Source organism: Phaeobacter sp. (genome assembly GCF_022825805.1).
In the GTDB taxonomy this organism is placed as follows: domain Bacteria; phylum Pseudomonadota; class Alphaproteobacteria; order Rhodobacterales; family Rhodobacteraceae; genus Phaeobacter.
The window spans coordinates 1-51,768 of the sequence record NZ_JAJDWC010000139.1 but is presented as its reverse complement, the minus strand read 5'-3'; the positions used below and the strand labels follow the sequence as shown (position 1 = coordinate 51,768).

Here is a 51,768-nt window from a genome sequence, read left to right as displayed (position 1 = left end):
GGGCAAGACTGCCTTGATGAACTCCCACTCCAGATCGCTCATGTCCGAACGCGCCATTTTCACACCCCAGCATGTTGTTTTGCTGGAAATGAAGCACAAGCCAATACGAATGATAAGGAATTTATAGGTGTGCTGCCTAGCAAATCGGAGACAGGGTTGCTTTGTCGCAGGTGCTCAATTTTTCGACAGCGGCCTGTGAACGGTAGAAATCGCATTTGACTATTGACGGTCTGGCGCGCGAAGGTAGCCGAAAACAGGGAAGTGAAACGACAATGAATGCGCCCAAACGGCTCGGTGGTGGAAGGTAAATGTCCCCTCTGCTGACTGTTGAAAACCTTAGTATCGGGTTTGGCCGGGGTGAACCGGTTGTGCGGGACGTCAACTTTTCTGTGTCCCCAGGAGAAACGCTTGCGCTTGTCGGCGAGAGCGGCTCCGGCAAGACCATCACCTGCCGATCTGTGCTAAAAATTCTGCCCAAAGCGGCGGACATTCGCAGCGGCGCGTTGATATGGCGGGGCGCGCAGCAGACCGAGGAGCGGGATCTGCGGGGCCTCAACGAAAGCCAAATGCGCAAGATCCGCGGCAATGAGATCGCGATGATCTTTCAGGAGCCGATGCGGTCCCTGTCCCCGTTGCACCGTATCGGCAACCAGGTGGCAGAGGTGCTGTGGCTGCACCAGGGCCAAAGCGAGGCGAGCGCCAAGAAAACGGTGCTGGAGTGTTTTGAAAGGGTTGGTTTTCCCGACCCTGAGCGCACCTATAAGTCCTATCCGTTCGAGCTGTCCGGCGGCATGCGGCAACGCGCGATGATTGCCATGGCCATGGTGGCCAAACCGGATTTGTTGATTGCGGATGAACCGACAACTGCGCTGGATGTGACCACTCAGGCGCAGGTTCTGGGTCTGATGAAGGATCTGCAGCGCGAAACCGGCATGGCGATGATCCTGGTCACCCATGATCTTGGCGTCGTTGCCAATATGGCCGAACAGGTCGTCGTGATGCACAAAGGTCGGGTGATGGAAGCTGGCAGCGCCAAAGCCATTCTGGGCCAGCCAGCGCATCCTTACACCAAAGCCTTGTTCGACGCGGCGCCGCAAATTCCGGCAAAACCGAAGCTGGCGCCCACCCTGCCCCGTGACGATCTCATCCTTGATATGAAAGAGGTGTCCAAGACCTATACGTTGCGCGCAGGCAAGCGATGGTCGGCCCCCACTCAAATTCAGGCCTGCATCGGACTGAACCTGTCTGTCACGCGCGGCAAGACGCTGGCGATTGTTGGCGAGAGTGGCTCTGGCAAGACAACAGCTGCACGCATCGCACTTGGCGCTGAATTGCCCGATCCCGGTGGCGAGGTGCTGTTTCGGGCCAAGGCAGAACGCCGACAGATCAAAGTCCACGAAATGGACCGGGTCACGCGCACGGCGTTTCAGCGGTCTGCCCAAATGGTGTTTCAGGATCCCTATTCCTCTTTGTCACCCCGAATGCGGGTGCAAGATGCAATGGTCGAGCCCATGGAAATCCATCGCATCGGCGACCGCACCAGCCGCAAAGCGCGCGCAGCAGACATGCTGCGCCTTGTTGGCCTGTCACCCGACATGCTGCTGCGCTATCCGCATGCATTTTCCGGTGGGCAGCGTCAGCGCCTGTCGATTGCCCGCGCACTGATGCTGGATCCGTCGTTGATTGTTTGTGATGAGCCGACCTCAGCGCTGGACGTATCGGTGCAGGAACAGATCCTGCAACTCCTCGAAGAGATCCAGGAGCAGCGGAACCTGTCCTATCTGTTTATCAGCCATGATCTGGCCGTTGTGGCGCGGATCGCGGATGAGGTCGCTGTGATGCGCCGTGGGATGGTGGTGGAACAAGCGCCGCCAGATACATTGTTTTACAACCCACAACACCCCTACACCAAAGCTCTGATCGCGGCCCAACCCGAGCCCGATATTGCACGCCCCATCAATCTCAAACTGGTCGCTCAGGGAGCAGGATCTCCCGACAGTTGGCCGGATCGCTTCAAATTCTCCGACGTCACGGCGCCGCCGCTGGTGCAAGTGGAGCCTGGACATAAGGTACGCTGCCATGTTTAACCTGCGCATTTCACTCTCTGCATTGGTGAAAACAGCCACACTGGCCCCGCTGTTTGCATCTGCGGCAGCTGTGGTCGCATTGGCAGGCCCGACCGTTCAGGAGAGCGCTTTTTGGAGTGCTGAGGTCAGCTCTGGCGATTTACCCGCCGCCGCAGACCGGATCCCGGACACGCCCCTGGTGGTTGATCTGCAGGCCAAAGGCCGCACACTCGGCGAACAGGGCGGCACTCTGAACACCATGGTGACACGGTCGAAAGACATTCGTCAGATGGTTGTTTACGGCTATGCCCGCCTCGCAGGCTATGACGAGCAATATCAGCTGCAGCCGGACATCCTGCTTGGCTACGAGATCGAAGACAACCGCCGCTTCACTCTGAAACTGCGTCCCGGCCACCGCTGGTCAAATGGCGATCCGTTCACCTCGGCTGATTTCAAATACTGGTGGGAGGATGTGGCCAACAACCCCCTCCTGAACCCTACGGGCGCCCCCGATTACCTGCGGGTCAACGGTGAGCTGCCGACCGTCAGCTTTCCGGATGCGACAACGGTCGTTTATGAATGGTCAACCCCAAACCCGAGCTTCATGCATTCGCTGGCGCAGGCCGCGCCACCGTTTATCTACCGCCCGTCGGCCTATCTGAAACAGTTCCACGCCGACTATGCGGATGCTGAAAAACTGGCCGAAGAAGTCGATTACGCGCGGGTCAAAAGCTGGGCAGCGCTGCACAACAAACTCGACAATATGTATAAGTTCGACAATCACGAATTGCCGACCTTGCAGCCCTGGATCAACGCCACCTCCGGAAAGAAAATTCGCCACCAGTTCGTGCGAAACCCCTTCTACCACCGGATCGACAGCAACGGCGTGCAGCTGCCCTATATCGACACCGTCGAGATGGAGATCGTCGCAGGCGGGCTGGTCGCCGCCAAGACCAACGCCGGCGAAGCGGATCTGCAAGCCAGAGGCCTTGGGTTCCGCGACATTCCGATCCTGCGCAAAGGTGAAAGCGATGGGGCCGACTACAAAACCTATCTGTGGGGCAACGGAACTGCATCCCAGATTGCGATTTACCCCAACCTGAACGTGACGGACCCCACTTGGCGGCAGGTGTTGCGCGACAAAAAAGTGCGACAGGCTTTGTCGGTGGCGATCAATCGGGCAGGTATCAACAAAGCGCTGTATTTCAAACTGGCCAAACCCGGCGCCATGACGGTTCTGGAGGCAAGCCCGTTCTTTGATCCTGAGCTGCGCAAGAAACACGCACAATACGACCCTGAACTGGCCAACCGCCTTTTGGATGAAGCAGGGCTGACCGAGAAAAATGGCTACGGTATTCGCCTGCTCCCCGATGGTCGCCCGATGGAGCTGGTTGTCGAAACCGCCGGAGAGCGGCAAGAGGTTGAGAACGCGCTGCAGATCATTTCGGATGATTGGCAGGATGTCGGGGTCAAGCTGGTGATGCGGCCGCTGGACAGAGATATCTTGCGCAACCGCGTGTTCTCCGGCACCACCGCAGCCTCCGTTTGGTTCGGCTGGGACAATGGGTTGCCGCAGGTCTATACTTCACCGGCCTATCTCGCCCCCACCGATCAGGTTTTCCTGTCCTGGCCCAAATGGGGTCAGCACCACCAAACCGGTGGGGAGGTCGGCGAAGCCCCTGATCTGGCCCCTGCCAAACGCCTGATGGAGCTGTGGCGCAATTGGGAAACCGCAACTTCAGAGGCAGAGCGCACCGCCGCCTGGAACGAAATGCTGCAAATCCACGCCGAGGAGGTCTATGCCATTGGTGTGGTCGCTGGCGCGCCGCAGCCCGTTGTGGTCAGCAACCGCCTGCGCAATGTTCCGCAAAAGGGCATCTGGGCCTGGGATCCCGGCGCGCATTTCGGAATTTACCGCCCCGATGAATTCTATTTTGTCGACGGTCAGGGCTGAGAGGACAAATCCGGATGGAGATCCTGCGTTACGCCATTTACCGGCTGGGGACCATGCTGCTGACGCTGCTTGTGGTGTCCGTGCTGATCTTTGTCATCATCAACCTGCCGCCAGGGGATTATCTGTCCAACCAGATCGCCGAACTGCGGGCTTCGGGCCAGTCATCTGGCGTCGAAAAGGCAGAGTTCCTGCGCAAAGAATACGCTTTGGACAAACCGCTTTGGCAGCAATACATGATCTGGATGGGCTTCATGCCTGGCCCCCACGGGTTTTCCGGCATGATCCAGGGCAACTTTGGCTGGTCGTTCGAATTTGACCGCCCGGTGGCCGAAATCGTGGGTGAAAGCCTTTGGCTCACCGTTTTGGTCAATGTGGCAGCCGTTCTGTTTGTCTATCTCGTGGCTTTGCCGCTGGGCGTCTTGGCGGCGGCTCGGGCGCGAACCTGGGTGGATTATACCTCGGCCTTCGTGGGCTACCTTGGTCTTGCCACACCGAACTTTCTGCTTGCACTGATCCTGTTCTACTATGGCCACAAATACTTTGATCTGCCGATTGGCGGGTTGATGGATCCGGCCATGGAAGGGGAACCCATGAGCTGGGAAAAGGTCAAATCGATCCTGATCCACCTGATTGTCCCCACCTTCGTGATTGGCACATCTGGTGCCTCTGCCATGATGCAGAGATTGCGCGCCAATATGCTGGACGAACTGGGCAAACCCTATGTGGAAACGGCGGTTGCCAAAGGTCTGTCGCCCTCTCGGATGTTGACGAAATACCCGCTGCGCGTTGCGTTCAACCCATTTGTTGCCGATATCGGCAACCTCCTGCCCGCGATGATTTCCGGATCGGTTCTGGTTTCCGTGGTGCTGGGCCTGCAGACCATCGGGCCCACCTTGCTGACCGCGTTGAAGACCCAGGACATGTTCCTCAGCGGCTTTGTCTTGATGTTTGTGGCCCTGCTGACGCTGATCGGAACAATGATTTCGGATGTCCTGCTGGTCATGCTTGACCCGCGGATCCGCTATGAGGAGCGGCAACGATGAGCGACAGACCCGATGACCGCTACGTCGACAGCGCGCCGTTTGATATGGCCGCGTCGGTCAAGGAACTGGAGCGTAAGGATTTGGATGCGCCCAATTGGGTTCTGGTCTGGCGCAAGTTCAAAACCCACAAGCTGGGCCTGACGTCTGGCATTTTTCTGCTGGTCTGCTACCTGCTGCTGCCCTTTGTCGGCTTTTTGGCCCCCTATGGGCCGAATGATCGCGACAGCGAACACATCTATTCGCCGCCCCAGTCGGTGCATATCTTCCACGAAGGCAGTCTGCGGGCGCCGTTCATCTACCCGATGACCTCGGAAGCGGATCTGGAAACCTTTCAATGGGTGTTCAAACCGGATCTGAACAACCCGCAAGCACTGCAATTTTTCTGCGAAGGGACCGAATACAGGATCGCTGGACTGATCCCGTCATCGACGCATTTGTTCTGCGCACCAGAGGGTGCAACATTGTTCCTGTGGGGGTCTGACCGACTGGGGCGCGATGTGTTCAGCCGCATCCTGTATGGGGCTCAGTTGTCGCTGACTGTTGGCCTGATCGGCATCACCGTGTCTTTTGTCCTCGGCATTTTCTTCGGATCCTTGGCGGGCTATTTCGGCGGCAAACTGGATTGGACCATCAATCGGATGATCGAGGTTCTGCGCTCTTTGCCCGAGCTGCCACTTTGGCTGGCGCTGTCCGCGGCTGTGCCGTCAAACTGGTCACCTGTGGCGGTGTTCTTCATCATCTCGGTCATTTTGGGCATTCTGGACTGGCCCGGCTTGGCCAGGTCAGTACGGGCGAAATTCCTGTCACTGCGCGAAGAAGAATATGTGCGCGCCGCAGAAATGATGGGGGCGTCCTCCGGTCGCGTGATCCGCAAGCATCTGTTGCCGAACTTCACGTCACATCTGATCGCGTCTGCGGCCTTGTCGATCCCGGCGATGATCCTCGGGGAAACCGCGCTGTCGTTCCTTGGCCTTGGGCTCAGAGCGCCTGCGGTCAGTTGGGGCGTGATGCTCAATGACGCGCAGAACCTTGCGTCCATCGAAATCTATCCATGGACCGCCATTCCGATGCTGCCCATCGTTGTGGTTGTTCTGGCGTTCAATTTCCTTGGAGATGGGTTGCGCGACAGTCTTGATCCCTATCAGCAATAAGCCAGCCAAGAGCAAAGCCAACCAGATCGGCTTACATCACGCGCTGACACAAAACAAAGGCCCGACCAATATGGCGGGCCTTTGTGGTTCAGATTGGTCATTCAGGCTGACCGTTCAGAATGCGCTTATGTGAACGATAGACGAGAGAGGCTATCTGTCGTCGCCACCGATATCATTGGCGTCCATCAGATCCTCATCAATGGCGGCCTGCACGGCGCCAACGGCCAGATCCTTCTTATCCTTGCTCGCGCCATCAGCCTGATCCTCTGCAAGGCGGACCGTCACCTCACGGTGCGCGAATTTGATACCTTCGCGGGCAAAGAGATCGCGGATTTCCTGGAACACTTTCTTGCGCACCAACCACTGATCCCCTGGCTTCGTCATGAATTTCACGCGGATGATCATCGCAGAATCCTGCATTTCAATCACACCTTGGGATTTCAGCGGTTGAATGAAGGTATCGCCAATAACCGGATCATCCAGAAGCTGCTGGCCCAGTTTCTTGATCAGCTTGCGGACCTTTTCCACGTCGGTGTCATAGGTCACCCGCAGCGGCAGCTTCATCATCACCCAATCACGGGAGTAGTTGGTCAGAACCCTGATTTCCCCAAACGGAATGGTGTGCAGCGCGCCCAGATGGTGGCGGAGCTGGAAGGAACGAACCGAAATACGCTCCACCGTGCCTTTTACGTCTCCAATGTCGATGTATTCCCCTTTGCGGAACGCATCATCCACCAGGAAGAACGCACCAGAGAAGATGTCTCGCACCAGTGTCTGGGAGCCGAAGCCAACGGCCAGACCGACCACACCAGCACCGGCAAACAGGGGGCTGACGTTGATCCCCAGTTCCAGCAGCACGATGAGGATGATGGAGACGACAACAACCGCAAGAATGGCCCCACGAAACAAGGGCAGCAGGGTTGCAAGTCGGCTGGCACCACCGGCACCGCCCTCGTCGCCCAATTCGCCGACGGGCATGTCGCCGACCTCTTCGTCGATTTTGCTGTCAATCCAGATCCGCGCCAGGTGATAGACGATATACCCGACAAACAGCACAACCACGATATCAATCAGCCGTTCAACCCGGGTGTCCTGCATCCAGACAGCGTCCGGGTTCCAGATCACGACCAGAGCATAAAAACCCACGGAGAACGCCAGGATCCCAGCGATACGTCGTGCGAGATCTTCGAAGGTGGCGATGGGGTGGCGGGCCGGAACCGCAAGCAGTTCTTCCTCCAACTCCTCTGCCAGTTCCTCGCCGTCTTCACCGTCGAGGGGCGCAGCCTCCATCGCAGCCAAGGCGCGGGAGCGGCTGAAGTAGCGTTCAATCACGTAGTTGATCAGCCCGTAGACCACCAGGATAGACGTCAGAACCAGATAGCTTCCGGCCATGAGAGGCAGCGACATGTCGCGTTCCAGCACCAGGTCAAATGCCAGTTCGAGCCATCCGAATGTAATATAGAGCATCACAGCAGGGGCCCAGACCACCGACAGCAAGCGCACCAGCCAGGAACAGTCTTCTCTGAGCCGTCCGGCGCGAATGGCGTTGGAAATGGCCCGCCCGTTGACCAAAACCATCAACAGGTTGCCAGCGGTGCCGACCAGAGCCAGCACGCCATAGACCAGGGCATAGACGTTGTAGTTCAGGCCAAAATCACCAACCCAGGTAGCAAAGAGGACTGAGCAAATATCGTAGGTGGCCAGAGCAGACGCCCAGAAATAGAGCCGCTTTGCGTCTTGGTCCGAGAAAATCGGTATGCGGTATTGGGTCAGATACGGGGACAGCACCATACGCCACAAATCTGACACCGTGCGCGACAGGAAGAACGCGGTGTAGATGGCCGTGACAGTGAACTGCACGGATGAATTGTCGGACCGACCGAAGATGAGGAATGACGTCAGCAGCGCAAACATCATCGCAAAGATGGTGCCGCCAACACCCATCACGAAACGGAACACCAGGAACGGCATCTTGTCCTGATAGCCCTCCGGCTTTTCCTTGATCCGGGAGACGACAAGCCTGCGGGCAATCCGCTTGCCGTAGATTTCGACCGACAGCCAACGGCCCACAATCAGGAACAACAGGCTCCAGCCCAGCACCTTGACGTAGGTCATGATCTGCCCGTCAGGACTTGTCTGGCGCAGGATGTATTTCACCTCAAAGATGGAATAGGGCATCGCCTCCAATCGGCTTTGCAGGGCATCTTCGAATTCGTCGAATTCGGATTGCGCCTTCATCAGCGCTGATGCACCCTCCATTTGGTCTGTCGCAGGGACCATGCCCTCGGCCGATGCACCATCGCCGGGGGACACCAATTGACCGGATCCATCAACAATAATGACCCCGACACCGCTTTCTGCTGCCTTTTCGATTGCGGTGGCCAAAGCGGCGCCATCGGCACTGCTTTGGGCGACCGCGCGATCCGCACTGCTCCAAGTGAGCACCACCGCCAAGGCCGCGGCAATCCAAAAGCGAAAAACTAGATGCATAGTACCCATGTCCCCATCCATGTCGGTCCTTTAGCAAGGCCGCAAAACACAGAAAATTTCAAGTCTCTGAGGCGATTGGGCTACGCTTGACCACAAAAATGAGAGCAACAAAGCGCTTGATTGCAACTTAATTTACCCCACGCTATAGAAATTTGGTGTTTGAGATCCAAGAACACGGGTTTGCGCTTTGGTATCTGGCCTGCGCAGTTCCGACGGAATTCGACACTGACTATGATCTGTGCCTTGGCCCTTCTTGCGTGTCAGGCAGCGCAACTTGAGGCGAAACCATGCGAAGGCGGACGATGGCCGAGCAGACACGCACCCATGTCACAGCGGTGACAAAGGCACAGCCTGCTGAGTGCCATAGCGGCGCCGCTGCTTGCGCAGTGAATTGCGACCGGGCACTGCGGCGGCAAAGCACCCGTGCCATCTGTTTTCCCTTCACGACACAGGCTCCGACATGACCGCCAGTGCTTCTGCCCATTCCACCCGCGGAGCCCGCGTCATGCTTTACAGCCACGACACGTTCGGGCTGGGACATCTGCGCAGGTCGCGGGCCTTGGCGGGTGCGATCACAGCCGCTGATCCAACCGCCTCTGCACTGATCTTGACGGGATCGCCGGTCGCCGGGCGATTTGCCTTTCCAAGCCGTGTGGATCACGTGCGACTGCCCGGCGTGATCAAGAAATCAGACGGCTCCTACGCATCGCGCACGATGGGCATGTCGATCGAAGAAACCACAACGCTGCGGGCTGAATTGATCCGCTCGACCGCGCGGCAATATGCTCCCGATGTGTTGATCGTCGACAAGGAACCCACAGGTTTCCGGGGCGAGCTGCTGCCCTCCCTGACCGACCTGCAAGAGCTTGGCTCCACCAAACTGGTGCTCGGATTGCGGGACGTTCTGGACGAGCCCGAAGTGCTGGCCGCCGAATGGGACCGCAAAGGGGCGATTGCCGCGACCGAGCAGTTCTATGATGAAATCTGGGTCTATGGCGTCAGATCGGTCTATGATCCAACCGCCGGTTTGTCCCTATCGGCTGAAGCACAGGCGCGCATGCACTGGACCGGCTATCTGCGGCGCGATCTGGGTGAACTCGGCACACCGCCAGAGCAACCCTATGTCCTGATCACACCCGGTGGTGGCGGTGATGGCGCGATGATGGTGGATCTCGTGCTCACGGCCTATGAACGGGACCCGGATCTGCACCCTCGTGCCATGCTGGTTTACGGGCCATTTCTGTCAGGAGACACCCGCACCGAATTCGAAGCGCGCGTGGCAGCGCTGAATGGGCGGGTCACTGCCGTTGGGTTTGAATCCGAGATCGAGACCTTGTTTGCCGGTGCGCAAGGCGTGGTCTGCATGGGGGGCTACAACACGTTCTGTGAAGTGCTGTCGTTCGACAAACCCGCAGTGATCGTCCCCCGCACCACCCCGCGCCTGGAACAATGGATCCGTGCAAGCCGGGCCGAAGAGCTTGGGCTGACAGCGATGCTGGACGAAACCCGCGACGGCTGGACCCCCGACGCCATGGTGCGTGCCATTCGTCTGTTGGCGGATCAGCGACCACCCTCCGCCGCGATCCCAGACGGTTTGCTGGATGGCTTGGATTATGTGACCGGCCGGGTTGATGCGCTGCTCGAAAAATCCCAACCGGTGTTGGATCGATGACAGAGCCGACCTCTCTACCGCTTGCTGTTGTGGTCAAAGGCTGGCCGCGCCTGTCGGAAACCTTCATCGCCCAGGAGCTGGTTGCGCTCGAGCAGACAGGCCATTCGTTTGAAATCTGGTCATTGCGTCACCCGACCGATCACAAGCGTCACCCGCTGCATGATCGTTTACAGGCCAACGTTCGCTATCTGCCTGAATATCTCTATCAAGAGCCGGAGCGTGTCGCCGCCGCCAGAGCCAAGGCGCAAACCCTGCCCGGATATGCCAGGGCTTATGAGATCTGGCGGGCAGATCTGCGGCGTGACATGACCCGCAATCGCATCCGTCGGTTTGGCCAGGCCTGTGTGCTGGCCGCGGAAATGCCCGCTGATGTGCGCGGCCTCTACGCCCATTTCCTCCATACACCCTCTTCCGTGACCCGCTATGCCGCGATCATGCGAGGGCTGCCCTGGAGCTTTGCGGCACATGCGAAAGACATTTGGACGTCGCCCGAATGGGAGCTGCGAGAGAAGCTGGCTAGCGCCTCCTGTGGAGCTCAATTTGGGGCAACATGTACGGGGTTTGGAGCCAAGCACCTGCAATCCTTGTCCGACCGAGCGGACCGCGTGGATCTGATCTATCACGGGCTGGATCTGTCGCGGTTTCCGGCACCGCCGCAGCGACAGCCGCGCAAGCCATCTGATCCCATGCATCTCATGTCGGTTGGGCGGTTGGTTGAAAAAAAGGGCTTTGACCGTCTGATCGCGGCGCTCGCGCTGCTGCCAGCAGATCTGGAGTGGCGCTGGACCCACATCGGCGGCGGTGGTCTGAAGGATCTGCTGGAAGATATGGCCCAAGATGCAGGCGTTGCGGATCGCATCACCTGGCGCGGGGCCTGCGATCAACCAGAAGTCATCGACGCGATGCGGGCCTCTGATCTGTTTGTTCTGCCAAGCCGGATCGCAGAAGACGGCGACCGGGACGGTCTGCCAAATGTCCTGATGGAAGCCGCCTCTCAGAAACTGCCAATCCTGTCGACTGCTGTTTCGGCCATTCCTGAATTCATCGACAGCGGCACCCACGGTCTGTTGAGCGATGACGACCCTGCCGCCCTTGCCAAAGCCATCCTGCAGATGGCACGGGATCCGGCGATGGCACAGTCGATGGCAAACGCCGCCTATGACCGGTTGACGACAGATTTTGGGATGGACCCCGGGATCGCCAGGCTGTCTGAGCGGCTCACCGCGATGATGCGTGGCGCATGACCGACGGCGCTGCGCCTCTCATCGCCTTTTTCGCCCCGATGAAATCACCGCGGCATCCGGTTCCGTCCGGGGACCGCCAAATGGCCCGCAACCTGATGCTGCTGCTGGAACACTGCGGAGCGCGGGTACAGCTGCTGAGCGAGCTGCGTCTTTATGAAGGTAAAGGTGAGCGCGACCGGCAGATTGAATTGCAGCAGAAAGCCAATCTGGAGGTCGAACGGATCTGCACTGCGATCTCGCAGCGAGAGGCCGAGCGTCCTGCGCTTTGGCTCACCTATCACAACTATTACAAGGCACCCGATCTTATCGGCCCGCATGTCGCCAGGCGACTGGGCATCCCGTACGTTCAGATCGAATCGACACGGGCGAACAAGCGCCTCAATGGGCCTTGGACGACATTTGCCGCCGCGGCTCATGAAGCGGCAGATGCGGCATCTGTGATCTACTATCTGACATCGCATGATCACGAGACACTGGAACGAGATCGCGCAGGCCAGCAGAAGCTCCTGCATCTGGCCCCTTTCCTGCCCCTCGCAACCCTGCCTGCTGTTTCAAGCGACCAAGGCGATATGACCGATGGACCGTTCAGGTTGCTGTCTGTTGCAATGATGCGCGACGGGGACAAGCACGCCTCCTACACGCTGATTGCTGAAACACTGCAGCAGCTGCGGTTTGACTGGCAGCTGACCATTATCGGAGATGGGCCAGCCCGGCCTGCAGTGGAACAGTTGATGGCCCCCTTTGGCGCGAGGGTACAGTTTCTTGGCCAATTGGACGCGCAGGCCGTATCCCGCGCCTATGGCACAGCAGATCTGTTTTTCTGGCCCGGGGTAAACGAAGCCTTTGGCATGGTCTATCTTGAGGCTCAGGCCCACGGATTGCCGGTTCTCGCGCAGGCACGCCCTGGTCTGACAGATGTGGTCTGTGACTGGCCTGCAGGTTTCACCCTGCCCGCTGTCTGCGATGGTGCGCAGGGGCTGGCACAACGATTGACCCAACTAGCGGCCACTCCAGCAGCAGTGCAGACGCAACAGACTGCCGTCAGGAATAGGATCCAAAGTGCTCATTTGCTGCCTGCCGCGGCCAAAGAGCTCCGGCAGGGTCTCGCGCCGCTTTTGGCTCCCTCAACAAAGGCAACGTCATGATTAAACTCGCTCTGATCCGACATGGTCATACAGATTGGAATCGTGCCGGAAAAATCCAAGGTCGCAGCGATATTCCACTGGATGCAGATGCGAGGTCCGAACTTGCAGCAAAGCAACTGCCTGCACCATGGAGCGATGCCGCCCTGTGGTCGAGCCCTCTGCAACGCGCATATGAAACGGCGCAGCTGATCGGGGATCGAGATCCGCAGACATCAGAGGCGCTGATCGAAATGAACTGGGGCGACTGGGAGGGCCAACATGGCAAAACCCTCCGCGCGGATCCCTCCAGCGGTTTTCGCGACATCGAAGATTGGGGCTGGCACTACCGCCCGCCGCAGGGGGAGAGCCCACAGGAGGTCTGGGACCGGCTGGTGCCCTGGATCGGGCAATTGCGCGAAGACACCGTCGCCGTCTGCCATATTGGCATCATGCGAATGATCTTGGCCAAGGCACATGGCTGGGATTTCGCCGAGCCTGCCCCTTTTGCGATCAAGCGGAACCGCATGTTCGTCGTCGAAGTGGACGGCGATACACTGACCCCGTGGCCGGAGCCGGTACGCCTGCAGAAACGGGCACAAACATGAGGGTCCAGATCGCCGTCACCCATTTGCTTGGTACCGGTCATTTGGCTCGGGCTCTGGTGCTTGCTCGCGCGTTTCAATCCAAAGGCCACGAAGTCGAAGTATTGTCGGGGGGCATGCCCGCTCCCAATCTGGACCGTGGCGATGTGACCATCAAACACTTGCCAGCTCTGCGCTCCAACGGAACCAACTTCAGCGAGTTGCTGACGGATCTTGGCGACATTGCGGATGCCAGCTATCTCCGGTCACGCCGTGACAGGGCCTGCCAATTGCTGGCAGCCTTTGAACCAGATGTGCTGATCACCGAACTGTTCCCCTTCGGCCGCAGAAGCCTTCGCGCTGAGTTTACCGCCATGCTGGACACGGCCGCTGGGATGAACCGCAGGCCGATCGTTCTGTCCTCGATACGAGATATCCTGGCGCCACCTTCCAAACCCGCGAAAGCCGCCCAAACCCTGCAGACCATAGTGGATTACTATGATGCGGTTTTGGTCCATTCTGACCCTACCGCCACCCGGCTGGAGGTATCCTGGCCCGTGTCAGACGCCCTGTCCGCAAAACTGCAGTATACCGGTTATGTCGCCCCAAGCGCCCCTGTTCCACATCCAGAACAAGACGGTCGCGGCGAAATCTTGGTGAGTGCGGGCGGCGGCGATGTCGGAACCCATCTGTTCCGCTGCGCGGTAGAGGCCGCCACCCTGCGTCCCGATCGCACCTGGCGGATTTTGGTGGGCGGGGCCAAGTCTGCAGAGCTCATTCAATCGCTGAAGCGCATGGGGTCTCCTGCGGTGATTGAACCGGCCCGCCCCGATTTCCGCCAAATGCTGTGCCACGCCTCCGCATCTATCAGCATGTGCGGATACAACACGACGCTTGATTTGCTGCAAACCGGGGTGCCTGCGGTCATTGTGCCGTTTGATGACGGCAACGAGGTGGAGCAAACCCTGCGCGCCCAAAGCCTGGCGCAGTTGGATGGCATCGAAACACTCAAAACGCGCGATCTGACGCCACAGCGGCTGTGTGATCTGCTGGACACCGTCACCGCTGCCCCCAGACGCGATGTCGGCAGCTATCAGTTCGATGGCGCGGCCAGAACCTTGGAAATTGCAGAAGATCTTTTGGACCGGCGGGCATGACTATCAATTGGCAGATTTTGGACGAAGAACTGACTCGCTGGAACGAGCGTGGCCTGACCCTCCCGCTGTGGTGGCGCGATGATGATGCGATCTCAGCGACAGATCAGCTGCACCGTTTGTCTGCACTGGCAGAACGGCACGGCCTGCCTGTCCATCTGGCCATTATCCCGAAGGACGCCGACCAAACCCTGGTGGAGGCCTTACAGGGGGCTGACATGCTGATCCCGGTGGTGCACGGCTGGTCGCACGAAAACCACGCCCCCGCATCAGAGAAGAAGGCCGAATTCGGTGCGCACCGGCCCGTGGACGACATGCTGTCAGAGATAGAATTCGGCCTGCGCCATCTTGCGCAGATGTTTGGCCCAAAACTGCGCCCGATGTTCGTGCCCCCTTGGAACCGGCTGAGTGGCGAACTGGTGCCGTGGCTGGCAGGCATTGGCTTTTCCGCTGTGTCCACATTCACCCCAAGGAAGACAGCGCGCGTGGCCCCCGGCCTGTGGCAAATCAACACCCACCTGGATCCAGTTGATTGGAAAAATGGGAAATCCCTGCATGCGCCGCAGGCCCTGATCCAACAAGTTGCCACTGATCTGCGAAACCGGCGCAATGGTCAGGCTGACAACGAAGAACCCTATGGAATACTGACCCATCACCTCATACATGATGAGGCAATATGGGACTTTACCGATGCGCTCATCGCGCGACTGATGGCAGGTCCAGGACATGCTTGGGCATTTGATGAAAGGACCCTGTGAATGAGCCGATTGGATTCGATGCTGCGACGGCTGACTGCTCAGCGTGATGGGCTCAACTGGGCCGCCCAACAGATTGCTGAGCTGGGCGGTGATGTGCTGGACATCGGGCTTGGCAACGGGCGCACATATGATCATCTGCGCGAAACTGTGGCCGACCGCCGGGTTCTCGTCATTGACAGAGTGCTGCAATGCCACCCATCCTGTGTGCCGCCAGACGCCGATTTCCTGCAGGGCGAAGCGCGCGCGATGTTGGAACAGCTTGCAACAAGCGGGCCATCCATCGCGTTGGCGCATTATGATCTGGGGTTCGGCGTGAAAGAAAAAGACGTAGCCGAGGCCGCAGCGCTCTCCCCGGCGATTGCCTCTGTCATGCTGTCTGGGGGCATCATCGTATCCGGACAGCCGTTGGTGGGATTTGAAGAACTCTCCGGGCCTGAAGGCATCCCAGAGGGCCGGTACCTGTTTTATCGCGCGCCATAGACACCGGTGGCATACCAACGGGCGAGGCGGCACAGCGCCCGTCCCGGCCCAAACGTACTGCGATGATCACCCCTGACAGAAGCGCCCAGATCGGGAGACCAGAGTGACATTCTCACGATACGCGATCTACTACCTGCCGCCAGCCACAGAGCCGTGGAGCCAGTTCGCCACCCAGTGGTTGGGTTGGGACATCCATCACGGGCAACAGATTGATCACCCGGCAGACACCGGCCTGGATATCTCCGCCATAACGCGAACGCCGCGAAAATACGGTCTGCACGCAACGATCAAACCGCCTTTCCGGCTTGCAGATGGTACAAGCGTCGATGCGCTGGCAGATCGGTTTGCAGCCTTGGCACGCTCTGCGCGCGCGGTGTCTTTGGATGGGCTGGCGTTGACGCGCATGGGCAGATTTCTGGCGCTCTGTCCGGTTGGCGACCAATCTGCTCTGAACAAGTTGGCGTTACAATGTGTGCGCGATCTTGACGAATTCCGCGCCCCACCACCGGAGGCGGAATTGGAACGGCGACGCCAAGGTGGGCTCTCCGCGGTGCAGGAACAGGCGCTTATGACCTGGGGCTATCCCTATGTGGGGGACAGTTTTCGCTTTCACATCACGCTCAGCGGGCGGCAGCCCAAGTCCGAACTACCCGAGATTGAAACGTTTTTGCAGGCCCGTCTGGTTCCGCTGTTACCGACACCGATCACAATTTCCGATCTCGCCCTGGTCGGAGAGGACACGCTGGGGCGCTTTCACTTGATCAGCCGTCAAACGTTCGCCGGGTGATGGTCCTGGGCGGCTTCGCTGGTTCACGGATCTGTAAGACGCTCAGAACAGAGTGATCAATTCGCACATCGGGCGTGCACGACTAGGCGCATCGCAGCGGATCATCCCAGTGTCTGGGGCAGGATCTCGCCCAGGTGCGCGGGCATCATCGACAGTAGCGTCACTGAACACCTCGGATGGGCCGTCGAATACAATCTGACCGGCCCGCAGAAAGACAATCCAATCGCAGTAGCGGCGGGCCAACTGAGCGCTTGGCAAACTGATGAACACTGCGCGCCTGTCGTCTCTTTGAATATGGCGCAGCGTCTCCATCGCGTCCTGCACGTTCATTGGATCCAACGCCGCCAAGAGATCATGGGCCCTGATCACGGAGGGATTGCACATCAAGGCACTGGCCATCAGGACCCGCACCTTCTGCCCCTGTGACAGCGCATCAACCCGTTTGCTCGCATGGGCCGACATGCCAAAACGATCAAGGCAATCGATCGCCCGGTCGATGTCTTCTCGCGGGTAAAGGCGGAACAGCTCTGACAGGGATGTCTGAGGATGAGGTACCCCACGCAGCACGTTCGACACCACATCCATGCGCGGCATCAGCGTGGTGGGTCGTCGCCGCGCTGCTGCACGGCCTGTCTGTTGTTGGCAATCCGCTGTGGTGCAGAGGGTCCTGACGGGACTGTTGGGGCCAAAACCCTGAAGCTCTGCGATGTCGATCCGACCGGTCACAACACGCTGCAGCATGTCCGATCCGTCACGATCGCAACTGACAAGACCAGTTAAACGGGGTGTGCCAGCCCCCTCGCATCGCGAGGCGCGTGTCATCCCGCATGGTTGGTTGGAAACTGGATCGATATGCAACACGGCTGCCCCTGCGCTGTATGCTATCGTCATATGGGGCGCACCCAACGCCTCCATGTCAGCCAGATGAAACTTTTGTAACGCATCAGCCTAGGCGGCAGCCGGATGAGGCGCTATATGGCTGGCCAACCAACCCCAGTAGACGCGCCTCAATCGCAAGGAACCTTCGCCATGAGTTTTGACCGACAGATCAAGATTGCGCCTTCAATCCTATCTGCAGATTTCGCCAACTTTGGCCAGGAGATCCAGGCCATCGAGGCGCAGGGCGCAGATTGGGTCCATGTCGATGTGATGGACGGCCACTTCGTGCCGAACCTGACATTTGGCCCGATGGCGGTCAAAGCGTTCCGCCCCCACGTTAAGACCGTGATGGACGTGCATTTGATGATTGCTCCGGTCGACCCCTACATTGACGCCTATGCAGACGCCGGCGCCGATGTCTTGACCGCGCATGTCGAGGCAGGCCCACATATTCATCGCACATTGCAGGCCATCCGTGGTGCAGGCATGAAAGCGGGTGTTGCTCTCAACCCCGGGACACCGGCAGAGGCTGTCGCGCATGTGCTGGACCTGGCCGATCTGGTCTGCGTCATGACCGTCAACCCGGGCTTCGGCGGCCAGAAATTCATCGATATGACGGCAAAAGTGCGCAGGCTGCGTGAGATGATTGGCGACCGCCCCATTCACATCGAGATCGATGGTGGAGTTGATCCGCGCACCGCACCGCTGGTGGCAGAGGCCGGGGCAGATGTCTTGGTCGCAGGATCTGCCGTCTTCAAAGGCGGATCAGTCGAAAACCCCGGCGTCTATGGCGACAACATCAAAACCATTCGTGCGGCCGCAACAGGCAACGCCGCCTGACCCAGGGCAATCAGACAGCGGGTTTCAACCAAAGGAAAAGGCGCCGATTGGCGCCTTTTTTCGGACAAATGGGATGCTGCTTCCGGCGCTGTTTAGCAGCCCGAAGCACTGCCCCTCACATGGCATTAAGGGACTGAAACATCTCACCATCGGCCACCAAGCGCTGCAGCAGGGGTGCGGGTTGCCAGAAAAACGGGTCCTGTTCTGCGTAGGTTTCGATATCTCGCAGCACCTGATCAAGGCCCTGAAGATCGGCCCATTTCAATGGGCCACCGTGGTAGCGTGGGAAGCCATAGCCAAAGACCATCGCCATATCGACATCCAGCGGGCGGCGGGCGATGCCTTCGCCCACCGTTTTGGCGGCCTCGTTCACCATCGCGCACATATAACGGCGCAGAATTTCCTCATCCGAAAAAGACCGCGGCGTGATCCCCTGGGCGGCCTGATCGCGCGCAATCAGCTCTGCCACCTGCGGATTGGGCACACCACCCCGCTGCCCGGCTTCATAGACGTAGAACCCTTTACCGGTCTTCTGTCCAAAGTTCCCCGCTTCACAAAGCCAATCTGCAAACTGCGCCACCCGGTCGCGTGGGTCGCGGGTGGCGGCCCGTCGTTTGCGCGCGGCCCAGCTGATATCCAGCCCCGACAAATCACCAACTGCAAAGGGACCCATCGGGAAGCCAAAGCCAGTCATGACCTTGTCGATTTGATAGGGCGACGCACCATCCAAAACCATGTGATCCGCTGCTTTGCGATAGGCATTCATCACGCGGTTGCCGATGAACCCATCACAAACGCCGGACCGGACAGATATTTTGCCCAATTGTTTTCCAAGCGCAAACCCTGTTGCGACAACCTCTGGCGCGGTCTTATCGGCAACCACGACTTCGAGGAGCTTCATGACATGCGCGGGTGAAAAGAAATGCAGCCCAATCACATTCTCAGGTCGTGAGGTGGCGGCGGCGATCTCGTTCAAATCCAGATAAGACGTGTTGCTGGCCAAAATAGCATCCGGCTTGCAATGGGCATCGAGCGCGGCAAAAACCTCGCGCTTCACGGCCATGTCCTCAAAGACGGCCTCCACCACCAGATCGACGTGTTGCAACGCCGCATAGTCCGTTGCCACCTGCAGCTTGTCTGATGCGATTTCGCTGTATTGATCTTGCGTGATCTTGCCCCGCTTCATCGCACCTGAGAGGTTTGCCAACACCCGCTCGCGGGCGTCTTGCGCGGCCTGATCCGCGCGTTCAATGATCACGATAGAGAGGCCCGCCAACACCGCCGCCGCGGCGATACCTGCACCCATAGTGCCACCGCCGATCACACCCACAGCGGACACAGCGCGCGGCGTGACGCCCTTCAGCTCCTCCAGTTTGCTGACGGCGCGTTCGGCAAAGAAGGCGTGGATTAAGCCCTGGCGTTGGTCATTTTCCATCAGTTCCTGAAACAAGGCACGTTCCCGCGCCAGCCCATCGGCAAAACTGTCCGCTTCGGCTGCGGCCTGGACGGCTCTCACCGCTACGGCAGGCGACAACTGCCCGCGTCCCTTTGCCAATACGCGCGTGTAGGCTGCATCAAAATCAACAGCGGCCGGGGGCGGCAAATCACAGACAGGCCGTCGATCCGCTGACTGATCCAGCAATTCCTGTGCAAAAGCCAGTCCGATTTCACGGGGCTCTCCCTCGGCGATCCGATCAATTACACCACGTTCCAGTGCTTCTTGCGCGCTCACGTGGCGCCCGGTTGTGATCATGTCCAAAGCGGCTTCGCATCCAACAAGCCGTGGCAATCTTTGGGTGCCGCCTGCGCCGGGCAGGATGCCCAAATGAACCTCTGGCAGTCCCATTTTGGCGCTCGGCACGGCCACCCGATAGTGCGAGGCCAACGCAACCTCCAATCCGCCTCCCAGGGCAGTGCCATGCAGCGTAGTGACCACGATGGCGGAGGCCGCTTCGATCCGGTTGCACAGATCCGGCAGCCCGGGTGCCTGCATCGGTTTGCCAAATTCACGGATATCCGCCCCGGCAAAGAAGGTTCGACCATCGCCATAGATCAGGATTGCGCGCGCGCCTTCTTGCTCGGCGCGTTCGATGCCGGACAACAGCCCGCGTCGCACGTCAATCCCAAGCGCATTCACAGGCGGGTTCTGCGCCTTCAAAACCGCGATGTCCCCAACCCGCTGATAATCGATTGCCTGAACCATGGGTGTTTTCTCCGTGCAAAACTGCGCAAACCGCCAAGTCTGGTGGGACCTTGTTGGGGAAACCCTGTCGCAGTCGCCCCAACAGGCCACGCCACCAGACGGGCCTAAATCCTCGCGACCCTAGGCGCTGATCTGGGGGGAGACAAGGCTGGTGGCTTTGGGACGTGCCGTTCTGTACCGTTCCGCGCAGTTAACCACGCGACACAGTCCCATCTGCAAGCCAACCATCAAAGATCTCCAGCACTTTTTCGATGAACATTTGATCGTTGATATGACCATCAAGAGGATGCAGCGACGCGTTGGCTGGACAATTGGCCATCAGGTGATCGCAAAATGCCGCAAGGGCCGCAGAATCGTGCAGATCCGCGCCTTCGCGGTCCCATTCATGGCATCCCCCCTGCGGCACCAAAACCGCGACTGGCCCGCGTGCAGTCGACAGCTTATCGCAGAGCGCATCTGCCACCTGTCTGCGTTCGCTGTCGGACAGGACCGCCGAGCTGAGCAGCCGATTGTGGGCATGAACGGGTCGATCCCGCAGCTTGTCCGGCACCGCCTGCCAGCCAACAAAATCCACCAGATCATGACACCCGGGCGCGATCATCTGCGGGGTTGCGGAGCGCCCTGCGCCGGTCATTCGGGTAGCCCCGGCCGACAAACCGCCAAACAGATGATTGCTGACCTCTTGTGGTGCGAAATCCATCACCGCGGCAAAGGCGCCTTCGGTAGCGAGACTTTCAAACGCCCGCCCCCCCATGCCGGTGGCATGAAAGACCGCCACATCAAACCCGCGGCTTTCCAGCGCTGGTTTCAAATCAACCATATACCGCAGCACGGTCTTGCCAAAGGACGTCATGCCAATGACCGGACGGGTCGAGGTTGGCGGCTCCACTGCTCGCGCCGCCCCCAAGACAGCGCCCGCAGCCTGCGACAGAGACGCTTTGCAGATCCCGTTTAAACCATAGAGACCACCTGCCCAGAGGATCATCTGAACATCCGCAGGCAAACGGTCTGGCGGCAACAGCGCCGAAAACGCAACAGTCGAGACCACGTATTTTGGGACCCCGATCGGCAGCGCAGAACATAGATCAAGGGCGAGATCTGTGCCCATGGTGCCCCCCAGAACGATCACACCATGGATCGATCCGGCCCGGTATTGCGCCAAGGCAAGCGTTGCCGCACCTGCCCCCATGATCTGCATTGCGGTGTTTTCATCACCCGATGCAATGGCTGCATCGATGGAGCTGCCGACTGCTTCGGCCACGTCATGTTTGCTGATATCTGTCGGCTGGTTCGGATCGCCAAGCACACTCACATCCATGGTCTTGACCAGGCCACCCTGCCCGGTGATCACCTCGGCCAGATAGGTCAACTCGGCCTCTTTGGTGTCGTAGGTGCCAACGATCAGAATTGTTTTTTCGACCATGTCATGCCTCCCTCATGGCGTGTTGTCTCGTGGCTGTCGTGTTTCAGGGCTGTAATGTTTCAGGGCGTCCTTGCCATGGCCTGCGCCAACCCTTGCACGTTGCAACTGCTGCGGGTTGCGCAGTTTGGTCCACAGCATCACAGCTGGATCCAAGCAGATTTCAGGTCGACGAATTTGTCCAACGCATAAAGCGACTTGTCGTGCCCGTTGCCCGATTGACCCACCCCGCCCAACGGCACGGTCATATCAGCACCGCCATAGGTGTTCACATGCACAACGCCCGTCCGCAGTTCGGCAATGCAGCGGTGGGCGCGGGACAAATCAGCGGTCCATACCCCTGCCGCAAGACCATAGCTGGTGGCGTTTGCGAGCTGGATCGCTTCTTCTTCGCTGTCAAATGCGGTGACAGACAGCACCGGGCCAAAGACCTCATTTTGAAACAGCGCCGCATCCCTAGTCACGCCCGTGACAATGGTCGGGGCCATGTAGGTGCCACCAGTCTTCTGCAGGATCTGCTGCCCGCCACAGACGATGTTGCCGCCCTCTGACAGGGCCTGATCGACATGTCGCAGATTGGCCGCCAGTTGAGCGGATGAATTCACCGCGCCGATTTGACTGTTTAGATCAAGTGGGTCACCCACACGCAGCGCCTCAGCATGCGTTTTCAATTGATCCACAAAATGATCGTGAATGGACCGTTCAACCAGCAAACGCGAGCCTGCAACACAGACCTGCCCGGAATTGCGAAAAATCCCCATAGCGGCAACTTTGGCGGCCTGATCCAGATCCTTTGCATCGGCAAAGACGATGTTTGGGGATTTACCGCCAAGTTCGAGATAGCAACGCTTCAGATTGGATTGCGCCGACGCTGCCAGCAGGTGCCGCCCGGTTGCGCCGGATCCAGTGAACACCATAACATCCACATCCATGTGATGTGCCAGGGCGGCACCGGTTTCAGTGCCTCGCCCCGTCACCACGTTCAGCACACCATCCGGCAGGCCGCATTCTGCGCAGATCTCCGCCAGCCGCAAAAGGCTGAGCGACGCGCTTTCGGCGGGTTTCAAAATCACCGAATTGCCCATGGCCAAGGCTGGCGCGAGTTTCCAGGCTCCGATCATCAGCGGAAAGTTCCACGGCACGATTGCCGCAACCACCCCCACCGGCGCGCGGTGGACCAGGCCCAGGACATCAGGAGGGGTTGGCGCGACTTCACCTGCCACTTTATCCAACGCTTCGGCATAGTAGCGAAACGTCCCGGCCGCCGAGCCAGGCTCTGCCTTCAGCGCCATGTTGAACTCGGTTCCATTGTCGCGCACACCCAGAACAGCCAGCTCAACCGCCTCGGCCTCGATCCGGTCTGCGATCCGCATCAAGATTTTTTTCCGGGCAGCTGGCGCAAGACGTGACCAACGGCCATCCGCAAACGCACGCCTGGCAGAGGCGACGGCCCTGTCGACATCATCGCTGGAAGCAGCGGCGAGAGTGGTTAGAACAGATCCGTCAATCGGCGAAGTAACCGTGAGTGGCGTGCCCTGACCTTCTTGCCATGAGCCTTCAAGAAAGAGTTTCTGCGGCGCCACATCAGTGCCCCGAAGCTCGTTGATGCGGTTTTGATCTGCCATTCGGCCTCCTTCAGGCTCTGGCTGTCTTTGCGCACCCGCAAGACATGAACCAGCAGCACTGTGATGATGAGTAGAAAAAGAATGAACGCCACGGGACGGTCGATGAAATCCAACGGCGTTTTCACACGGGCCATCGCTGCGCGCAGCTTCACCTCCATGATCCCGCCCAGCACCATGCCAAGGATGATTGGAACCGCTGGCAGCGACAGGCGCTTCAGGATGAAACCAAACACACCAAATCCCGCCGCCAGCATGCAGTCCGTGGCGGAGTTGCGCAGTGAATAGACACCCACAAAGCTGAGCGTCAAAATGCACACACCCAGAAAGCGGTTGGGAATACGCACCACCTGCACCAACACGCCCGTAGCGCCAAGCAGGAACAGCAGCACCAATATGTTCAACAGCAGCAACGCCAAATAGAGTGCGACGACAAAATCCATCTGGTTCTGGAACAGCCCCGGACCTGGCACAACGTTGTGGACATAGAACACGGACAACATCATCGCGGTCAGCGCTTCGCCCGGGATCCCAAGTGCCAGCAAAGGCACCATCGCCGCTGCGGGCACCGCATTGTTGGATGTTTCCGCAGCAATCAGGCCCTCGGAGGAGCCGCGGCCAAAATCCTGCGGCCGTTTTGAGGTTTTTTGAGCGTAGGTATAGGCCATGAACTGGGCCGTGAATTCCCCAACCCCAGGGATCATTCCCATCAGCACGCCGAAACTGGCCGACACGCTGGCAACGCGGGGGTGGCGCGCAAGTTCGCGCAGACCTTGGAACATGCCACCCCGCAAGCGGCTGACACGGATCTTTTCATCTTCGTCTGTCAGCAGGACAAAAGCTTGTGACAGCGCAAAAAGACCCAAGACCACGACGATCAGATTGACACCACTGCCCAGGAAATCCTGATCAAACGTGTAGCGCTGGGTGTATTTGACGGGCTCCATTCCAATCGTATTCAGGAAAATCCCGAGGCAGGCCAACGCACCCGCGATCAAAGTCTGGCCACGATGGGCGACCACAACCAAGGTCAGGCCCAAAAGTGCCGCCAGAAATATCTCCCTGGAACCGAACATCGGCGCAATCCGCGCCAAAACCGGTGCAAACAAGATAAGGCAGATCACTGAAAACACGCCGCCAAAGAAACTGGCCGAATAGGCAAGACTGAGCGCGCGTCGCGGCTCACCACGTGCGGTCATAGGGTGACCATCATAGGTGGTCAGCGCATTCACAGCCGTTCCTGGTGTGTTGATCAAAATGGCCGGGATTGCACCGCCATACATGGATGAGCCGTAGATCCCCAACAGGACCGTCAATCCCACGATTGGGTCCAGCGAAAACGTGGCCGGCAGCAGGATCGCAATGGCCACAGCAGGGCCAACGCCGGGAATGGCGCCGATCAGAACGCCTCCGACAGATCCCGCAAGAAGTGCGATGGCCACATCCCATCGCAGCAGGATATCAAAGGCAGAGTAAAGCAGATCCATCTGTCGCTCTTTTCCTCGGAAATCGACCTAGAGATACAAGATCGCAAAGCTGCGCAGGGCCGCAGGCAAGGTTTCGTACAACAGGGCACCGGGTATCCGAACGGCAAGCACCGCTTTGAAGAAGATCACCACAATCGTTGCAAAGGCAAAGCAGATCAGGATCATGCTCCGGCGACGGTAGCCCATCCGCCAGGCCAGCGCCGGGACAAAAACCAATGTCACCGGCAGATAGCCTGCGATGGGGACCAAAACCACATAGCCCATGAACCATGCTGCGAACTCTACCGCGGACAGCCAGCGGCGCAGCTCTTGCACATCATGGCGCGTGACCCGTTTCCAGGGCAGACGATAGACATGCAGCGCCGCAAACACCGCCATTCCGCTCAATGCGACAGCAGGCCAGAAACGTGGCTGTGCGAACAGTTTTGTGTTCTTTGCCCATGTGGTCTGATCAGGAAGCAAGAACAGCAATCCCACCGCCATCCCCAAAATAGCCAAAGCAAACACACGTTGGCCGCGGCGGGGGCCGACAAACCGGCGCTCTCTTTCGGTTGTCAATGTGCTGCGCCCCCTTCTTGGATCTTTGCGCGCTCTGCCTCAGATCCGGCCATCGGCAGGGCTGCGAGAGATCGCAAACCTGCCGGGCCGAGCGGCAATGACCCTCCGGCCAAAGCTGCGATTACTCCATCAAGGCGCCGATGCGAGCCATCGTGTCGATATCGCCTGCCACACGCGCGGCGCTGTCGACAGCGTTCTGCCAGTAAACCAGCGCGCCAGTTTCCTTGGCCACGGCCTGCGCCCGGTCGCTCATCATCGTTTTTTCCGCAACGGCGATGATCTTCTGGCGGACGTCTTCAGGGGTATCTTTGGTCACAAAAAGCCCATTCCAAAGCGCGATATTCAGGCTGGGTTCCAACTCTCCAATCGTTGGCGCATCCGGCACCAGAGGGATCCGTTCATCGGTGATCGAGACCAGAACCCTGATGTCATCCAAACAGGGTAGGACCAACTGCAAGGTGGTGTTGATGACATCCGCATCACCGGACGCGAGGGTGTTACAATCCAGCGCATCAAAGGCCGCATCAGATCCCCAGTTAAACCCAGCCGTTTTGGCATAGGCTTTGGTCACCTGGGTTGGCGTCAGAACATCGCCAAAGTGGCCCAGCGCCACATCGTTGTCCTGCGCATAGGCGGCGAGTTCCTGCATGGTGCCATAAGGGGCGTCCGCAGAGGTTGCGATGACAAATGGATAGGTCAGGAAAATCCCAAGCGGGTCAAACTTTTCGGGTGTCAAAGGCGGAATATCGATCTGGTGGCCCATGACCGGAACGCCGATCACGAACGACCCAATGGTGTAACCGTCCGCTGGCGCATTGGCGACTTCGATGGCGCCCGGGAATGGCCCACCGCCGCCACCTGGCTTGTTCACGACGGCAGCGGCGACACCATATTCGGTCTGAAAATCCTCTGCGATCATGCGCGTCAGGACATCTTCCAAATCGCCGGGAGGCCAAGGCACGATGAAATTCACGGGCTTTTCAGGATACTCAGCTTGCGCCGCAACTGGGGCCCAAACAGCACCCACCATCATCGCAGCGCTGAGCGCGGCGCTTGTCATGCAGTTCATCAGTCTCATAGTCGTCTCCCGGTCGGCTTATCGGTTCATTATTTGAACCATTGGTTTGTTTTTAGATTGACCCTCTCCCGCATATCTGTCAACAAAAATGAAAGACACCCGCCGCCTTCGGCTCCGGCACTACGACTGACATCGGAAAAAGGACCCGCATAATAGCTATGGGAACCGTATCCAAAGCGCTGAATTTGCTTACATATTTCAATCACGGCCGAACAGAGATCGGGCTGAGCGATCTCACACGTTTGTCCGGGTTGAACAAAGCAACGGTGTTCCGCCTGATGACGGAATTGCAGGACTGCGGGTTTGTCGAGCAAGCCAACGGGGATCGCGCCTACAGGCTGGGTCCACAGGTTTTGCGACTAGCGGCTCTGCGCGAGGCCTCTGTTCCGATCTTGTCTGTGTCCCGCCGTGTTCTGCGCGATCTCAGCGACGAAACCGGCGAAACAACCCACCTGTCATTGTTGCAAGGCGATCAGTTGAACTCGTTGTCGCATGCCTATTCACGCCGCCACGCCACCAAGGTCATGATGGAAGACGCCGAGGTGCTGACCTTTCATGGCACGTCATCCGGCCTCGCGGTTCTGGCTTTTGCCGATCCCGGCTTTGTTGACGGTGCCTTGAACCAACCCCTGGCCGCACACACAAATGCGACCGTCACCGATCCAAACATCGTGCGCGAACAGCTGGGGCTAATACGGACCTCGGGTCTGGCACAATCCATTGGCGGGTTTGAGGCAGATGTGCATTCCCACGCTGTGCCCATTTTCGGGCCCAACCGCGATGTGATTGGGGCGCTTGCTGTGGCGGCCCCGGTGTCCCGTATGAGCGATCAGCAAAAGGAACTGATCCCAGCGGCCCTGCGACGCGCAGGCGCGGCTCTTATTTCTCGTATCGGTGGTTCTGCGCCAGCCTCTTATCCGCAGGCCGAACCACCCCACTCGAATTGACTGGCCGCCCGGCCGATGCAGGAGCGAATTGCATGAAAGACTCCAACTTTCTCAAAGAACATAATGCCAAATCCATTTGGCACCCGATGGCCCACCCCGCAGACAGCCAAGCCAATCCACCGACTGTTGTGACCAAAGCCCACGGCGTGCGGATCACTGATCTGGACGGCCATGAAACTGTGGATGCCGTTGGCGGTCTTTGGAATGTGAATTTGGGCTTTTCCTGCCAACCGGTCAAAGACGCAATTGCAGCACAGCTGGACACATTGCCCTATTATTCGACCTTCCGTGGGACCAGCAACGATCAGGTCATTCAGCTGGCCGAAGAACTGCGTCGCTTTTTTGCGCCAGACGGGCTGACGCGGGCTTTCTTTACCTCGGGCGGATCGGACTCGGTCGAAACCGCGCTGCGGCTTGCGCGCCAGTATCATAAGATCCGCGGAGAGGCCGGTAGGACCAAGTTCCTCAGTCTGAAAAAAGGATATCACGGGACCCACATGGGCGGGGCGTCGGTCAATGGCAACGCAAACTTCCGAACCCAATATGAGCCACTTTTGCCCGGGTGCCATCATATCCCGGCGCCATATAGCTATCGCAATCCATTCGGCGAAACTGATCCGGAGCGTCTGGCGCATCTCTGTTTGCAAGCCCTGCAGGACGAGATCGCCTTTCAAGGTGGCAACACGATTGCCGCATTCATTATGGAACCGGTCCTGGGTGCAGGCGGCGTCATCCCACCCCATCCGTGTTTTATGCCAGGCGTCAGAGAGATCTGCAGCAGGCACGGTATTTTCCTGATCGCGGATGAGGTCATCACAGCTTTTGGCCGTACCGGCAGTTGGTCCGGCTCACGCCACTGGGGGGTGCAACCCGATCTGATGTGCACTGCCAAAGCGATCACAAACGGATACTTCCCCTTTGGCGCCGTAATGATTGCGGACAAAGTGGCCGAAGTTTTCGAACATGATAAATCCGGGGCCGCAGCCATCGGCCATGGCTATACCTATTCCGGTCATCCGGTTGGCGCCGCGGCTGCCTTGGCGTGCTTGGCAGAAACCGAACGGTTGAACGTACCCGCCAATGCTGCAGAGAGAGGCAGGCAGCTGTTCGCAGGCCTGCAAAAACTGGCCGAAACCTACGACGTGATCGGAGATGTGCGCGGTGGCCACGGTTTGATGTGTGCGCTTGAATTGGTGTCAGACCGCGCCACCAAATCACCTATCGACAAAACCACCATAGGGAAAATCCAGGATGCCACCTACCAGGCTGGCGCGATGGTGCGGGTCTCGGGCCCAAACATCATCCTATCGCCACCACTGGTTCTGAGCGAACATGATACAGATGCCATTTTGGCGGCGCTGGAAACGGGGTTCGAAACAGCCCTGTCACGCTGACCTAGCAAACCGACAGGTCTGACACCGGACCGCCTGTGAAATAGCACTGGCTGCAGCACAAAGCACTGCAGTCAGCTCCCTCACGAACGTACGCAAGTCCACACTTTGCGCGTGGACACATCTTCCTGTTTGACGAACCCCGCATCAAGCAAGGCCCGTTTACAGCTGCGCATACCGGGCACACCGTAGACATCTGGGTGAAATTCGATCACGACGGCCCGAAACCCCGTCAGGTCGATGTTCTGCAACAGCTCCAGCTCGCCGCCCTCGATATCCATCACCAGAACGGTGGGGTTCAAGACCTGACAGACAGTCGAAAAATCTGCTGTTGGCACATCCACAACCTGCGATGGGCGTTGCCCCGGGTTCAACAAGGACGAGCCCAGGTAACTCTTACGGATGTGAAAGGGCATGCTCTTGGGCTGATCTGCCCCTGCGACCAGAATTGCGTTGCGCACCGAAATGCGGCTTTCCAGGCCATTGGTTGCGTAGAGATCACGGATCACCGGGATGAGTTGCGGGTTGCCCTCAAAGGAGAGCACCGTTTCCGGATGGCAGGCCTTGGCGGCGATGGCACCGACCAGTCCAATACCAGCACCAACCTCAAGCACCCGATCATCTGGCCCAACAACGCTCAGCACACCGGCGATCTCTTCGCGTTCGTAGCGAGATTCGTTGATCCGCCTGATACGTGTCTCATTCAGATAGGGGCTGTCGGGCACATCCACACCATGACAACTCGCCACGATCTGTGGCTGCGGCACGTCGGAAGTTTGCGGCGATAGCGCAGCAGCCGGTGTCTTGTCCTGTGTCATGGATACCTTCAACTATCGAGTGACGCGCCGACCCAAACGGCGCGGGACCGATATGCAGAGTGGCTTGCGCAGCCCTATAATTCAAGGCCACAAAACGCTGCACCAGAAGTCATGGCAGAACCGCAAACTGGGCCCACAGTTCAGATGAAGTGCACGTAAAAGTCGCGCAGAGCATCGCCTTCCAAATCCCGTGTCTTTCTGGCCTCCTTGCGCTTCATGTAAATGTGGTTTGCGACAAGCTCTGGCCCGACCGCAGCGGCCAGCACCTGATCTTTTTCCAAATCCGCAACGGCCCCTTTCAAATCGACCGCAGTGCCCTCACGCGCATCAGTGCGGTCAAAACCATCACCGGTTTCCATCGGTGGCAACGCATAGCCGTTCTGCACACCTAATAGAGACGCCTGCAGCACGGCCGCCACCGCGGTGTAGGGGTTTGCCGATGCATCCGCCATGCGATGTTCCAATCGCGCTTTTGGTCCGCCTTCTGAACTGATCCGGGTCGTCACATTGCGATGATCTCCGCCCCAGTTCTGCCAGTAGCCCGACAGAGATCCCGGCTGCAGTCGCATATAACTGTTAGATGTCGGGGCAATCAGACCAGCGAGACCTTTGTGATGCTGCAAAAGCCCCGCCAGGCAACCGCGCGCCAGATCATTCATATGCTCAGGCCCACCATCCGTGCCCGAGGCCACGGCATTGCCACCGGCCTCATCCTGGAACGAAAAGTTCACATGCATGCCTGAGCCACCACCCTCGGCCACCGGTTTCGGCATGAAGGTCAGGACGATCCCGTATTCCAAAGCAATTTCACGGGCCATCAATCTGAACAAAATGATGTCGTCCACCGCTTTGACTGCATCATCAAAAGTGAGCGTATATTCGAACTGTGGACTGTCGAATTCTGCGGTGATCATATCCAGCGCGAACCCCATCTGATCCGCCATCGCCCAGATCCTGTCGTTGAAACGCAGGGGGTCGGCAAATGGTCCGGTGCCGTAGACCACACCACCCGGCGCATCATAGGGCATCAGCCTGCCTGCTTCATCACCCTGCAGAGCATACGCCTCCAGCTCGATGCCGACTTTGGGCCTCAATCCCAGCGCTTGCCAATCCTGGACCGCACGTTTTAGCGCGCCGCGTGGACACAGCCCAAGGGGCGCGCCGCTATCGTCATACAGGTCCCCGACAACAATTTTGGTATCCTGGTGCCAGCTGTCGCGAATGTCGTCGTGACGCCAGCGCAGCTCCATATCGGGAAGCCCCTGTTTGACCATGGCACCGGGCGCATCCAGCAAATCCTTGTCATAGTGGGTGCCGAAGACGGATCGACAAAAACGGGTGCTGTCGTCTCCGATTTTGCTTTCCGGGAGGTATTTGCCCCGCATAATGCTGAGATGGTCACAAAACAGCGCACGCAAACGAGGTTTCATATCGGGTCCTTTCCTGTTGCAAAGGCCCCGCCGCTGTCCGCGCGTTTGGCCACTCTTGTATGGGTCAGACTTGGTGCGTCCAGCTTACGCAGCCTTCACCCTGACGGGCAATTCCTTGATCCCGCCGACGAAGTTGGAGCGAAGGAACCGGTGCGGGCCCGCGGCCTCGATGTGCTGAATGCGCTTGGCCAACTCCTGAAACAAAACGGTGACTTCGAGGCGGGCAAGCCACATGCCCAGACACACATGCGGACCAAATTGGCCAAATGACAGATGCCTGTTGGGCTGGCGCATTAGGTCGACGCGAAACGGATCGACAAAATAGCCGTCATCGCGATTGGCCGAGGCAAACCAATAGAGCACTTTATCCCCGGCTCGGATGGTTTTGCCGTGCATTTCCACATCCCGCGTGGCCGTCCGGCGGAAATAGATCGCAGGAGTTGCCCAGCGGATGATTTCATCGGCGGCGGTTTCCCAAACCGCACCGCCCTGTTGCATCTGCTCCAGCAATTCCGGCTGATGGCACATCGCCTGAATACCCGCTGCAATCGAGTATCGTGTCGTGTCATTGCCTGCGGCCACCAACAGGCAAAAGAAATTGCGAAACTCGGTCTCGGTGATGGATGATCCGTCCCGCGCTGGCTGCAAAATCATGTTCAGGACGCCTGCCGTATCACCCGCCCGCGCTTTGGCTTCCATCAGCGCTTTGGCGTAGGCATAGAGCTCGGCGCCAGCGGGCGAATTAAATGGCATCATCCGGAAATCATCGGTCTCCATCTTATCCAGAACATGCGAGGTGAAGTCAGGATCGGTGTTGGCAATCAGGGCGTCACCTTTTTCCACCAGCCAAGGTAGATCCTCATCCGGCAAACCAACCACACGGCCGAGCATCCGCATCGGCAGTTGTCTGGCGATCTCCTTGGTGGCGTCAAATTGACCTTTCGCCAGCGCCGCATCCAGGATCTCTGCACACAGCTCCCGGATGTCATGTTCGTATTGCGCCATCGTCGTCTTTGAAAATGCCTTCAGGAGCTTCATGCGAACCTGGGAGTGTTCCGGTGGATCCGTTTCCTGAAAGGTGCGACGGGCCAGATATTCCTCATAGGTCTGGTCCTCCATCCGGATCCCGCGCGCGGATGAAAAGACCTCGGTATTTTTGTTCATTTTGGTGATGTCATCGTAGCGGGTGACCGACCAAAAATTGGTTCCGCCCGCATACTCGGTCCAATGCAGCGGATCCTCCCGGCGCAGACGCGCAAATGTGTTGTGCGGCACGCCCTGCGCAAAACTGTCATGGCTGCTCAGATCCGCAAATCCGTCATCCAGCGGTGTCCAGACTGTCATGCCAGCGCTCTCCCTGCCCCATTACTTGTATGTATATTAAATTGAGCTATAAATATGTAAATAGAAAAGTAGCCCGGGTTTCACCATGCATTTGGCCATTCTGCTAACCAACACAGATCACAGCGATTTCGCTGCTGCACATCCGCATGACAGTGAGAAATTCAACACGTTGATCCAAAGCGTTCGACCCGGCTGGCGTTGCAGCCTGGTCGATATTCAGGCGGGGCATGTGCCGAACGACCTGGCATCTTTTGATGGTGCCATGATCACAGGCAGCCCGTCTTCCATCAATGATCCACTTCCCTGGATCCCAGCGTTTCTTTCCTTGATCAGGGACCTGGACGAGCGTAAATTCCCTTTGTTCGGAGCTTGCTTTGGGCACCAGGCCATTGCTGTGGCGCTCGGTGGATCTGTCGGAACCGTGCCGGGAGGTTGGGTACAGGGGCTGACACGAAATGAGCAGACATCCCGCACACGTTGGACTGCACACCTACCGGATCATGTGAAACTGTTCGGCTCGCACAAGGAATACGTGGATCGCCTGCCGAAGGGCGCCACGGAGCTGAGCCGATGCAACGGTCTGACGAGCGGTTTTGCCATCGGCAGTCATATCTACACGACACAACATCACCCAGAGATGTCGCCTGCGTTCATCGCTGCATTAACGGAATATATGGCCCCAACGCTTGGAGCGGAAATTCACGCCGATGCGATGAAGAGCCTGCAAACTGGGGCAGATAGCCTCGCCTTTGCGGAGAGCATCGCGCAATTCTTCGAACAGGCCTGAGTGGGCCGCGTCACTCAGGGTTGTTCAAGTGCCGCAAGCAGATCCATCGCGGTGACCTGGTCAAAGTGAACATGCCGTGTCATCGTCGCTTCGGCACCAGCCGCATCATGGGCGAGGATAAGCTGTACGATTTCACGATGCTCGCGCGCAGATTGGGCAATCACGCCAGGGTAGCGATACCGCGCCCGATAATAGGCCATCAACTTGCGGGCATTGGTCTTGATCATCTCGACCAGAAACGGATTGCCGGATCCTTCGGCAACGCAGGCATGAAATCGAAGGTTTAATTGATAGTAGGCGACGGGATCACGATCCCCCAGATGCGCGGCATGGTGTTCGCAGGCCTGAACCGCGGCCTCCAGCTCCACCGCTTGTGCGGCCGACAGGCGCCGAGCTGCCAGCCCTGCCGCTTGGCCCTCCAGCTGCGCATGGACCTCAAGAATGGCCAGGAATTCTTCGAGCGTGGGCTTGAACAAAACAGCCCCTTTGCGGGGCAAGCGCCGGATCAGGCCAATGGCTTCCAGCTGAATAAACGCCTCACGCACCGGTGTTCGGGACACGCCATGGCGTTCCACCAGATCGCTTTCCTCCAGGCCAGCCCCCGGCACCAGCCTGCCCGCCTCGATGTCTGCGAGAATTGCACGAAGCACCTGCTCTGTCTGCCCGGCCATTGCTGCCCCTTTACGTCACGACGCCAGTCTAAAAGGCCGACGCACGCAAGGCAATCGGGCGACAAGCAACTGCCACGCCGATTGGGGCTCTGCCCCCGCCCTTTCGGGCTCCCCCGGAGTATTTTTGGAAAGATGACGGATCAGCTGTTCCGTTTTGGTACGGGGCCGCGGTATTTTTCGGTCAACTCCGGCGCGACCTCTTCGGGTTCGTAGAGTCCCAACAAGATCCCCTTACGGTCGGATTTTCCGCGCCGTGCGATGATCTGCGCATCTGACAGGGTGATCCGCTGCGACATCCTCAAGGCCCAGTCTTGTAGCCGATCATACATCAGATCGAGTACAGGCTGATGCTGTTCTGAGGCCCCAAGATCCACCAATTCATCAGGGTCGTCCCGCAGATCAAACAGCATCGGGCGCAACCCGCCTTCGGCATGCATGAATTTCCAGCGCTGATCCGTGATCATGAACAGGCGCGCGTCTTTCGGGGCCAGGCCAAGTTTCTCGCACAGTGGCATGGTGGAATAGTCAAACTCCGCCATCGCATAGTCCCGCCATGACGGGCATTCACCGCGGAGCCAGGGGCTGAGCGAGCGACCTTCGAGGATATGGGGCGCAGGGGTGCCGCCTGCGACATCCAGGAAGGTTGGCAACAGGTCAATGGCTTCGACAAGAGCGTCACAGGTCGTTCCACGTGTGTCATTCGCCTCTGGGCGGGGATCATAGATGATCAGCGGGACCTTGATAGAAGGCTCGTGGAACAGATTCTTCTCTCCCAGCCAATGGTCGCCCAGATAGTCGCCATGATCCGACGTGATGACGATCATCGTGTCTTTCATTCTGCCAGTCGCTTCCATCCAGGCAAACAAGCGCCCCATCTGATCATCTGCCTGTTTGATCAGCCCCATATAGGCGGGGATGACACGTTCCCGGACATCATCACGACTGAAGCTTTCGCCGATCCGGTTGGCCATCATGCCCGCAAAAACTGGATGTGCGTCGTCTTTTTCCGCAGCAGCACGCACCGCGGGCAACACATGTTCTGGCCCATACATATCGTGGTAGGGGGCTGGCACAATGTAGGGCCAATGCGGTTTGATATAGCTGAGATGCGCACACCATGGCTGGTCCGAGTTGGCCTCTGCCTCCTCCATGAACCGGATCGCTTCGCTTGTCAGCCAGGGCGTTTCGCTGTCCTCTTCTGCGATATTGGCGGGCTTGTTGGCGTTGACCATGAACCAGCCGGAAGCGATGTCGCCATTCTCCACAGCAGCATTGGCAAAATCACGCCAGGGGTTGTCCCCTGGATAGCCTTTGGCCTGCAGAAACGCGTTATAGGGGCTGCGTTTCTGATCGTAGAACCCATCCGGCCCCTCGGCCCAGAGGCCATCATCGCGCACGAAGGGATCAAACCCGCATTCGGTTTGGCGCACACCAATCAGACTGTCCGGCGCCAGACCGAGCCGTTCGAGGCCCTCGGCATCTGCGACCATGTGGGTCTTGCCAATCAAATGACAGCTCATGCCCGCTTTGCGCAGGTGATCGCCCATGGTCCACTCGCCCACCCGCAACGGGTAGCCGTTGAACTGAACACCGTGGGACGAAGGATAACGGCCGGTGTAGCTCGACATACGCGAAGATCCGCAGGTGGGAGACTGCACGTAGGCCCGGGTGAAGCGCATCCCCTTGGCCGCCAGAGCGTCCATATGCGGTGTCTCCAAATGTGGATGCCCAGCGCAGCTGAGATAGTCGAACCGCAGTTGGTCAAACATAATGTAGAGAATGTTCATTGCTATGCCCGTCATCAATCGCCTTCAGCGCTGATTGCACGCCGACCTGAGCGCTTAGTCAACCGCGAAACCAGTCAACGCTCCGACTTAATGTGTTACAAAATTATTTTCATATGTATTTTTGAGTTACATATATCTTGCCTCGAATCGCGGTCAGGCGTATCACCAACTGAACGGTCGGCTTAATGAGCCTTCACAGGAGACAGACGTAAGCATGGATGCCTTTATCTGCGATGCAGTCAGGACCCCCATTGGGCGCTACGGCGGCGCTCTCAGCACGCTGCGGACCGACGATTTGGCGGCCTTGCCCATCGCGGCCTTGAAAGATCGCAACCTAAACGTCGCATGGGACAGTTTGGATGATGTGATCCTTGGCGATGCCAACCAAGCGGGTGAGAGCAATCGCAATGTCGCACGGATGGCCGCGTTGCTGGCGGGTCTTCCACCCTCGGTACCCGGAACGACGATCAACCGCCTTTGTGCTTCGGGCATGGATGCGGTTGGCATGGTCTCTCGTGGCATTCGGGCCGGAGACTATGACCTGGCCATCGCTGGCGGCGTCGAAAGCATGACACGCGCGCCTTTCGTGATGCCCAAAGCCAGTGCAGCCTTTGGCCGAGCCAATGCGGTTTATGACACGACGATTGGTTGGCGCTTTGTCAATCCGAAGATGGAAGAGATGTATGGCATCGATTCCATGCCACAGACAGCCGATAACGTCGCCGAAGACTATGGCGTGTCACGTGCGGATCAGGATGCATTTGCCGCGCGCAGTCAGGAACGGTGGGCCAAGGCGCAGGCCGCCGGGATCTTTGAGCGGGAGATCATCCCTGTCACCCTGCCCCAGCGCAAGGGAGAGGCGGTTGTTTTTGCAGAAGATGAACATCCTCGCCCCAGCACGACGGCGGAGAAGCTGGCCGCGCTGAAACCGATCAACGGGTCCGACAAGACGGTGACGGCCGGCAATGCCTCTGGTGTGAATGATGGTGCGGCTGCGATTTTGATGGCCAGTGAACGCGCTGCGCAGCAAAATGGTCTGAAGCCGCTGGCACGGATTGTTGGAGCCGCAGCCGCGGGTGTTGCCCCACGTGTCATGGGGATCGGCCCTGTGCCTGCCACCCGCAAAGTGCTGGCGCGCTGCGGTTTGAGCATCGATCAGATGGATGTGATCGAGCTGAACGAGGCCTTCGCCGCACAGGGATTGGCGACGCTGCGGGAACTTGGACTTCCTGATGATGCACCCCATGTTAATCCAAACGGCGGAGCAATCGCTCTTGGTCACCCTCTGGGTATGTCCGGAGCGAGACTGGTGGTGACCGCCGCCTATCAGCTGCAGCGCACCGGCGGACGCTATGCGTTGTGCACCATGTGCGTTGGCGTTGGTCAAGGCACCGCCCTTATCCTTGAACGCGTGTAACCCGCCATAGGGAGATCCAAGATATGTATGCTCAGATGATCAAATCAGAAGCGACCCAGGATGATCCAGAACAGCTTGCCGCCTTTCAGGCGCGCATCGACGCGGGCGAGAAGATTGAGCCCAAGGACTGGATGCCAGAAGGCTATCGCAAGACGCTGATCCGTCAGATCGGTCAGCACGCACATTCAGAAATCGTCGGGCAGCTGCCAGAAGGCAACTGGATCACCCGCGCCCCCACCTTGGAGCGCAAAGCCATTTTGTTGGCGAAGGTGCAGGATGAGGCAGGCCATGGCCTGTATCTCTATGGTGCTGCCGAAACGCTCGGCGTGTCCCGGGACGAGCTGACGGAAATGCTGCTTGATGGGCGCATGAAGTATTCGTCGATTTTCAACTACCCGACCCTGAACTGGGCTGACATCGGTGCCGTTGGATGGCTGGTGGACGGGGCCGCGATCATGAATCAGGTGCCATTGCAGCGCACCTCCTATGGTCCTTATTCACGCGCCATGATCCGTATCTGTAAGGAAGAAAGCTTCCATCAGCGTCAGGGCTATGACGCCATTCGCCGCATGGCGGAAGGATCTGACGCGCAGAAAAAGATGGCGCAGGATGCACTCAATCGGCTCTGGTATCCCTCGCTGATGATGTTTGGCCCATCGGATAAGGACTCCGTTCACTCCGCCCAGTCCATGGCTTGGAAAATCAAGATGAACACCAACGATGAGCTGCGTCAGAAATTTGTCGATCAGACTGTGCCGCAAGCCGAGTATCTAGGCCTGACCGTGCCAGACCCCGATTTGAAGTGGAACGAGGCGCGTGGGCATTATGATTTCACCGACCCGGATTGGACAGAATTCTACGAGGTGCTGAAAGGCAACGGCCCTTGCAACACGGACCGCTTGGCCGCACGCAACAAGGCCTGGGACGAGGGAGCCTGGGTCAGAGACGGCCTGTTGGCCCATGCCCGCAAGCGTACCGCACGTAAAATGGCGGCAGAATAAGCCCAAGCCTTTGGTGCCGCCACATGCAAGACACGCAGAGCCGCACCGCAGCCAGGAGGATTGATGATGAAAAACGAATGGCCCCTGTGGGAAGTCTTCATCCGTGGCCAACATGGCCTGAGCCATCGCCACGTCGGATCGTTGCACGCTCCGGACGCCGAAATGGCGATCAAGAACGCGCGCGATGTCTATACTCGGCGTAACGAAGGCGTATCGATCTGGGTGGTCGAGGCCAATCAAATCTCCGCCTCTTCGCCCAGCGACAAGGGACCGCTCTACGAACCTTCGGAGAGCAAAGTCTACCGCCACCCGACCTTCTTCGACATTCCCGATGAAGTGGGAGCCATGTAATGACCTTTGATGCGGCTATGTATCAATTTCTTCTGCGCATGGGAGACAACACCCTGATCCTTGGCCATCGGGTCAGCGAATGGTGCGGTCATGCGCCAGTGCTGGAAGAAGACATCGCGCTTGCAAATACGGCGCTGGATCTGATTGGTCAGACGCAAATGTGGTTGGGGCTGGCCGCCGAGATCGAGGACAAGGGGCAGTCTGCCGATGATCTCGCCTTTTTGCGCGACGCTTGGGATTTCCGCAATCTTTTGCTCTGCGAGATCCCGAACGAAGATTTCGGGCGCACGCTGATGCGGCAGTTTCTATTCGATACATGGCATTCGATCCAACTGGGCCACCTGACCAAATCCTCCGACGAACGCGTTGCGGCGATCGCGGCCAAAGCCTCCAAAGAGGCGGCATACCATTTGGAACGGTCTGCGGATACGGTTGTTGGACTTGGCGATGGCACCGAAGAAAGCCACAACCGGATGCAGGCTGCGCTGGATTATCTCTGGCCCTACGTCGGGGAAATGTTCCAATCAGATGATGTCGACGTCGTTCTGGCCAAAGCGGGTGTGGCCCCTGATCCTGCATCGCTGCGCGAGGAATATGACGCGGTCTTGTTACGGGTATTGAGCGAGGCGACACTTACAATCCCTGACAGCCGCTTCGCCCACAAAGGCGGACGCAGTGGTGCCATGCACACCGAACATCTGGGTCATTTGCTGACGCAAATGCAATGGCTGCAGCGGGCCTATCCCGGATGCCAGTGGTGATTTCTGCACCGGCCTGACCCGCTGGAACAGAGATCTGGCCGGAACCAAACAGGATCGCCCAGCCGCAAATCGATCAAACAGGACGCAGCATGAGCGAGATGACATCACAGCCAAGCATTGCGCAGATCTGGGACTGGTTGGATGCCGTGCCTGATCCGGAAATACCGGTGATTTCCCTGGTCGATCTTGGGGTGATCCGAGATGTGGCATGGGCCGACACCACATTGGTTGTCACTGTGACCCCGACCTACTCTGGCTGCCCTGCCACCGCTGTCATCAATCTCGATATCGAAACAGCACTGCGCGACCATGGCATTTCTGATCTGCAATTGAAGACGCAGATCGCCCCGCCCTGGACCACAGATTGGTTGTCCGAGAAGGGCAAAGCCAAACTGGAAGGCTATGGTATTGCCCCGCCGCAACCGTCCGGAGGACCGCAACGCTGCCCCCAATGCGGGAGCAAAAATGTCAGCAAGGTGAGCCAGTTTGGCTCCACTCCCTGCAAGGCGCATTGGCGGTGCGGTGACTGCCTCGAACCCTTTGATTATTTCAAGTGCATCTAAGGAGGCCCTGATGGCGCGCTTTCACGACCTAGAGGTAACAGATGTCCGCAAAACCATCCGAGATGCGGTGGTGGTGTCACTGAAACCCGTGAACGGTGATACCGGAGATTTTGCATTCACCCAGGGTCAGTATCTCACGTTTCGTCGTGACTTCAACGGAGAAGAACTGCGCCGCAGCTATTCAATCTGTGCCGGAACCGACGACGGTATTTTGCAGGTGGGCATTAAGCGCGTCGCCGGTGGCGCTTTTTCAACATGGGCCAACACAGAGCTGAAACCAGGCGACCGCCTGCAGGCGATGCGACCCATGGGCAGCTTCTTCACCGAGCTGGAGGCAGATGCCGAAAAACACTACCTCGGCTTTGCAGGAGGATCTGGCATTACCCCGGTGCTGTCGATCCTCAAGACCACATTGGCAACAGAACCCCAATCAAGTTTCACGCTGGTTTACGCCAACAAGGGCATCAACACGATCATGTTCCGCGAGGAATTGGAGGATCTAAAGAACCTCTACATGGGTCGGCTGAACGTCATCCACATCCTCGAAACCGATAGCCAGGACATTGATCTGTTCACCGGCCTCGTCACAGAAGAAAAATGCGCCCAGTTGTTCGAGCATTGGATTGATCCGCAATCCGTCGACACTGCGTTCATCTGCGGGCCAGAACCCATGATGCTAGGCATCGCCAGCGCCCTGTGCACCGCTGGTCTGGCCGACGATCAGATCAAGTTTGAACTGTTCGCCTCCGCCCAACCCGGTCGCGCCAAACGCCAGGTTAGTGACATCAGCGCATCTGATACCGTGCAGGAAACGGTAATGCGGATCACGCTGGATGGCGCCACACAGTCGGTCACGCTGCCAAAAGACACCACTATTTTGGATGCAGCCCTCAGCAACGCTTTGGACGCCCCATTTGCCTGCAAGGCCGGGGTCTGCTCGACCTGCCGCTGCCGGGTGCTGGAAGGCGAGGTGGAAATGGTCGCGAACCACGCTCTCGAAGACTACGAAGTCGAAAAGGGCTATATCCTATCCTGCCAAGCCTATGCCCTGAGCGACAGGCTGGTCGTCGACTACGACCAGTAGAGCATTGCAGCGCCCAAAAGGTATGGACGACTGACCTAATCGCGCCTAGGTTTTGACGATCAGTGTTGAACCGCACAGATTTCAGGTGCCGGTGGGCCGCTGGGCCAACACATCGAACCGTGCCTTTTGCCAGGAGAGAGACGAAATGGCCATCAGCTCAAACATCCGCACCTATTTCAACGGCACCTGGCACGATGGCGATGTTCCTATCATGAAGGCCGCAGACCACGCCGCCTGGCTTGGCTCTTCGGTGTTTGATGGCGCGCGCTTGTTTGACGGTGTGACCCCGGATCTCGACCTGCATTGCAGACGGGTCAATGCGTCCGCCGAGGCCCTGATGATGGCCCCCACCATCAGCGAAAGCGAGATGGTCGACATTGCCATTGAGGGGTTGAAATCCTTTGGCAAAGACGCGGCCGTTTACATCCGGCCCATGTACTGGGCCGCAGACGGTGACGCGACGACGATCGCGCCGGGGCCCGAGACGACACAATTTGCCATGTGTCTGGAGGAAATCGCGATGCCGTCCAGTGCGGCCTCCGCAACAGTGACCCGCACATCCTTTCGCCGACCCGTGTTGGAAAACGCCGTGGTCAATGCGAAGGCCGGATGCCTCTATCCCAACAATGCCCGCATGCTACGCGAAGCGCGGGCCAAAGGGTTCACCAATGCGCTCGCGCTGGACGCGATGGGCAATGTCGCCGAAACGGCCACCGCGAATATCTTCATGGCGCGCGACGGTGAGGTGTTCACGCCGATTGCCAACGGCACATTTCTCGCGGGCATCACGCGGGCACGCCATATCGCAAATCTGCGCGCTGACGGCATCACGGTCCATGAAACGGTTCTCAACTACCATGATTTTGAGCAAGCCGATGAAGTGTTCATGACGGGCAATATGAGCAAAATCACCCCGATCACGGCATTTGACGAACGCACCTATCAGATGGGCCCCATCGCACGACGGGCGCGGGAACTGTATTGGGACTGGGCGCACAGTACATCCGTTTGATAGGGCCAGCCACGAACCGCGATATTCCACAACAGCTTGATCTATTGCGCCAAGCAGTTGGTTGCGCCATGATCCTTTCGAACCAAACAGAGGAACAAGATGCGCAAATTTCTAGTGGTACTTGATGACAGCCGGGAGTGCCTGAATGCGATGCGTTTTGCCGCAATGCGGGCGGCAAACACAGGCGGTGGCGTTGAAATCCTCTCTGTCATTCCGCCAGATGAGTTCAATCATTGGATTGGCGTGGGCGAAGTCATGCGCGAAGAAGCGCGCGAACGGATCCACGCCCATTTCGAAGTATTCGCAAAATGGATGCGCGATCGTCAGGGGATCGAACCTGAACTGGTCATCCGTGAGGGCGAAGCGGTTCCTGAAATCATCGCACAGATCGAGGCAGACCCGGAAATCGGCGTTTTGGTGCTCGGCGCTGGGGATGATCGCAAGGGACCCGGCCCGCTGGTTACCCAGCTCAGCAAATCATCTGGCAGCTTGCCGGTGCCGATAACGATTGTGCCTGGCGATTTGTCGAAGGAAAAGCTGGAAGCCATCACCTGACAACAGGGCGGCGCCAACGCGACCGACTTTTGCATACCCTTTAGGTTAGAAACATTCCAAACATTGACTTGGCGGCATTGCGTGCGCATATGACGTCCAACACTCAAGGAGGCCCGACATGTTCATTCAGACAGAATCCACGCCCAACCCGGCGACGCTGAAATTTCTGCCGGGTCAAACTGTTCTGGAAATGGGAACCGCTGACTTCCCAAGCGCCGAAAGCGCTGGCAGCTCCCCGCTTGCAGAACGCATCTTCGCCGTATCCGGCGTAACCGGCGTGTTCTTCGGCAACGACTTTGTCACTGTGACCAAGGCCGATGCGGTGGAATGGGACCATATCAAACCAGCCATTCTGGGTGCGGTGATGGAGCATTTCCAGTCAGGCAAACCCGTGATGCTGGACGGAAGCGCTGCCCAAAGCTCAGGTCACGCAGAACATACCGGAGAAGACGGCCAGATTGTCGACCAGATCAAAGAACTGCTGGACAGCCGTGTACGTCCTGCTGTTGCCCAGGATGGTGGGGACATCACTTTCCATGGTTTTGATCGCGGCGTTGTCTATCTCCACATGCAAGGTGCCTGTGCGGGCTGCCCGTCTTCGACACTGACGCTTAAGATGGGCATCGAAAACCTGCTGCGCCACTATATTCCCGAAGTCACAGAGGTTCGTCCCGTTGCCGTCTGAACCACTGGTCCTGGGATTTGATACATCGGCCGCGCATTGCGCGGCCGCTTTGCTGCGAGGGCACGACATTATCGCGTCGCGCGCAGAAACCATGGCCCGAGGTCAGGCTGAGCGGCTGATGCCGCTGCTGGAAGAAACCTTGGCAGACGGTGGCGCCGAGTGGAGCGACCTCACGGCACTCGGCGTGGGGGTCGGGCCGGGTAACTTCACCGGCATCCGAATTGCCGTATCCGCCGCACGTGGGCTGGCCCTTGGCCTCGGCATCCCTGCTGTCGGGGTGGACGGATTTGTCAGCCGTGAACAAGATGGTGTCCTTCCCGCCGTGCCAGCCCCGCGCGATCAGGTCTATGTTTGTCTGCCCGGGTCTGATCCGCAGCTGCTACCGCTCTCTGATGCCGAAGCGATAGCCGCGGCGAGAAACACGCCACTGGTCACAGATTGCGCGCCTGCCGATCTGGCGTCGCAGATCGCGCGCATCGCCGCCAGTCGTTACCAGCAGGACATGCCGCCACCGGCCCCGCTCTATGTTCGGGCTGCCGATGCTGCGCCATCCAAAGATCAACCCCCGCAGCTGATCGAGGGCTAGCCAAGTGCCAAAGGGTTCGGGCAGCGCGAATACGCCTCTATTGCCAAATGTCATGGCGCAAATCCATGCAGCGGCGTTCCTGCAAGCGCGCCCCTGGTCAGAGGCAGAGTTTCAATCTTTGCTGGACAGTTCCTTGACCTATGCCGTCGGCGACGACCGGTGTTTTGCCATTGGTCGGGTGGTGGCGGATGAGGCGGAATTGATCACCATCGCAACTCACCCTGATCACCAGAGACAGGGCCATGCCACCCGGTGCCTTGCCGAATGGAAAACCTGTGCTGCCGCACGCGGCGCGACCGTTGGTTTTCTGGAGGTCGCGGCTGACAACACCGCAGCGCAGATTCTGTATCGCGCAAATGGATTCGCAGAAAGCGGCCGACGGGCGCGGTACTACGCGCGAAAAGACCACCCACCGGTTGATGCAATCCTGATGTCGGCCACTTTCCGTTAGGCTTCCTGTGCAGAATACGACCAAAAGGTCAAAAAACGGTTGACCCCCTCCACCCCCTACGGACTACATTGGCGCACCTCTTTTCCGCCATGCGGGTTGGCGCGGTCGCACGCGATCGCAAAAGAAAAAATAATGGGAGTACCCAAAATGACCGTAATGAAATCCCTGATGGGCGCTGTCGCCGCCGTGGCACTCAGCGCAGGCGCAGCCCTGGCAGAACCGGCGCTGATCTTTGATCTGGGCGGCAAGTTCGACAAATCCTTCAACGAAGCCGCGTTCACCGGAGCGCAGCGTTGGGCTGAAGAAACCGGCAACAGCTTCCGCGAGATCGAACTGCAATCCGAAGCACAGCGTGAACAGGCGCTGCGCCGTTTCGCCGAAGCCGGTGCCAACCCAATCGTCATGGCCGGCTTTGCCTTTGGTGATGCTCTGGGCCAGGTTGCGGGCGACTATCCCGACACCAGCTTTGTGATCATCGATATGGTTGTTGATGCCCCGAACGTGCGTTCCGTTGTCTTCAACGAGCACGAAGGCTCCTACCTGGTTGGTATGCTGGCCGCAAAAGCGTCCAAATCCGGCACCGTTGGCTTCATCGGTGGCATGGACATCCCGCTGATCCGCAAATTCGCATGTGGCTACGCAGAAGGTGTGAAAGCCGTGAACCCCGACGCGACCGTGATTGCCAACATGACAGGCACCACCCCGGCCGCTTGGAACGATCCGGTTAAAGGGTCCGAGCTGACCAAAGCGCAGATCAGCCAAGGCGCGGACGTTGTCTACGCAGCGGCAGGCGGCACCGGTGTTGGTGTTCTGCAAACCGCCGCAGATGAGGGCATCCTCTCCATCGGTGTCGACAGCAACCAGAACCACCTGCACCCAGGTAAGGTCCTGACCTCCATGCTGAAGCGCGTCGACAACGCCGTGTTCGAAGCATTCCAGGACGGCCCTGGTCTGGAAACCGGCTTCTCCGTAATGGGTCTGTCCAACGGTGGTGTTGGCTTCGCGGTTGACGACAACAATGCACCGCTGATCACCGCAGAAATGCAAGCTGCTGCGGATGAGGCGGCAACCAAGATCGCAACCGGTGAGATCAAAGTTCACGACTACATGTCCGATGACAGCTGCCCAGCACTGTCGTTCTGATATCTGAACACCGCCCCCGGCCCATGTTTGATCGTATGTCGATCTGGATGGTGACCGGGGGTTTCCAATTGCCCGGAGGCGGTGCCACAGCTGCCTCCGGGTTTGATTTTTCCTAGATGACCAATGATCCGTCAGGACTGACGTTGGCGACAACACTCCAGCAGTGGGATCAATCTAGGATCAATAAGGGGAGCCCGAATGACGGCGCCAGCAATTGAACTCAAAGGCATCTCCAAAGCCTTTGGCCCAGTCCAGGCCAACAAGGACATCTCTATCCGTGTTTCCCCCGGCACGATTCACGGGATTATCGGCGAAAACGGCGCCGGTAAGTCAACCCTGATGAGTATCCTATACGGGTTTTACAAAGCCGACAAAGGTGAGGTTTGGATTCACGGGAAACGTACTGAAATCCCGGACAGCCAAGCGGCGATCTCTGCTGGGATCGGGATGGTGTTTCAGCACTTCAAGCTGGTTGAGAACTTCACCGTTCTAGAGAACATCATCCTGGGTGCGGAAGACGGCGGCCTGCTGAAACCTTCGCTCAGCAAAGCGCGCAAAACCCTGCAAGGGCTGGCCAGCGAATACGAGCTGAACATCGACCCTGATGCGCGTATCGACACCATCGGCGTCGGAATGCAGCAACGCGTGGAGATTTTGAAAGCGCTCTACCGCCAGGCAGATATTCTGATCCTCGACGAACCCACCGGCGTTTTGACCCCCGCAGAAGCAGACCAGCTTTTCCGCATTCTGGACCGCCTGCGGGCAGAGGGCAAAACCATCATCCTGATCACCCACAAACTACGGGAGATCATGGAATACACCGACACTGTCTCGGTTATGCGGCGCGGCGAGATGACTGCAACCGTCAAGACAGCAGAAACAAACCCCGAGCAGCTTGCGGAACTTATGGTAGGCCGCAAAGTTCTGTTGCGCGTGGACAAGGTTCCTGCCCAGCCCGGCAAGCCCATTCTCGAAATCGAAAATCTCAACGTTGTCGACGAGGCCGGTGTGGCCCGCGTCAAAGACTTGAACCTGACGGTGCGCGCAGGCGAGATTGTTGGGATTGCAGGCGTTGCAGGCAACGGCCAATCTGAATTGCTTGAAGTGCTGGGCGGAATGCGCAGTGGTGATGGCAACATCCGGCTCAATGGGACGGATCTGCCGCTCTCTGGCAAAGGGTCCGACGCCCGTGCCCGGCGCAGCGCCCATGTCGCCCATGTTCCCGAAGATCGGCAGCGCGAGGGCCTGATCATGGATTTCCATGCCTGGGAAAATGTGGCCTTCGGCTACCACCATTCGCAAGAATATCAACGCGGCATTCTGATGGACAACGCGGCACTGCGCGCCGACACCGAAGCCAAAATGGCGAAATTCGATGTGCGCCCACCAGATCCGTGGCTGGCGGCCAAAAACTTCTCTGGTGGCAACCAGCAGAAAATCGTCGTAGCCCGCGAGATCGAGCGCAATCCTGACCTTTTGCTGATCGGTCAGCCAACGCGTGGTGTCGATATTGGCGCCATTGAATTCATTCACAAACAGATTGTCGAACTGCGCGATCAGGGCCAAGCCGTCTTGCTGGTGTCCGTCGAACTGGAAGAGATCATGTCTCTCTCCGACAGAGTCGCGGTTATGTTTGATGGCATGATCATGGGTGAACGCCCTGCCGATCAAACCGATGAAAAAGAGCTGGGCCTGCTGATGGCCGGCGTCGCGGGGGAGGCCGCGTAAATGGATAAGATGCCCAAATGGGCCGATGTCGTGCTGATCCCGCTGATCAGCCTATTGTTGGCCGCTGTTCTGTCCGCCCTTGTCATCCTCGGCATTGGCGAAGACCCTGTCGCCGCCGTGAACCTGATGGTGTCTGGGGCGCTTGGTTCCACGTATGGCTGGGGCTATACGCTCTATTACGCCACAAACTTCCTCTTCACCGGCCTCGCAGTGTCCGTTGCCTTTCACGCGCGGTTGTTCAACATCGGTGGCGAAGGCCAGGCGATGCTGGGCGGGCTGGGCGTTGCGATCATGTGCCTTTACATCGACTGGCCACATTGGTCGCTGGCGCTGATCTTTGCCAGCCTTGGCGCTGCATTGTTTGGTGCCGCCTGGGCCTCAATTCCTGCGTATCTGCAGGCGAAACGCGGCAGCCACATCGTGATCACCACCATCATGTTCAACTTCATCGCAGCCGCGGTGTTGAACTATGTTCTGGTCAACCTCATGCGGCCCGAAGGGTCCATGGACCCGGCAACAGCCCGGTTCCCCGAAACGGTTCATCTGCCATCGCTGCATGAAATCCTGGCGCCAATTGGGATCGAGTTTTCGAAAGCGGCCCCAGCCAATGTCAGCTTCATCGTGGCCCTGGTTGCCTGCGTTGCTGTCTGGTTGCTGATCTGGCGCACCAAGCTGGGTTATGAGATCCGCGCCTATGGCAATTCAGAACATGGCGCACTCTATGCCGGTATCTCTCCGGTAAAGATCACGATCATCGCGATGCTGATCTCGGGCGGTTTGGCCGGCATGATGGCCACCAACAACGTCATGGGCGAAGCAGAACGCCTGGTCTTGAACTCCACCGAGGGCGCAGGCTTCATCGGTATCGCGGTGGCACTCATGGGCCGCAGCCACCCGTTCGGCGTGTTCCTCGCTGCGATTTTGTTCGGCTTCCTCTATCAGGGCGGTGCGGAACTCGCGCTTTGGACCAGCATCCCGCGTGAATTGATCGTTGTCATTCAGGCCTTGGTCATCCTGTTTACAGGGGCCCTGGACAATATGGTGCGCAGCCCGCTGGAAAAACTCTTCCTTGCAATGCGTCGGGAGAAGGCGTGATGGATTTTCTGACACTGATCCAAGTTCTGGACAGCACCGTTCGTCTGGCAACGCCGCTTCTGTTGGCCTGTCTGGCAGGTTTGTTTTCTGAGCGTGCGGGCATTTTCGACATTGGCCTGGAAGGCAAGATGTTGATGGCCGCTTTCTTCTCTGCCGCTATCGCCGCCACCACGGGCAATGTCTGGTATGGTCTGTTGGCCGGAATCGCGTCATCGCTGGCGCTGAGCGGTCTGCACGGTCTGGCGTCCATCACCTTCCGCGGCAACCAGCTGATCTCGGGTGTGGCGATCAATTTCTTGGCTGCTGGCATGACAGTCCTGATCGCGCAGGATTGGTTCCAACAAGGCGGGCGCACCCCCTCGCTGATATCCGGCGGGCGTTTTGAGCCAATCACTCTGCCGTTTGCGGATGCTATAGAGCCGGTGCCATTCATTGGACCGATTTATAGCGAGCTGCTGTCTGGACATTCGATCCTGGTCTATCTGGCCTTCCTGGCAGTTCCTGCGACGGCTTGGATCCTGTTTGGCACCCGCTTCGGCCTGCGGCTGCGCGCGGTTGGCGAAAACCCTGCTGCCGTCGATACGGCCGGTGTGTCAGTTGTTGGGCTGCGCTATGCGGCTGTTATGATCTGTGGCCTGCTCTGCGGCATCGCGGGAGCCTATCTTGCGACAGCGCTGCAGGCTGGTTTTGTGAAAGACATGACTGCAGGGCGCGGGTTCATCGCGCTTGCAGCACTGATCTTTGCGAAATGGCGGCCCTGGCACGCGCTTGGTGCATGCTTGCTGTTCGGTCTGTTGCAGGCAGTTGCGCTGAGGTTCCAGAACATCGAATTGGGGACGATCGTCATTCCGGTGCAGTTCATGGACGCTCTGCCCTACATCCTGACGGTTGTGATCCTCGCGGGATTCGTCGGCAAGGCCATTCCGCCCAAAGCAGGCGGCGAACCCTACGTCAAAGAGCGCTGAGGCGCCCGCCACAACCGCGGAAAATAACAAACGCCCGGCGGATTTCGCCGGGCGTTTTGTGTAACTGACAGCCGATTTACCTTCAGAAGGTCGCGGCAGCGGAACAAACCCCCGAATGTATAGCGCCAGTTTCGCAGGCAATAGCAGTCCTGTTGCCCATATTCGGGCATAGGCTGTTGATTTTAAACAGACGCTAGGATCTAAATAGCGCATGCAGATTTACCTCCCCATCGCTGAAGTTTCGGTCAACGCATTCTTGCTGCTTGGCCTTGGAGGGATGGTCGGCATCCTGTCAGGCATGTTCGGCGTCGGTGGGGGCTTCCTGATGACGCCACTGCTGTTTTTCATTGGCATTCCGCCCGCTGTCGCCGTCGCGACGGAAGCGAACCAGATCGTCGCATCGTCCTTTTCCGGTGTTTTGGCGCATTTCAGGCGGCGCACCGTCGACATAAAAATGGGACTTGTCCTACAGGCCGGGGGCCTGATCGGTGCTGCGATTGGTGTGCTGGTTTTCAACTACCTAAAGAGCCTTGGGCAAGTCGATCTGCTGGTAAAGCTCTGCTATGTGGTTTTTCTCGGCGTTGTCGGTGGCTTGATGTTCATCGAAAGCCTGAACGCGCTGCGCAAGTCCCGCCGCGCAGGCGGGAACCCCGTACCAAAACGTCGCCAGCGCGGTTGGGTCCATGCGCTGCCTCTGAAGATGCGGTTCCGGACCTCAGGTCTCTATATTTCGGTGATCCCACCAATCATGGTTGGCATCCTCGTCGGCATCCTTGCCGCAATCATGGGTGTTGGCGGTGGCTTCATCATGGTGCCTGCAATGATCTACATCCTCGGCATGCCGACAAAGGTTGTGGTTGGCACTTCGCTGTTTCAGATCATCCTCGTCACAGCCTTCACCACGATGCTGCACGCAACAACCAACTACACGGTTGATATTGTTCTGGCTGTCCTGCTGCTGGTGGGTGGTGTGATCGGTGCCCAGATCGGCACCCGGATTGGCACCTACCTCAAGGCAGAGCAGCTGCGGATTTTGCTGGCGCTGATGGTTCTGGCTGTTTGCTTCAAACTTGGTCTTGATCTGCTGCTCACGCCAAGCGAACTGTTCACCCTTGGCGTGGCGGAGGGGCACTGACATGGGACAGTGGATCTCGAACCCACGCCGAGCAACGACACAGTGGCTGCGCCACGGGCGCGCCGCCCTATCGCTCTGTGTGGCAATCACTGTCTTCCTGATCGCCAGCGTCACAAATCTGGCCGCACAAACCACCTCAAACAGCACGCCCAGCTCCTCCGGTGAAGAGGTGGTCCTGGGACTGAGCAAAGACAAGGTCGCCATCACGGCGACATTTGATGGCTCGGAAATCTTGGTTTTCGGCGCGGTTAAACGGGAACAACCGATCCCAGACACAGATCCGCTTGAAGTGATCGTTGCAATCTCGGGGCCATCCGCCCCGGTGATGGTGCGACGCAAGGAACAGAAACTGGGCATCTGGGTAAACACCGATTCCGTGTTGGTCGACTCCGCGCCGAGCTTTTATGCAGTGGCGACCTCTGCGCCGTTTTCCGATGTTTTGACTGACACCGAAGATCTGCGATATCGCGTATCAATTGGCCGGGCGATCCGTTCTGTCGGGGCAGGCATGCATATTCGCGATGCTCAGGAATTCGCCAACGCTGTCAAACGCATTCGCGCCAACGAGGGGCTGTATTCCCTGCGGGAAAACACCGTCGCCGTGGACGAACAGACATTGTTTCGCACAGCCATCGATATGCCTGCAGATCTGACCGAAGGTGCGTACCGCACCCGCATTCTTCTCACACGCGGCGGCGAGGTGGTGGCCCAATATGAAACCACCATCGATGTTCAAAAGGTCGGGCTGGAGCGGTTTCTCTATGTGATGTCGCGGGAACAGCCCTTCTGGTACGGGTTGATGTCCTTAGCGATTGCAATTGCAGCGGGCTGGGGTGCATCCGCGGCCTTCAGGATGCTGCGCAACGGCTGAGACCTGCGCTCACCCGCGGCCGATATAGGGCATTTTGGTCGCCATGACCGTCATAAACTGCACATTTGCCTCGGGTGGCAGGTTGGCCATATGCAGCACCGATCTCGCCGCATCCGCGACATCAAAACTGTGCATCGGCTCAGCCTCAGGGTTCAGTTCCGCATGGCGCCGGGCCAGATCTTCGACCATTGGCGTTTGCGCATTTCCGATGTCAATCTGACCACAGGCGATATCAAAGGCCCGGCCATCCAGGGACAGGCTGCGGGTCAAACCCGTGATGGCCGCTTTGGTTGCAGCATAAGGCGCGGAGTTTGGACGAGGCACATGGGCCGCGATTGAACCGTTGTTGATGATCCGACCACCACCTGGCGACTGCTGCCGCATCTGCGCAAACGCCGACCGCGCCGCCAAATACATGCCCGTCAGGTTCACGTTCACCGATGCGAACCAGTCCTCTAGCTGTGAGCTTTCAACAGGTTGTCCATTCGATCCAGACCGAGTTGGTTGGAGTTACCAAGCACCAACCCTATTCGGAGGGATCGAATGAACATTCACAGCAATGCCAGACTGACACCTTTGGGTCGAGCGCGATTGGTGCG

At 58.4% G+C, this 51,768-nt stretch carries 46 protein-coding genes and 1 pseudogene; 33 read left to right on the top strand and 14 right to left on the bottom strand.

The window, feature by feature from the left end; translation table 11 throughout:
* Positions 1 to 308 precede the first annotated feature (308 nt).
* The 4 genes from Q0C28_RS16190 to Q0C28_RS16175 are packed head-to-tail and all read left to right on the top strand — an operon-like array spanning position 309 to position 6,214.
* Positions 309 to 2,087 carry an ABC transporter ATP-binding protein gene (locus Q0C28_RS16190; RefSeq protein ID WP_293577339.1) on the top strand — a complete coding sequence of 593 codons (1,779 nt, stop codon included), beginning with the start codon at positions 309 to 311 and terminating at the stop codon, positions 2,085 to 2,087.
* Positions 2,080 to 4,020 carry an ABC transporter substrate-binding protein gene (locus tag Q0C28_RS16185; RefSeq protein ID WP_293577338.1) on the top strand — a complete coding sequence of 647 codons (1,941 nt, stop codon included), beginning with the start codon at positions 2,080 to 2,082 and terminating at the stop codon, positions 4,018 to 4,020. Before Q0C28_RS16190 ends, Q0C28_RS16185 begins: the two co-directional genes overlap by 8 nt.
* A 14-nt stretch (positions 4,021 to 4,034) precedes the next feature.
* On the top strand, positions 4,035 to 5,063 hold the full coding sequence (locus Q0C28_RS16180; RefSeq protein WP_293577336.1) for an ABC transporter permease: 1,029 nt from the start codon (positions 4,035 to 4,037) through the stop codon (positions 5,061 to 5,063).
* Complete coding sequence (locus tag Q0C28_RS16175; RefSeq protein ID WP_293577334.1) at positions 5,060 to 6,214, top strand: ABC transporter permease; 1,155 nt, start codon at positions 5,060 to 5,062, stop codon at positions 6,212 to 6,214. Before Q0C28_RS16180 ends, Q0C28_RS16175 begins: the two co-directional genes overlap by 4 nt.
* 150 nt (positions 6,215 to 6,364) lie before the next feature.
* Here Q0C28_RS16175 and Q0C28_RS16170 read toward each other — a convergent pair whose 3' ends face one another.
* On the bottom strand, positions 6,365 to 8,704 hold the full coding sequence (locus Q0C28_RS16170; RefSeq protein ID WP_293577333.1) for a mechanosensitive ion channel family protein: 2,340 nt from the start codon (positions 8,702 to 8,704) through the stop codon (positions 6,365 to 6,367).
* A 460-nt stretch (positions 8,705 to 9,164) separates the two neighbouring features.
* On the opposite strand from Q0C28_RS16170, the gene Q0C28_RS16165 reads away from it, so the two are divergent.
* The 8 genes from Q0C28_RS16165 (at position 9,165) to Q0C28_RS16130 (ending at position 16,504) form a co-directional block, all read left to right on the top strand.
* Positions 9,165 to 10,376, top strand: coding sequence for a glycosyltransferase (locus Q0C28_RS16165; RefSeq protein WP_293577332.1), 1,212 nt, complete (start codon positions 9,165 to 9,167; stop codon positions 10,374 to 10,376).
* Positions 10,373 to 11,620, top strand: coding sequence for a glycosyltransferase family 4 protein (locus Q0C28_RS16160; RefSeq protein WP_293577331.1), 1,248 nt, complete (start codon positions 10,373 to 10,375; stop codon positions 11,618 to 11,620). The genes Q0C28_RS16165 and Q0C28_RS16160 overlap by 4 nt, the downstream gene beginning before the upstream one ends.
* A gap of 80 nt (positions 11,621 to 11,700) precedes the next feature.
* Entirely contained in the window at positions 11,701 to 12,765 is a 1,065-nt protein-coding gene (locus Q0C28_RS16155; RefSeq protein WP_293577330.1) for a glycosyltransferase, read from the top strand.
* A complete protein-coding gene (locus tag Q0C28_RS16150) occupies positions 12,762 to 13,349 on the top strand; it encodes a histidine phosphatase family protein (protein WP_293577329.1) in 588 nt (195 codons plus the stop codon). Before Q0C28_RS16155 ends, Q0C28_RS16150 begins: the two co-directional genes overlap by 4 nt.
* Positions 13,346 to 14,482, top strand: coding sequence for a glycosyltransferase (locus Q0C28_RS16145; protein ID WP_293577327.1), 1,137 nt, complete (start codon positions 13,346 to 13,348; stop codon positions 14,480 to 14,482). Before Q0C28_RS16150 ends, Q0C28_RS16145 begins: the two co-directional genes overlap by 4 nt.
* Positions 14,479 to 15,237 (top strand): polysaccharide deacetylase family protein, encoded by a 759-nt coding sequence (locus tag Q0C28_RS16140; RefSeq protein WP_293577325.1) that lies wholly within the window; start codon positions 14,479 to 14,481, stop codon positions 15,235 to 15,237. The genes Q0C28_RS16145 and Q0C28_RS16140 overlap by 4 nt, the downstream gene beginning before the upstream one ends.
* A complete protein-coding gene (locus tag Q0C28_RS16135) occupies positions 15,238 to 15,717 on the top strand; it encodes a class I SAM-dependent methyltransferase (RefSeq protein ID WP_293577323.1) in 480 nt (159 codons plus the stop codon). It abuts the gene before it with no gap.
* 103 nt (positions 15,718 to 15,820) lie between these two features.
* Entirely contained in the window at positions 15,821 to 16,504 is a 684-nt protein-coding gene (locus tag Q0C28_RS16130; RefSeq protein WP_293577321.1) for a DUF1045 domain-containing protein, read from the top strand.
* Between the two features lie 42 nt (positions 16,505 to 16,546).
* Here the strand turns inward: Q0C28_RS16130 and Q0C28_RS16125 are convergent, their stop codons facing one another.
* A complete protein-coding gene (locus Q0C28_RS16125) occupies positions 16,547 to 17,245 on the bottom strand; it encodes an ATP-binding cassette domain-containing protein (protein ID WP_293577319.1) in 699 nt (232 codons plus the stop codon).
* Positions 17,246 to 17,533: 288 nt separating this feature from the next.
* Between Q0C28_RS16125 and rpe the strand changes: the two genes are divergently transcribed.
* Positions 17,534 to 18,223 (top strand): ribulose-phosphate 3-epimerase, encoded by a 690-nt coding sequence (gene rpe, locus Q0C28_RS16120; RefSeq protein ID WP_293577317.1) that lies wholly within the window; start codon positions 17,534 to 17,536, stop codon positions 18,221 to 18,223.
* A 115-nt stretch (positions 18,224 to 18,338) separates the two neighbouring features.
* Here rpe and Q0C28_RS16115 read toward each other — a convergent pair whose 3' ends face one another.
* From Q0C28_RS16115 to Q0C28_RS16090, 6 genes are all read right to left on the bottom strand, one after another.
* The gene (locus Q0C28_RS16115) at positions 18,339 to 20,426 is read right to left on the bottom strand and encodes a 3-hydroxyacyl-CoA dehydrogenase NAD-binding domain-containing protein (RefSeq protein WP_293577315.1); all 2,088 of its coding nucleotides are present in this window, start codon (positions 20,424 to 20,426) and stop codon (positions 18,339 to 18,341) included.
* A 190-nt stretch (positions 20,427 to 20,616) separates the two neighbouring features.
* Positions 20,617 to 21,849, bottom strand: coding sequence for a Tm-1-like ATP-binding domain-containing protein (locus tag Q0C28_RS16110; RefSeq protein ID WP_293577313.1), 1,233 nt, complete (start codon positions 21,847 to 21,849; stop codon positions 20,617 to 20,619).
* A 137-nt stretch (positions 21,850 to 21,986) separates the two neighbouring features.
* On the bottom strand, positions 21,987 to 23,429 hold the full coding sequence (locus Q0C28_RS16105) for an aldehyde dehydrogenase (protein ID WP_293577347.1): 1,443 nt from the start codon (positions 23,427 to 23,429) through the stop codon (positions 21,987 to 21,989).
* Positions 23,336 to 24,955 carry a tripartite tricarboxylate transporter permease gene (locus tag Q0C28_RS16100; RefSeq protein ID WP_293577311.1) on the bottom strand — a complete coding sequence of 540 codons (1,620 nt, stop codon included), beginning with the start codon at positions 24,953 to 24,955 and terminating at the stop codon, positions 23,336 to 23,338. Before Q0C28_RS16100 ends, Q0C28_RS16105 begins: the two co-directional genes overlap by 94 nt.
* Positions 24,956 to 24,982: 27 nt before the next feature.
* The gene (locus Q0C28_RS16095) at positions 24,983 to 25,513 is read right to left on the bottom strand and encodes a tripartite tricarboxylate transporter TctB family protein (RefSeq protein WP_293577309.1); all 531 of its coding nucleotides are present in this window, start codon (positions 25,511 to 25,513) and stop codon (positions 24,983 to 24,985) included.
* 121 nt (positions 25,514 to 25,634) lie between these two features.
* Entirely contained in the window at positions 25,635 to 26,546 is a 912-nt protein-coding gene (locus Q0C28_RS16090) for a tripartite tricarboxylate transporter substrate-binding protein (protein WP_293577345.1), read from the bottom strand.
* A 203-nt stretch (positions 26,547 to 26,749) separates the two neighbouring features.
* Here Q0C28_RS16090 and Q0C28_RS16085 point away from each other — a divergent pair, with 203 nt between their 5' ends.
* Together Q0C28_RS16085 and Q0C28_RS16080 are read left to right on the top strand one after the other, a co-directional pair.
* On the top strand, positions 26,750 to 27,538 hold the full coding sequence (locus Q0C28_RS16085; protein ID WP_293577308.1) for an IclR family transcriptional regulator: 789 nt from the start codon (positions 26,750 to 26,752) through the stop codon (positions 27,536 to 27,538).
* 32 nt (positions 27,539 to 27,570) lie between these two features.
* Positions 27,571 to 28,932 (top strand): aspartate aminotransferase family protein, encoded by a 1,362-nt coding sequence (locus Q0C28_RS16080; protein ID WP_293577306.1) that lies wholly within the window; start codon positions 27,571 to 27,573, stop codon positions 28,930 to 28,932.
* Between the two features lie 80 nt (positions 28,933 to 29,012).
* Here Q0C28_RS16080 and Q0C28_RS16075 read toward each other — a convergent pair whose 3' ends face one another.
* The 3 genes from Q0C28_RS16075 to Q0C28_RS16065 form a co-directional block, all read right to left on the bottom strand.
* Complete coding sequence (locus tag Q0C28_RS16075) at positions 29,013 to 29,747, bottom strand: FkbM family methyltransferase (RefSeq protein ID WP_293577304.1); 735 nt, start codon at positions 29,745 to 29,747, stop codon at positions 29,013 to 29,015.
* Positions 29,748 to 29,887: 140 nt separating this feature from the next.
* Positions 29,888 to 31,177, bottom strand: a complete 1,290-nt coding sequence (locus Q0C28_RS16070) for a glutamine synthetase family protein (protein WP_293577302.1) — start codon at positions 31,175 to 31,177, stop codon at positions 29,888 to 29,890.
* Positions 31,178 to 31,261: 84 nt separating this feature from the next.
* Positions 31,262 to 32,521 (bottom strand): cytochrome P450, encoded by a 1,260-nt coding sequence (locus Q0C28_RS16065; RefSeq protein ID WP_293577300.1) that lies wholly within the window; start codon positions 32,519 to 32,521, stop codon positions 31,262 to 31,264.
* A gap of 85 nt (positions 32,522 to 32,606) precedes the next feature.
* On the opposite strand from Q0C28_RS16065, the gene Q0C28_RS16060 reads away from it, so the two are divergent.
* Positions 32,607 to 33,308: a type 1 glutamine amidotransferase gene (locus Q0C28_RS16060; RefSeq protein ID WP_293577298.1), complete on the top strand. Its 702-nt coding sequence runs from the start codon at positions 32,607 to 32,609 to the stop codon at positions 33,306 to 33,308.
* A gap of 14 nt (positions 33,309 to 33,322) precedes the next feature.
* On the opposite strand, the gene Q0C28_RS16055 is transcribed toward Q0C28_RS16060, so the two are convergent.
* A complete protein-coding gene (locus Q0C28_RS16055) occupies positions 33,323 to 33,979 on the bottom strand; it encodes a GntR family transcriptional regulator (protein WP_293577296.1) in 657 nt (218 codons plus the stop codon).
* A gap of 140 nt (positions 33,980 to 34,119) precedes the next feature.
* Complete coding sequence (locus tag Q0C28_RS16050; protein WP_293577343.1) at positions 34,120 to 35,766, bottom strand: sulfatase-like hydrolase/transferase; 1,647 nt, start codon at positions 35,764 to 35,766, stop codon at positions 34,120 to 34,122.
* Between the two features lie 214 nt (positions 35,767 to 35,980).
* On the opposite strand from Q0C28_RS16050, the gene pcaF reads away from it, so the two are divergent.
* From pcaF to Q0C28_RS15965, 17 genes are all read left to right on the top strand, one after another.
* On the top strand, positions 35,981 to 37,183 hold the full coding sequence (gene pcaF / locus Q0C28_RS16045) for a 3-oxoadipyl-CoA thiolase (RefSeq protein WP_293577294.1): 1,203 nt from the start codon (positions 35,981 to 35,983) through the stop codon (positions 37,181 to 37,183).
* A 23-nt stretch (positions 37,184 to 37,206) separates the two neighbouring features.
* On the top strand, positions 37,207 to 38,184 hold the full coding sequence (gene paaA, locus Q0C28_RS16040) for a 1,2-phenylacetyl-CoA epoxidase subunit PaaA (protein WP_293577292.1): 978 nt from the start codon (positions 37,207 to 37,209) through the stop codon (positions 38,182 to 38,184).
* A 66-nt stretch (positions 38,185 to 38,250) separates the two neighbouring features.
* Positions 38,251 to 38,535 carry a 1,2-phenylacetyl-CoA epoxidase subunit PaaB gene (gene paaB / locus Q0C28_RS16035; protein ID WP_293577341.1) on the top strand — a complete coding sequence of 95 codons (285 nt, stop codon included), beginning with the start codon at positions 38,251 to 38,253 and terminating at the stop codon, positions 38,533 to 38,535.
* A complete protein-coding gene (gene paaC, locus Q0C28_RS16030; RefSeq protein WP_293577291.1) occupies positions 38,535 to 39,296 on the top strand; it encodes a 1,2-phenylacetyl-CoA epoxidase subunit PaaC in 762 nt (253 codons plus the stop codon). Before paaB ends, paaC begins: the two co-directional genes overlap by 1 nt.
* An 89-nt stretch (positions 39,297 to 39,385) precedes the next feature.
* Entirely contained in the window at positions 39,386 to 39,859 is a 474-nt protein-coding gene (gene paaD / locus Q0C28_RS16025; RefSeq protein WP_293577290.1) for a 1,2-phenylacetyl-CoA epoxidase subunit PaaD, read from the top strand.
* Between the two features lie 10 nt (positions 39,860 to 39,869).
* Positions 39,870 to 40,943, top strand: a complete 1,074-nt coding sequence (locus Q0C28_RS16020) for a 2Fe-2S iron-sulfur cluster-binding protein (RefSeq protein WP_293577289.1) — start codon at positions 39,870 to 39,872, stop codon at positions 40,941 to 40,943.
* 145 nt (positions 40,944 to 41,088) lie between these two features.
* Positions 41,089 to 41,955, top strand: a complete 867-nt coding sequence (locus Q0C28_RS16015) for a branched-chain amino acid aminotransferase (protein ID WP_293577287.1) — start codon at positions 41,089 to 41,091, stop codon at positions 41,953 to 41,955.
* A 99-nt stretch (positions 41,956 to 42,054) separates the two neighbouring features.
* Complete coding sequence (locus tag Q0C28_RS16010; RefSeq protein WP_293577285.1) at positions 42,055 to 42,510, top strand: universal stress protein; 456 nt, start codon at positions 42,055 to 42,057, stop codon at positions 42,508 to 42,510.
* Between the two features lie 118 nt (positions 42,511 to 42,628).
* Positions 42,629 to 43,195: a NifU family protein gene (locus tag Q0C28_RS16005; RefSeq protein WP_293577283.1), complete on the top strand. Its 567-nt coding sequence runs from the start codon at positions 42,629 to 42,631 to the stop codon at positions 43,193 to 43,195.
* Positions 43,185 to 43,781, top strand: coding sequence for a tRNA (adenosine(37)-N6)-threonylcarbamoyltransferase complex dimerization subunit type 1 TsaB (gene tsaB, locus Q0C28_RS16000; RefSeq protein WP_293577281.1), 597 nt, complete (start codon positions 43,185 to 43,187; stop codon positions 43,779 to 43,781). Before Q0C28_RS16005 ends, tsaB begins: the two co-directional genes overlap by 11 nt.
* Positions 43,782 to 43,833: 52 nt before the next feature.
* Positions 43,834 to 44,232: a GNAT family N-acetyltransferase gene (locus Q0C28_RS15995; RefSeq protein ID WP_293577279.1), complete on the top strand. Its 399-nt coding sequence runs from the start codon at positions 43,834 to 43,836 to the stop codon at positions 44,230 to 44,232.
* Positions 44,233 to 44,379: 147 nt separating this feature from the next.
* Entirely contained in the window at positions 44,380 to 45,375 is a 996-nt protein-coding gene (locus Q0C28_RS15990; RefSeq protein ID WP_293577277.1) for a BMP family ABC transporter substrate-binding protein, read from the top strand.
* A gap of 198 nt (positions 45,376 to 45,573) precedes the next feature.
* The gene (locus Q0C28_RS15985; RefSeq protein ID WP_293577275.1) at positions 45,574 to 47,103 is read left to right on the top strand and encodes an ABC transporter ATP-binding protein; all 1,530 of its coding nucleotides are present in this window, start codon (positions 45,574 to 45,576) and stop codon (positions 47,101 to 47,103) included.
* Positions 47,104 to 48,198, top strand: a complete 1,095-nt coding sequence (locus Q0C28_RS15980; protein WP_293577273.1) for an ABC transporter permease — start codon at positions 47,104 to 47,106, stop codon at positions 48,196 to 48,198.
* A complete protein-coding gene (locus Q0C28_RS15975; protein ID WP_293577271.1) occupies positions 48,198 to 49,163 on the top strand; it encodes an ABC transporter permease in 966 nt (321 codons plus the stop codon). Before Q0C28_RS15980 ends, Q0C28_RS15975 begins: the two co-directional genes overlap by 1 nt.
* 211 nt (positions 49,164 to 49,374) lie before the next feature.
* Positions 49,375 to 50,298 (top strand): sulfite exporter TauE/SafE family protein, encoded by a 924-nt coding sequence (locus tag Q0C28_RS15970; RefSeq protein ID WP_293577269.1) that lies wholly within the window; start codon positions 49,375 to 49,377, stop codon positions 50,296 to 50,298.
* Position 50,299: 1 nt separating this feature from the next.
* Positions 50,300 to 51,169, top strand: coding sequence for a TIGR02186 family protein (locus tag Q0C28_RS15965; protein WP_293577267.1), 870 nt, complete (start codon positions 50,300 to 50,302; stop codon positions 51,167 to 51,169).
* 9 nt (positions 51,170 to 51,178) lie between these two features.
* Here Q0C28_RS15965 and Q0C28_RS15960 read toward each other — a convergent pair.
* Positions 51,179 to 51,643, bottom strand: a pseudogene (locus tag Q0C28_RS15960) (SDR family oxidoreductase); the annotation flags it as partial.
* Positions 51,644 to 51,768 lie beyond the last annotated feature (125 nt).

Coding starts and splice junctions, on each gene's coding strand:
- Q0C28_RS16190 (WP_293577339.1), top strand. CDS start 309: ATGTCCCCTCTGCTGACTGTTGAAAACCTTAGTATCGGGTTTGGCCGG.
- Q0C28_RS16185 (WP_293577338.1), top strand. CDS start 2,080: ATGTTTAACCTGCGCATTTCACTCTCTGCATTGGTGAAAACAGCCACA.
- Q0C28_RS16180 (WP_293577336.1), top strand. CDS start 4,035: ATGGAGATCCTGCGTTACGCCATTTACCGGCTGGGGACCATGCTGCTG.
- Q0C28_RS16175 (WP_293577334.1), top strand. CDS start 5,060: ATGAGCGACAGACCCGATGACCGCTACGTCGACAGCGCGCCGTTTGAT.
- Q0C28_RS16170 (WP_293577333.1), bottom strand. CDS start 8,704: ATGCATCTAGTTTTTCGCTTTTGGATTGCCGCGGCCTTGGCGGTGGTG.
- Q0C28_RS16165 (WP_293577332.1), top strand. CDS start 9,165: ATGACCGCCAGTGCTTCTGCCCATTCCACCCGCGGAGCCCGCGTCATG.
- Q0C28_RS16160 (WP_293577331.1), top strand. CDS start 10,373: ATGACAGAGCCGACCTCTCTACCGCTTGCTGTTGTGGTCAAAGGCTGG.
- Q0C28_RS16155 (WP_293577330.1), top strand. CDS start 11,701: ATGGCCCGCAACCTGATGCTGCTGCTGGAACACTGCGGAGCGCGGGTA.
- Q0C28_RS16150 (WP_293577329.1), top strand. CDS start 12,762: ATGATTAAACTCGCTCTGATCCGACATGGTCATACAGATTGGAATCGT.
- Q0C28_RS16145 (WP_293577327.1), top strand. CDS start 13,346: ATGAGGGTCCAGATCGCCGTCACCCATTTGCTTGGTACCGGTCATTTG.
- Q0C28_RS16140 (WP_293577325.1), top strand. CDS start 14,479: ATGACTATCAATTGGCAGATTTTGGACGAAGAACTGACTCGCTGGAAC.
- Q0C28_RS16135 (WP_293577323.1), top strand. CDS start 15,238: ATGAGCCGATTGGATTCGATGCTGCGACGGCTGACTGCTCAGCGTGAT.
- Q0C28_RS16125 (WP_293577319.1), bottom strand. CDS start 17,245: ATGCTGCAGCGTGTTGTGACCGGTCGGATCGACATCGCAGAGCTTCAG.
- rpe (WP_293577317.1), top strand. CDS start 17,534: ATGAGTTTTGACCGACAGATCAAGATTGCGCCTTCAATCCTATCTGCA.
- Q0C28_RS16115 (WP_293577315.1), bottom strand. CDS start 20,426: ATGGTTCAGGCAATCGATTATCAGCGGGTTGGGGACATCGCGGTTTTG.
- Q0C28_RS16110 (WP_293577313.1), bottom strand. CDS start 21,849: ATGGTCGAAAAAACAATTCTGATCGTTGGCACCTACGACACCAAAGAG.
- Q0C28_RS16100 (WP_293577311.1), bottom strand. CDS start 24,955: ATGGATCTGCTTTACTCTGCCTTTGATATCCTGCTGCGATGGGATGTG.
- Q0C28_RS16090 (WP_293577345.1), bottom strand. CDS start 26,546: ATGATGGTGGGTGCTGTTTGGGCCCCAGTTGCGGCGCAAGCTGAGTAT.
- Q0C28_RS16085 (WP_293577308.1), top strand. CDS start 26,750: ATGGGAACCGTATCCAAAGCGCTGAATTTGCTTACATATTTCAATCAC.
- Q0C28_RS16080 (WP_293577306.1), top strand. CDS start 27,571: ATGAAAGACTCCAACTTTCTCAAAGAACATAATGCCAAATCCATTTGG.
- Q0C28_RS16075 (WP_293577304.1), bottom strand. CDS start 29,747: ATGACACAGGACAAGACACCGGCTGCTGCGCTATCGCCGCAAACTTCC.
- Q0C28_RS16070 (WP_293577302.1), bottom strand. CDS start 31,177: ATGAAACCTCGTTTGCGTGCGCTGTTTTGTGACCATCTCAGCATTATG.
- Q0C28_RS16065 (WP_293577300.1), bottom strand. CDS start 32,521: ATGACAGTCTGGACACCGCTGGATGACGGATTTGCGGATCTGAGCAGC.
- Q0C28_RS16060 (WP_293577298.1), top strand. CDS start 32,607: ATGCATTTGGCCATTCTGCTAACCAACACAGATCACAGCGATTTCGCT.
- Q0C28_RS16055 (WP_293577296.1), bottom strand. CDS start 33,979: ATGGCCGGGCAGACAGAGCAGGTGCTTCGTGCAATTCTCGCAGACATC.
- Q0C28_RS16050 (WP_293577343.1), bottom strand. CDS start 35,766: ATGAACATTCTCTACATTATGTTTGACCAACTGCGGTTCGACTATCTC.
- pcaF (WP_293577294.1), top strand. CDS start 35,981: ATGGATGCCTTTATCTGCGATGCAGTCAGGACCCCCATTGGGCGCTAC.
- paaA (WP_293577292.1), top strand. CDS start 37,207: ATGTATGCTCAGATGATCAAATCAGAAGCGACCCAGGATGATCCAGAA.
- paaB (WP_293577341.1), top strand. CDS start 38,251: ATGAAAAACGAATGGCCCCTGTGGGAAGTCTTCATCCGTGGCCAACAT.
- paaC (WP_293577291.1), top strand. CDS start 38,535: ATGACCTTTGATGCGGCTATGTATCAATTTCTTCTGCGCATGGGAGAC.
- paaD (WP_293577290.1), top strand. CDS start 39,386: ATGAGCGAGATGACATCACAGCCAAGCATTGCGCAGATCTGGGACTGG.
- Q0C28_RS16020 (WP_293577289.1), top strand. CDS start 39,870: ATGGCGCGCTTTCACGACCTAGAGGTAACAGATGTCCGCAAAACCATC.
- Q0C28_RS16015 (WP_293577287.1), top strand. CDS start 41,089: ATGGCCATCAGCTCAAACATCCGCACCTATTTCAACGGCACCTGGCAC.
- Q0C28_RS16010 (WP_293577285.1), top strand. CDS start 42,055: ATGCGCAAATTTCTAGTGGTACTTGATGACAGCCGGGAGTGCCTGAAT.
- Q0C28_RS16005 (WP_293577283.1), top strand. CDS start 42,629: ATGTTCATTCAGACAGAATCCACGCCCAACCCGGCGACGCTGAAATTT.
- Q0C28_RS15995 (WP_293577279.1), top strand. CDS start 43,834: ATGGCGCAAATCCATGCAGCGGCGTTCCTGCAAGCGCGCCCCTGGTCA.
- Q0C28_RS15990 (WP_293577277.1), top strand. CDS start 44,380: ATGACCGTAATGAAATCCCTGATGGGCGCTGTCGCCGCCGTGGCACTC.
- Q0C28_RS15985 (WP_293577275.1), top strand. CDS start 45,574: ATGACGGCGCCAGCAATTGAACTCAAAGGCATCTCCAAAGCCTTTGGC.
- Q0C28_RS15980 (WP_293577273.1), top strand. CDS start 47,104: ATGGATAAGATGCCCAAATGGGCCGATGTCGTGCTGATCCCGCTGATC.
- Q0C28_RS15975 (WP_293577271.1), top strand. CDS start 48,198: ATGGATTTTCTGACACTGATCCAAGTTCTGGACAGCACCGTTCGTCTG.
- Q0C28_RS15970 (WP_293577269.1), top strand. CDS start 49,375: ATGCAGATTTACCTCCCCATCGCTGAAGTTTCGGTCAACGCATTCTTG.
- Q0C28_RS15965 (WP_293577267.1), top strand. CDS start 50,300: ATGGGACAGTGGATCTCGAACCCACGCCGAGCAACGACACAGTGGCTG.